This window comes from Chryseobacterium sp. Leaf394 (genome assembly GCF_001424105.1).
Lineage (GTDB): Bacteria > Bacteroidota > Bacteroidia > Flavobacteriales > Weeksellaceae > Chryseobacterium.
Genome location: NZ_LMQH01000011.1, coordinates 542,496 through 600,166 on the forward strand (window position 1 = coordinate 542,496; position 57,671 = coordinate 600,166).

The 57,671-nt window shown below is 35.8% G+C and carries 47 protein-coding genes and 1 pseudogene (1 of these 48 only partly in view); 35 read left to right on the forward strand and 13 right to left on the reverse strand.

From position 1 onward, the window contains the following. The 5 genes from ASG21_RS20025 to ASG21_RS07015 form a co-directional block, all read left to right on the forward strand. Positions 1 to 543 (forward strand): KGG domain-containing protein (locus ASG21_RS20025; protein WP_277814176.1); only part of this gene is annotated, 543 nt, incomplete at its 5' end. A gap of 61 nt (positions 544 to 604) precedes the next feature. Continuing rightward, the gene (locus ASG21_RS07000) at positions 605 to 1,264 is read left to right on the forward strand and encodes a ferritin-like domain-containing protein (RefSeq protein ID WP_082482381.1); all 660 of its coding nucleotides are present in this window, start codon (positions 605 to 607) and stop codon (positions 1,262 to 1,264) included. A gap of 65 nt (positions 1,265 to 1,329) precedes the next feature. Next, positions 1,330 to 2,127, forward strand: coding sequence for an SDR family oxidoreductase (locus ASG21_RS07005; protein ID WP_056077483.1), 798 nt, complete (start codon positions 1,330 to 1,332; stop codon positions 2,125 to 2,127). Between the two features lie 27 nt (positions 2,128 to 2,154). Then, the gene (locus tag ASG21_RS07010) at positions 2,155 to 3,690 is read left to right on the forward strand and encodes an FAD-dependent oxidoreductase (protein ID WP_056077486.1); all 1,536 of its coding nucleotides are present in this window, start codon (positions 2,155 to 2,157) and stop codon (positions 3,688 to 3,690) included. A gap of 46 nt (positions 3,691 to 3,736) precedes the next feature. After that, positions 3,737 to 4,342: a hypothetical protein gene (locus ASG21_RS07015; protein ID WP_056077490.1), complete on the forward strand. Its 606-nt coding sequence runs from the start codon at positions 3,737 to 3,739 to the stop codon at positions 4,340 to 4,342. A gap of 1,097 nt (positions 4,343 to 5,439) precedes the next feature. Here the strand turns inward: ASG21_RS07015 and ASG21_RS07020 are convergent. Continuing rightward, complete coding sequence (locus ASG21_RS07020) at positions 5,440 to 6,036, reverse strand: Crp/Fnr family transcriptional regulator (RefSeq protein WP_056077492.1); 597 nt, start codon at positions 6,034 to 6,036, stop codon at positions 5,440 to 5,442. 824 nt (positions 6,037 to 6,860) lie between these two features. Here ASG21_RS07020 and ASG21_RS07025 point away from each other — a divergent pair. Continuing rightward, positions 6,861 to 8,129 (forward strand): NAD(P)/FAD-dependent oxidoreductase, encoded by a 1,269-nt coding sequence (locus tag ASG21_RS07025; protein ID WP_056077495.1) that lies wholly within the window; start codon positions 6,861 to 6,863, stop codon positions 8,127 to 8,129. Between the two features lie 33 nt (positions 8,130 to 8,162). On the opposite strand, the gene ASG21_RS07030 is transcribed toward ASG21_RS07025, so the two are convergent. Further along, the gene (locus ASG21_RS07030; protein WP_056077498.1) at positions 8,163 to 8,387 is read right to left on the reverse strand and encodes a helix-turn-helix domain-containing protein; all 225 of its coding nucleotides are present in this window, start codon (positions 8,385 to 8,387) and stop codon (positions 8,163 to 8,165) included. Positions 8,388 to 9,823: 1,436 nt separating this feature from the next. Here ASG21_RS07030 and ASG21_RS20195 point away from each other — a divergent pair. From ASG21_RS20195 to ASG21_RS07050, 5 genes and pseudogenes are all read left to right on the forward strand, one after another. Beyond that, positions 9,824 to 9,991: a hypothetical protein gene (locus tag ASG21_RS20195; RefSeq protein WP_157844515.1), complete on the forward strand. Its 168-nt coding sequence runs from the start codon at positions 9,824 to 9,826 to the stop codon at positions 9,989 to 9,991. 325 nt (positions 9,992 to 10,316) lie between these two features. Then, a pseudogene (locus tag ASG21_RS07035) lies at positions 10,317 to 11,080 on the forward strand (succinate dehydrogenase/fumarate reductase iron-sulfur subunit). A 222-nt stretch (positions 11,081 to 11,302) separates the two neighbouring features. Then, positions 11,303 to 12,430, forward strand: coding sequence for a glycosyltransferase family 1 protein (locus ASG21_RS07040; RefSeq protein ID WP_056077501.1), 1,128 nt, complete (start codon positions 11,303 to 11,305; stop codon positions 12,428 to 12,430). After that, complete coding sequence (gene glf, locus ASG21_RS07045; protein WP_056077503.1) at positions 12,423 to 13,529, forward strand: UDP-galactopyranose mutase; 1,107 nt, start codon at positions 12,423 to 12,425, stop codon at positions 13,527 to 13,529. Before ASG21_RS07040 ends, glf begins: the two co-directional genes overlap by 8 nt. 1,334 nt (positions 13,530 to 14,863) lie before the next feature. After that, the gene (locus ASG21_RS07050) at positions 14,864 to 15,154 is read left to right on the forward strand and encodes a hypothetical protein (protein ID WP_128414235.1); all 291 of its coding nucleotides are present in this window, start codon (positions 14,864 to 14,866) and stop codon (positions 15,152 to 15,154) included. A gap of 517 nt (positions 15,155 to 15,671) precedes the next feature. Here ASG21_RS07050 and ASG21_RS07055 read toward each other — a convergent pair. Beyond that, the gene (locus ASG21_RS07055; protein ID WP_056077509.1) at positions 15,672 to 16,235 is read right to left on the reverse strand and encodes a Crp/Fnr family transcriptional regulator; all 564 of its coding nucleotides are present in this window, start codon (positions 16,233 to 16,235) and stop codon (positions 15,672 to 15,674) included. A 694-nt stretch (positions 16,236 to 16,929) separates the two neighbouring features. Between ASG21_RS07055 and ASG21_RS07060 the strand changes: the two genes are divergently transcribed. The 8 genes from ASG21_RS07060 to ASG21_RS07095 all read left to right on the forward strand — a co-directional run bounded on the left by ASG21_RS07060 (position 16,930) and on the right by ASG21_RS07095 (position 27,388). Next, the gene (locus ASG21_RS07060; RefSeq protein WP_056077512.1) at positions 16,930 to 17,385 is read left to right on the forward strand and encodes an Hsp20/alpha crystallin family protein; all 456 of its coding nucleotides are present in this window, start codon (positions 16,930 to 16,932) and stop codon (positions 17,383 to 17,385) included. Positions 17,386 to 17,482: 97 nt separating this feature from the next. Further along, positions 17,483 to 18,667: a cation:proton antiporter gene (locus tag ASG21_RS07065; RefSeq protein WP_082482384.1), complete on the forward strand. Its 1,185-nt coding sequence runs from the start codon at positions 17,483 to 17,485 to the stop codon at positions 18,665 to 18,667. A gap of 549 nt (positions 18,668 to 19,216) precedes the next feature. Continuing rightward, positions 19,217 to 19,834 (forward strand): TetR/AcrR family transcriptional regulator, encoded by a 618-nt coding sequence (locus tag ASG21_RS07070; RefSeq protein WP_056077515.1) that lies wholly within the window; start codon positions 19,217 to 19,219, stop codon positions 19,832 to 19,834. Positions 19,835 to 19,950: 116 nt separating this feature from the next. Continuing rightward, positions 19,951 to 20,952, forward strand: coding sequence for an NAD(P)/FAD-dependent oxidoreductase (locus ASG21_RS07075; protein WP_082482387.1), 1,002 nt, complete (start codon positions 19,951 to 19,953; stop codon positions 20,950 to 20,952). A 153-nt stretch (positions 20,953 to 21,105) separates the two neighbouring features. Then, positions 21,106 to 22,452, forward strand: coding sequence for a TolC family protein (locus tag ASG21_RS07080; RefSeq protein ID WP_056077518.1), 1,347 nt, complete (start codon positions 21,106 to 21,108; stop codon positions 22,450 to 22,452). A gap of 13 nt (positions 22,453 to 22,465) precedes the next feature. Next, positions 22,466 to 23,509, forward strand: a complete 1,044-nt coding sequence (locus ASG21_RS07085; RefSeq protein WP_056077523.1) for an efflux RND transporter periplasmic adaptor subunit — start codon at positions 22,466 to 22,468, stop codon at positions 23,507 to 23,509. 6 nt (positions 23,510 to 23,515) lie between these two features. Further along, positions 23,516 to 26,590, forward strand: coding sequence for an efflux RND transporter permease subunit (locus tag ASG21_RS07090; protein ID WP_056077526.1), 3,075 nt, complete (start codon positions 23,516 to 23,518; stop codon positions 26,588 to 26,590). An 18-nt stretch (positions 26,591 to 26,608) separates the two neighbouring features. Beyond that, positions 26,609 to 27,388 carry an SDR family oxidoreductase gene (locus ASG21_RS07095; RefSeq protein ID WP_056077529.1) on the forward strand — a complete coding sequence of 260 codons (780 nt, stop codon included), beginning with the start codon at positions 26,609 to 26,611 and terminating at the stop codon, positions 27,386 to 27,388. A 254-nt stretch (positions 27,389 to 27,642) separates the two neighbouring features. Here ASG21_RS07095 and ASG21_RS07100 read toward each other — a convergent pair whose 3' ends face one another. Both ASG21_RS07100 and ASG21_RS20035 read right to left on the reverse strand, forming a co-directional pair. Beyond that, positions 27,643 to 28,233 carry a TetR/AcrR family transcriptional regulator gene (locus ASG21_RS07100; RefSeq protein ID WP_056077532.1) on the reverse strand — a complete coding sequence of 197 codons (591 nt, stop codon included), beginning with the start codon at positions 28,231 to 28,233 and terminating at the stop codon, positions 27,643 to 27,645. Positions 28,234 to 28,303: 70 nt separating this feature from the next. Next, positions 28,304 to 28,507: a hypothetical protein gene (locus tag ASG21_RS20035; RefSeq protein WP_128414236.1), complete on the reverse strand. Its 204-nt coding sequence runs from the start codon at positions 28,505 to 28,507 to the stop codon at positions 28,304 to 28,306. 513 nt (positions 28,508 to 29,020) lie between these two features. Between ASG21_RS20035 and ASG21_RS07110 the strand changes: the two genes are divergently transcribed. The 3 genes from ASG21_RS07110 (at position 29,021) to ligD (ending at position 33,024) form a co-directional block, all read left to right on the forward strand. After that, complete coding sequence (locus ASG21_RS07110; RefSeq protein WP_241773470.1) at positions 29,021 to 29,431, forward strand: CinA family protein; 411 nt, start codon at positions 29,021 to 29,023, stop codon at positions 29,429 to 29,431. A 610-nt stretch (positions 29,432 to 30,041) separates the two neighbouring features. Then, positions 30,042 to 30,233 (forward strand): DUF3606 domain-containing protein, encoded by a 192-nt coding sequence (locus ASG21_RS07115; RefSeq protein WP_056077542.1) that lies wholly within the window; start codon positions 30,042 to 30,044, stop codon positions 30,231 to 30,233. Between the two features lie 88 nt (positions 30,234 to 30,321). Beyond that, the gene (ligD, locus tag ASG21_RS07120) at positions 30,322 to 33,024 is read left to right on the forward strand and encodes a DNA ligase D (RefSeq protein WP_056077544.1); all 2,703 of its coding nucleotides are present in this window, start codon (positions 30,322 to 30,324) and stop codon (positions 33,022 to 33,024) included. 536 nt (positions 33,025 to 33,560) lie between these two features. On the opposite strand, the gene ASG21_RS07125 is transcribed toward ligD, so the two are convergent. The 3 genes from ASG21_RS07125 to ASG21_RS07135 all read right to left on the reverse strand — a co-directional run bounded on the left by ASG21_RS07125 (position 33,561) and on the right by ASG21_RS07135 (position 36,027). Then, positions 33,561 to 34,454, reverse strand: coding sequence for an NmrA family NAD(P)-binding protein (locus ASG21_RS07125; RefSeq protein WP_056077547.1), 894 nt, complete (start codon positions 34,452 to 34,454; stop codon positions 33,561 to 33,563). A gap of 10 nt (positions 34,455 to 34,464) precedes the next feature. Further along, positions 34,465 to 35,394, reverse strand: coding sequence for an alpha/beta hydrolase (locus ASG21_RS07130; RefSeq protein WP_056077551.1), 930 nt, complete (start codon positions 35,392 to 35,394; stop codon positions 34,465 to 34,467). A gap of 69 nt (positions 35,395 to 35,463) precedes the next feature. Beyond that, on the reverse strand, positions 35,464 to 36,027 hold the full coding sequence (locus ASG21_RS07135; RefSeq protein WP_056077554.1) for a Crp/Fnr family transcriptional regulator: 564 nt from the start codon (positions 36,025 to 36,027) through the stop codon (positions 35,464 to 35,466). A 2,374-nt stretch (positions 36,028 to 38,401) separates the two neighbouring features. On the opposite strand from ASG21_RS07135, the gene ASG21_RS07150 reads away from it, so the two are divergent. From ASG21_RS07150 to ASG21_RS07175, 4 genes are all read left to right on the forward strand, one after another. After that, positions 38,402 to 38,567: histone H1 (locus ASG21_RS07150; protein ID WP_128414320.1), on the forward strand; the 166-nt coding region annotated here is incomplete at its 3' end. A gap of 605 nt (positions 38,568 to 39,172) precedes the next feature. Further along, on the forward strand, positions 39,173 to 40,276 hold the full coding sequence (locus tag ASG21_RS07155; RefSeq protein ID WP_056077567.1) for a linear amide C-N hydrolase: 1,104 nt from the start codon (positions 39,173 to 39,175) through the stop codon (positions 40,274 to 40,276). A 32-nt stretch (positions 40,277 to 40,308) separates the two neighbouring features. Further along, complete coding sequence (locus ASG21_RS07160; protein WP_157844517.1) at positions 40,309 to 40,962, forward strand: type II CAAX endopeptidase family protein; 654 nt, start codon at positions 40,309 to 40,311, stop codon at positions 40,960 to 40,962. A 2,379-nt stretch (positions 40,963 to 43,341) separates the two neighbouring features. Beyond that, the coding region (locus ASG21_RS07175) for a histone H1 (RefSeq protein ID WP_128414320.1) at positions 43,342 to 43,507 on the forward strand (166 nt) is incomplete at its 3' end. 201 nt (positions 43,508 to 43,708) lie between these two features. On the opposite strand, the gene ASG21_RS07180 is transcribed toward ASG21_RS07175, so the two are convergent. Beyond that, a complete protein-coding gene (locus ASG21_RS07180) occupies positions 43,709 to 44,104 on the reverse strand; it encodes a S41 family peptidase (RefSeq protein WP_056077579.1) in 396 nt (131 codons plus the stop codon). Then, positions 44,095 to 44,328 (reverse strand): hypothetical protein, encoded by a 234-nt coding sequence (locus ASG21_RS07185; RefSeq protein ID WP_056077582.1) that lies wholly within the window; start codon positions 44,326 to 44,328, stop codon positions 44,095 to 44,097. Before ASG21_RS07185 ends, ASG21_RS07180 begins: the two co-directional genes overlap by 10 nt. A 356-nt stretch (positions 44,329 to 44,684) precedes the next feature. On the opposite strand from ASG21_RS07185, the gene ASG21_RS07190 reads away from it, so the two are divergent. Further along, the gene (locus tag ASG21_RS07190) at positions 44,685 to 45,776 is read left to right on the forward strand and encodes a hypothetical protein (RefSeq protein ID WP_056077585.1); all 1,092 of its coding nucleotides are present in this window, start codon (positions 44,685 to 44,687) and stop codon (positions 45,774 to 45,776) included. Positions 45,777 to 46,000: 224 nt separating this feature from the next. Here ASG21_RS07190 and ASG21_RS07195 read toward each other — a convergent pair whose 3' ends face one another. The 3 genes from ASG21_RS07195 to ASG21_RS07200 all read right to left on the reverse strand — a co-directional run bounded on the left by ASG21_RS07195 (position 46,001) and on the right by ASG21_RS07200 (position 47,356). Further along, on the reverse strand, positions 46,001 to 46,888 hold the full coding sequence (locus ASG21_RS07195; protein ID WP_056077588.1) for a S41 family peptidase: 888 nt from the start codon (positions 46,886 to 46,888) through the stop codon (positions 46,001 to 46,003). 33 nt (positions 46,889 to 46,921) lie between these two features. Next, complete coding sequence (locus tag ASG21_RS20200) at positions 46,922 to 47,095, reverse strand: hypothetical protein (RefSeq protein WP_157844518.1); 174 nt, start codon at positions 47,093 to 47,095, stop codon at positions 46,922 to 46,924. 72 nt (positions 47,096 to 47,167) lie between these two features. Further along, positions 47,168 to 47,356, reverse strand: a complete 189-nt coding sequence (locus tag ASG21_RS07200) for a hypothetical protein (protein ID WP_056077593.1) — start codon at positions 47,354 to 47,356, stop codon at positions 47,168 to 47,170. A 786-nt stretch (positions 47,357 to 48,142) separates the two neighbouring features. On the opposite strand from ASG21_RS07200, the gene ASG21_RS07205 reads away from it, so the two are divergent. The 8 genes from ASG21_RS07205 to ASG21_RS07240 form a co-directional block, all read left to right on the forward strand. Further along, positions 48,143 to 48,766 (forward strand): hypothetical protein, encoded by a 624-nt coding sequence (locus ASG21_RS07205; RefSeq protein ID WP_128414237.1) that lies wholly within the window; start codon positions 48,143 to 48,145, stop codon positions 48,764 to 48,766. A 10-nt stretch (positions 48,767 to 48,776) separates the two neighbouring features. After that, complete coding sequence (locus ASG21_RS07210) at positions 48,777 to 49,283, forward strand: hypothetical protein (RefSeq protein ID WP_056077598.1); 507 nt, start codon at positions 48,777 to 48,779, stop codon at positions 49,281 to 49,283. A gap of 6 nt (positions 49,284 to 49,289) precedes the next feature. Next, a complete protein-coding gene (locus ASG21_RS07215; RefSeq protein WP_056077601.1) occupies positions 49,290 to 50,657 on the forward strand; it encodes a hypothetical protein in 1,368 nt (455 codons plus the stop codon). A gap of 30 nt (positions 50,658 to 50,687) precedes the next feature. After that, on the forward strand, positions 50,688 to 51,758 hold the full coding sequence (locus tag ASG21_RS07220) for a hypothetical protein (protein ID WP_056077604.1): 1,071 nt from the start codon (positions 50,688 to 50,690) through the stop codon (positions 51,756 to 51,758). Between the two features lie 402 nt (positions 51,759 to 52,160). Continuing rightward, positions 52,161 to 53,057, forward strand: a complete 897-nt coding sequence (locus tag ASG21_RS07225; protein ID WP_056077608.1) for a DUF4007 family protein — start codon at positions 52,161 to 52,163, stop codon at positions 53,055 to 53,057. Further along, positions 53,047 to 56,262, forward strand: a complete 3,216-nt coding sequence (locus ASG21_RS07230) for a hypothetical protein (protein WP_056077612.1) — start codon at positions 53,047 to 53,049, stop codon at positions 56,260 to 56,262. Before ASG21_RS07225 ends, ASG21_RS07230 begins: the two co-directional genes overlap by 11 nt. Further along, on the forward strand, positions 56,262 to 57,368 hold the full coding sequence (locus tag ASG21_RS07235; RefSeq protein ID WP_056077615.1) for a phosphoadenosine phosphosulfate reductase family protein: 1,107 nt from the start codon (positions 56,262 to 56,264) through the stop codon (positions 57,366 to 57,368). Before ASG21_RS07230 ends, ASG21_RS07235 begins: the two co-directional genes overlap by 1 nt. A gap of 3 nt (positions 57,369 to 57,371) precedes the next feature. Further along, a protein-coding gene (locus ASG21_RS07240; RefSeq protein WP_056077618.1) for a hypothetical protein crosses the window boundary here: on the forward strand, positions 57,372 to 57,671 show its start. It continues 1,236 nt past the right edge of the window; 300 of the gene's 1,536 nt are visible here — the first part of the coding sequence; the start codon lies at positions 57,372 to 57,374; its stop codon lies beyond the right edge, outside the window.

Genomic DNA, 57,671 nt, shown 5'->3' on the forward strand with positions numbered 1-57,671 from the left:
GGAAACCAGGACAGAGATAGCCAGGGAAGATTCAGCTCTGATGGCAAAAGTTCAAGAAGATCCAATTCAGGTTCGGGCCGTGGAAGATCGAACGGTGGAAATTCCGGCAATAGTTCAAGAGGTGGAAATTCTAATTCAGGACGTGGAAATTCAGGAAACTCAGGCAGAGGTTCAAATTCAGGTTCAGGGAGACAGGGGTTTGCATCGATGAGTAAAGAAGAGAGAACAAGAATTGCACGAATGGGAGGTCAGGCATCCGGAGGCGGAAGAGGTTCAAATAGCGGAGGAGACAGAAATGGAAGATCAAACAATGCAAATTCTGGAAGCAGCTCAAGAGGTGGAAACTCCGGTTCAGGACGTGGAAATTCGGGAAATTCAGGAAGAGGCTCAAACTCAGGTTCCGGAGGACAGGGTTTTGCCTCACTGAGTAAAGAAGAAAGAACAAGAATTGCAAGAATGGGAGGTAAGTCTTCTCACAGTGGTGGAAGAAATTCAAACTCGGGATCAGGAAAATCAGGATTTGGAGGAAGAAAAAATTCGTAATTTTCTCAAATTGGCCCTGTCAAAACAAAAGAGTCAGTTTTAACCCTATAAATAATATATTATGCCAGCTAAAACAAATAATAAAACAAATCCAAGCAGCACCGTTGGTCCGTCTGCACAGGCATCAGAAACTCAAACGAGTACAGAAAAAGATTCAAAACCTACCGGGGCTGTACAATCCCCAATGAAAGCAGATACTCAGACAGTTGGAAAAAGTGAGATGAAAAATGCACCTCTCCATAAATTCTTTGTAGATTCTCTTAAAGATATCTACTATGCCGAAGAAGCAATTGTAGATGCATTAGAGAAAATGCAGGAAGCAGCAACAACCGAAGAACTGAAAGATGCTTTCGAAGATCATCAGCTTCAGACCAAAAAGCATATCAGCAGACTTGAAAAAGTTTTCAAATCGATCGATGAAAAACCCGAAAAGAAAAAATGTGATGCTATTGAAGGAATCATAAAAGAAGGTGAAGAAATCATCAAATCTACTGAAGAAGGATCTATGACCAGAGATGCAGCCCTTATTATTGCTGCACAAAAGGTTGAGCATTATGAAATTGCATCCTACGGCGGGCTGGTTCAGCTTGCCATTACGATGGGACATGATAAAGCTGCGGATCTTCTGGAAAGAACGCTTCAGGAAGAGGAAGATACGGACTACAATCTTACAGAAATTGCCGAAACTTACATCAATTTTGAGGCAGAGCAGGAAGATTAATTTTTTTTAGCCATGCGGTGCATTGCCGTGTGGCTTTTTTTTAAATCTTTAACAAATATATAAAAATGGAAAACGAAGACAAATTTGCTTTGATCACCGGTGCCAGCAGCGGTATTGGAAATGAACTTGCAAAACTCTGTGCTAAAGAAGGTTATAACCTTGTGATAGTTGGAAGAAATATGGATACATTACAGACAAAGGCTGAAGAGCTGAAAAGTTTAGGTGTGAAAGTGATTCCTTTTGCAAAAAATCTGTTTAATGCAGATGATGTATATTCTCTGTACGCAGATCTCAAACAAAACAATATAAGTCCTGAAATTCTTATTAACGATGCAGGCCAGGGACTTTACGGTAAATTTCAGGATACAGAAATTCACCGTGAGATTGATATGGTGAATCTCAATATCACAGCGGTTCTTATTCTTACTAAAATGTTCCTGAAAGACAGGATCCCTCAAAACTCTGGCAAAATTCTTAATCTGGCTTCTATCGCAAGCAAGGCTCCGGGTCCTTGGCATTCAGTTTATCATGGAACAAAAGCTTTTATTCTTTCATGGTCAGAAGCCGTCCGTGAAGAACTGAAAGATACAGGAATTTCTGTCACTGCACTTCTTCCCGGACCCACCGACACTGATTTTTTTAATAAAGCCGACATGAACAGAAGCAGGATTATGGAGGACAGAGAGAGTTTTTCAACAGCTGAAGAAGTCGCCGAAGATGGTTTTAAGGCGATGATGAATGGAGATGATAAGGTAATTTCAGGATTAAAAAACAAACTGACCGTGGCCATGTCTAACATTTCACCTGACGATTTAGCTGCACACCGTATGAATGAGATGCAGAAACCAAGTAACGAGGCTTAACAAATAAATTCAATAAATAATTTAAGGATGAACAGAGACGGAGCGAGAAAAAGTGCATGGCAGGACGAGATCAGAAAATTTCAATCCGAAGAACATGAAAGGGAAAATACATTCGACGTTGTGATTGTCGGAGGTGGAATTACAGGAATTACAACTGCTTTACAGTTACAGAAGCAAGGCAGTAAATGTCTTTTAATTGAAGCTTCCAATCTTGCTTTTGGAACTACGGGCGGCACGAGTGCACATCTCAATACTTTCTTTGATACGACTTTTGATGAAGCAATCAGCAAATACGGCCAAGAAAATGCCGAAGTTTATGCACAGGCTGGCTATGAGGCAATCGATATAATTAAAAATAATATTTCAGAATACGGAATTGACTGCGATTTCGCTTGGAAAAATGGTTTTTTAATCGCGTTAGATGACAAACAGAACAGCAAACTCGAAAAAATGATTGAAGGTGCACGGAAGGTGGGGATCGATATGGCTTTTTGTGAAGATATTGATTTTCCTGTTCCTCGTGTGAGTGTAGCAAAAATCTCCGGACAGGGGCAGTTTCATCCGGTAAAATACATCAACGGACTTGCAGAAGCGTACCAGAATTTGGATGGAGTAATTCTTGAGGATTGTATCTATCTTGATCATCTGGAAGAAAGTGTAGGAATAGAAATTAAAACTTCAAAAGGTTCTTTCAAAGCGGCTGATGTTGTTTTTGCAACTCATACTCCGCCGGGAGTAAATGTTCTGCATCTGATGGCCTCGCCATACAGAAGCTATATAATGGGATTTCAGATTGAAGATGAAAAGTATTGTGAAGATCTGATCTACGACCTTTCCGATCCGTACAGATATTATAAAACACAGACGGTTAATGGCCAGAAATTACTGATTGCCGGGGGTGAAGATCACAAAACCGGTCACGAAGAAGATACAGGAGTTTGTTTTTCAAATCTGGAGAACTACATCCGTTCACATTTCTCTCTTGGACCTGCAGTGTACAGCTGGTCAAGCCAGTATTACGAACCTGTGGACGGACTACCTTATATAGGAAAGCTTCCGGGAAGCAATGGCAATGTTTTCACAGCTACCGGATTCAGGGGTAATGGAATTGTTTTTGGAACGCTCAGTGCCCATATAATATCAGATCTCATTGCTGAAAAAGAAAATAAGTATGCAAAACTCTTTAATCCGGGCAGGATTCGTCCTGTAGAAGGATTTGGGAATTTTGTGAAAGAAAGTGCGTCAGCGCTCACAGATTTTGTGAAAGATAAACTTTTTACACAAAAAATAAGCAGTCTTGCCGAACTTAATGATGGTGAGGCCAAAGTCGTAAAATATAAAGGTGAATCCTATGCAATTTATAAAGAAAATGGTGGCAGGAACCATATTTTGAAAAGCACCTGCCCACATACCCGCTGCGAAGTACGCTGGAACGGTGCCGAAAAAAGTTGGGACTGCCCTTGCCACGGTTCACGGTTTGCCATTAATGGGAAATTACTTACCGGTCCGTCTACAGAGAGTTTACAACGAATTTTTATGAACGGGGAAGATGATAACGAGTAAAAAATAATACGGCATCTAATCCAATTTTGAATCTTAAATATTAACTATGAAACCTAAAAATATTCCGGGAGTTCCACAGCAATTAGGAGGGGGCTTTCATGATTCTGAAAGTGTCCGCAATATGAAGCCTGATGAAGATGTCGATGTACAGTTTCATCTTTTGAAGGAGAGATTTTTTGCTGTTAATTACTGGAAAAATTTTTGCCCAGGATCCACAGCTGATTTTAAACTGTGCAATTATAAAGGTGAAATAATTGAAAGGTTACCGCAGAAAGGAGATTATGTGCGGATCGATATACCCGGGCCGGGTGGAACTGTGGGCCGGTCATATGATTGGGTTGTCATCGATTGGATTGATTTTGGGTCCGACAACCGGATTTTGATACAATGCAGTCCGTCAAAAGATCCCAAATTTCCCGACAGCAAAAAAATTGCACATTTTTTTTCAGACAAATCCACTTCAACCTTTGTTATAGCCAAAGGCGCAGATTGTATTCTTGCAGGAGTATATGGAAGAAATGAATCTCCAAATCTTAATTCAGGCTTTGTGAACTGTATACGAAACCTTATTATTGCCGTAGGCGCATCTCTTGGCTTCTCCAAAATTCAGTGGAAATGTTTTGTCGAAGGAATGCTTGATTTCGAAAAATGAAAATTGCAAGAATATAAATTTAAAAAATAATTAGAGAGCCACTTGACAATCAGTCAAGGCTCAATCCAACACACATAAATGGCTTTTTGAGCATTACTTTTTAATCTATAATTAAATTTAATTGCTATAGTTAACCCCTGAGAGCGCTGTTCTCAGGAGTTTCTTTGTCTTACCTAAAGCTTACGCCCTTCCAGGTCCTCAGTTCAGCATAACTGATGAATAATACTTGATCTTCTAAAGATTGATCCGGTTTCAGTTGATTTAATTTCTCATTCATAAGCTTTATATTTTGCAAACCTAACTTTCTAAAATATAGTAAATACTCCCATATCAGTGCAGACTTATTTCAGTGAAAATCACAGACTTTATGTTTCAAACATTCATTTTTGCACGATATTAACAAGACTATCCATCACTTTTATAATCATCTGAAGAACTACATTTGTATAAGATCTAATCTCTGATAATTTTTTCCGAAGCATAGGTTCCATCCTGAAACTTAATTTTGAGAAAATAGATTCCTGACGCTAATGGAGATGTATCAATATTTTTCTCTTTGCTTTATCTGTGCAATAATAACGAGTTTCGCAGATATTATATAAATCTTTATGGAACACTATCCAAAAAAGAGATGCTTTTTAACGACATACCAAGTGCCGGACAGCACCCTAACAGAACAATGGATTTTAGTCCCGACAGGAAATTATACATATCTATCGACTTTTGAGTAATGATTGCAAGGGAAGTGACCGTGAGTGGCAACAATACTTAAGGTAGATTCCTTGACGTGGTAACGAAAGATCTTTGCATCAGGACTTCTAAATACGATTGGTTTCCACTGGCATCCGCCAACCAATGAATTTACCAAATAAATTGGAGAGTTGAAATGAGACAGTACGGCAAATGTCAGAAATTAGAACAATACACGGAATAATTTTATTATCATGGAAACTCCTGCAGATTAGGAGAGCAGGAGTTTTTTACTCAACTGATTAGAACTCAATTGAGTTTTAATTATCACCTAAATTCTAGGTAATTATTTCAACTAAAATAATGGAATTTAAAATCACTTATGAATATATATAATTGAACATCGATTAATAGAGAATTTTACGATTATGAATTCGCAGCAATTTTTCTCGTTCCATTTTTTTAATAGTTCGAATTGTGGTCTCCAAACATAGTCCTGCTCGTGAAGCCAGTTGCTGACGTGTGATAGGTACTTCATAGGTGAAAGGTGCCTGGTCTGTTTGATCCCTCTTCATCAGTTCAATAACTTCTTTTAACCTTTCAGAAGCATTATGACATGAAATCTTTTGCATCAAAACAAACTTGCGATATAATCTTTCAGATAATGATTTACAAACATTTTGATAAAGTAAAGGATTCTGATCTAAAAGTTTAAGAAATTTATGTTTGCACACTTTGATGATGGTACATTTTGATAGAGCTATGGCATTCATTGGATAAACTTTTTCTGCAAAAAGCATTGATTCTCCAAAAGCATCCATATCGGTTAAAATGTTTTGAATAAATTCCTTGCCTTCAATATTGTAATTGTTCAATTTTATTTCACCTGTAATAACTTGGTAATAAAATTGAGGGCTGCCGTTTTCACGAAAAATGTAATCTCCTGGATTATAATCTTCTTCTGTCGCTCCGATGGAGTGCAGAATTTCAATTTTGATAGACATATAATAATTTTTGTGGTTGGTTAATGAAAAATGTTGCCGTAATTATTCTGCTAGAAGATCATCAGTCCTGTACGACAATCGTAGCCAACTGTATAGAACCATTATTATTGGACACTAATTAATATCAGAATAATGGGCAGTGTGCCATATAAACGGAGTTTTGTCTCTTCTTAATATGTACAAGACATCTAGAGGGTGGAAAATTGCTTGTGCACCTTACTTAAATGGGGTCGGATTAGAATTATAATTAAATTTTTCAAAATAAAATTACAATAATAAGCTGCTAATATTTATGTTTTGAATCATGTTTTAAACGATATGCAAATTGAATACTAAGAATGCTTTTTTCAATTTAATAAAACTCGAATCGGAGTATTTGATTTTTTGAATCTTGTTACAACGATTTCATCAAGATAAGGCGGAGTTAATAATAAGACATTGTGTGACTATTGTCATAACCCAGCGTCCACGTTCTTCCTAAATTTGATACATTCTTACTCCACTTAGGAGGGTAGGATCGATAGCGTGGAAGCTATTTAATTTAGCTATCCAAACTTATTTTATAACATTTTAAAATTATGATTATGAAGATTTTTTATTTTTTTGCTGTACTATTTATATTTTGTACGATTAATTCTTGTCGTTGTGATCCATATTCAGAAGATGACAATCAAAATAAGGTACAATCAGATAACATAGAGAAATCAAAAATCTCCTTGAAGTCATCGGCTTTACTGATCAAACGATGATATTAAAAGTTAGAGGGAATTTCTTGTGAAGATAGTGCTAAGATTCATTTTCAGTGTAATTAAATGTAAAATTATATGAAGAAACATATTGTCGTCGTCGGTGGAGGCTTTGCCGGTATAAATTTAATCAGATCGTTGGGAAATCATCCCGATTTTCATGTAACTCTTGTCGATCAGAACAATTACCATTTCTTTCCGCCCCTAATTTATCAGGTAGCAACCTCTTTTATTCAGGCTTCTAACATTACATATCCTTTTAGAAAATATATTGCTAATTATGAAAATGTATTTTTTCATATGGGGAATATGATTCAGGTTCATCGAGAAGATAACTTTATAGAAACGGATACCGGAAATTTACATTTTGATTATCTTGTTATTGCCATGGGCACCGAAACGAATTTTTTTGGAATGGAAAACGTCAAACGATGTTCATTGCCTATGAAAAATATTGAAGAAGCCTTGTACCTACGAAATCATTTACTGCTGACTTTGGAAGAGGCTGCACGTAACAAAGATATACATCTTTCTGGAAAATTGCAGAATATCGTAATTGCTGGCGGTGGACCGACCGGAGTTGAACTTGCTGGTATGCTTGCGGAAATGGGTAGGTACATTGCCGAGAAAGAATACCCTGAGATTAAATTGAATCTGTCTCATATTTATCTAATTGATGCACTACCCACCTTGCTGTCTCCAATGAGTAAGAAAGCTCAGAAAACAGCCTACGATACTCTCACAAAGTTGGGAGTCAGGATTTTATTAAACGTATCCGTTAAAGACTTTATAAACAACGAAGTTATATTATCAAATGGGAAAACGATTGAGACCGAAACACTTATCTGGGCTTCGGGTGTCATCGGACGTGAAGTTCCGGGACTCCCCGATAGCAGTATCGGCAGAGGCCGGAGACTAAATGTTGATGCGTTCAATAAGGTGGAAGGAGTCGAAAATATTTTTGCTATAGGGGATATCTGCCTGCAGTTGAGTGACCACAACTTCCCAAAAGGCCATCCCCAGTTAGCACAAGTTGCCATTCAGCAGGCCAAAAATTTAGGGAGGAACTTCCTTAGAATCAACGAAAATAAACCCCTAAAGCAGTTTACGTATGATGATAAAGGAAGTATGGCTATCATTTCAAAGTTTAATGCGGTTGTCGACCTGCCTAAATTTTCTTTCAAGGGATTTTTTGCGTGGCTGACATGGTTATTTATTCACGTACTTCCCTTGGTATCATTCAGAAGTAAAATTCGGCTTGCGATTGATTGGTTTATTGTTTTTATAAACAATAATCCCTCTATTCGTTTGATTCTATATCCTAAAAAAGATACGAACAAAAAATAGTTCAGGAGAAATAGGGAGACTTTCTGCTTATTATCAAAACAGAATCTTCCGATTGTGAATCCGGAGTACATTTTCTTTTTCCATTTTTTTAATTGTCCTGATAGTGCTTTCCAAAGAAAGTCCGGTAAGTGATCCTAATTGCTGTCTTGTGAACGGAAGTTCAAATGTGAATGCTGAATGATAGGGCTGCTCAAGTTTCATCCGCCTCATCACCTCTTTGAGTCTTTCTGCAGCATTATGGCAGGAAATGGTTTTCATTAGAACGTGCTTTTTATACAGATGGTTGGACTATTACCTGCACACGTCTATGTAGAGTTCCGGATGAGAATCTAATAATTGAAGAAAGCTTGTTCGGGTAATTGTTAATATTGTACAATTGCTCATGGCGACGGCATTTAGAGGATAAGACTTTTCCAGAAAAAGCATGGATAATCTGAGAGCAGCTTCGGAATTGTGGATATTCTGGATAGATTCTTTTCCATCTGAGTTGTAATAGTTTAGTTTTACTTCACCGCTTATAACCTTATAATAGAATTATGCGCTTGTATTTTCGCGGAAAATATAATCGCCATTTTTGAAGTTTTCTTCGCTAGCTCCTGCGGAGTGAAGGAGGTTTTCTTTGATAGATATAGTGTTGATAGTTCAATTAAGAAAATTCCTAAGAGTAGCCTGTCAAAGAATCATCAGATTATTACGTAGATCGCAATGCGCTGTATGCTATTATATTTTTTTTGAATAGCAATCCGTTGTAGATAAATTAGGGAGAAGTAATAATATTGGAAATATATCTCTTTTAAAAGTTTGTATGAGATACTTCTGAAAGAATTCGAATATTTTCTGAATGGCAATATTCGAGACCTATGTGATTTAAATTAGGTATATCGAAAGTACCTTGATTACAGTTATAATGGTATAATTACAATCACACATCCTTCTTATTTTATTATTAAGGTCAAGCTTGCAGGTAAATACTATCGCGGTAATCCTATCAGTTATAAAATTTGCTTTATATTTTTATGGTACTATTTTAAGCATTTGTTATAAGGGTGAAATATTGTACAAAATATAATCTCCAAAATACTATATGATTTTTGTCATAAGAAGTAAGATATTAGCTTTCGTACGTTTAGTGTACCAAATTCATTTAATATGAAGCGTACTTTAACACTCATTCTTTGTCTGCCGATTAGTTGTACAAAATCCGAAGCCCAGTAATGTGATAAGGAAAATTCAAGACAAGCAGTTAAGGATCGGAAATCGTACACTATCAAAACAATTCTGGGAGATATCTGATAGATTAAATAGTCAATCTATCGAAAAGAGGAAAATGCACGATCCGGAGTATTCACTCGATTGAGTTATATGGTGTGACAATATATCCGTACATGTCAAATTTTGATCGTTGATCGGAGAAATCTGTACTAATATTATGCTAAAAGAGACGTTTTTAAAAACATTGAACGATGATGACTTGGTATCCATTCTCTAAGGTTATAATAAAAAGTTTCAGGAATGTTACAACGTGGTTAAAGCTGCATCAGTACCTGCTTGAAGTCCAAATGTATTAAATTTTTTGAGGATCATTGTTCACACGGTTAAGGTCGTTTTATTTGATATTTACATCAGCGACTGGTCAGTTATACTTGACATTATATCTATGTAATTTGAATTTTTAATAACTTTAAATAAATATTATGGATCGAAAATCTGATAAGAAAAACAAACCCACTGTCTGGATTGTTATTTTATTTTCATTAATACCGCTGACGGTAGCAATGTATTTTATTTTGCAAATGATTTTCCCGGGACTTTTTCAGTCTTTGCCTTCCGGGGAGATTCAGCCCGTACATCCGGAAAATTGAATTCAATAGACGATTCAGTTATGTAAAAGAGCGAAGCAATAATGTCTCGCTCTCTTTCTCAAAAACTATTCAAATTATGATATTGACAATAAACTTATCGTAACCATTTTCAGTCTGAACCTGTATCACCTAATACTGAATTACAAATGGAATTTTAGGGTCTCAATTAGTATCTCCGTCAAGCCTTCGTGTACTCAATGTTTTCCTTTGTATAAAATAAAAATTTCAGAACCTGATGGCATATGACTATCCTCATAGTCAGGCATCTTTTGTAACCGTAAATTTATATCAACACAAAATTCCAACCAATTACAAACTTCTTATGATTAATACCAAACAAAATTTAAATTTAACCTTGAAAATTTGGAGGCAGCAGAATAGCCGTTCCAAAGGTCGGTTTGAGATTTACAAATTATCCGATGTTTCTACAGAATCATCTTTTCTTGAAATGCTGACATGCTGAATGCTAATTTGATTGATCAGAATAAAGAACCCATTGCCTTCGACCATGATTGCAGGGAAGGCATTTGCGGAATGTGCTCGCTTTATATTAATGGCAGAGCTCATGGACCGGATACGGGCGTAGCAACCTGCCAGCTTCACATGAGGATGTTTCACGATGGACAGACTATTGTAATAGAACCATTCCGCAGCACAGCCTTTCCTGTTATTAAAGATTTGATTGTAGATCGCAGCTCATTTGACAGAAGTATGGCAGCGGGAGGTTTTATCTCGATCAATACTTCCGGAAATAACTTGGATGCTAATTCAATTCTTGTGGATAAGGAAGATGCAGATAAAGCAATGGATGCTGCAGCTTGTATCAGTTGCGGTGCTTGTGTTGCCTGCTGTCCCAATGGAGCTGCTATGTTATTTGTTGGTGCGAAGGTTTCTCACTTTGCATTACTGCCGCAAGGAAGGGTAGAGGCTAAACGCAGAGTCCTAAATATGGTCAAAGCAATGGACGATGAAGGATTTGGAAATTGTTCTGTGATTGGTGCCTGCGAAGTGGAATGCCCAAAACATATTTCACTAGACAATATAGCAAGGCTTAACCGTGAATATATGTCAGCGTGGCTGGATAAATAAATCTGGTTCACTTATCTTACATCGTAGATACTATATTACTACCACAATTTTTCTCGGTTTAGACATTGTTCTTGCTAAAATTCTATCGCAACTGTTGAAATTGATTACGTTGCAATATAAACTGTCACGTATTAAGAATTATTTAAGTATTATACTTGTGATGAAAGTCATAATATGTAAACATTATATATCTTAAATTGTTCATAATTTAAACCATATATTATGAAATTTTTATTGTGCTTTAGCCACTTATCGTGGAACTTTGTCTATCAAAGACCTCAGCATCTGATGACCCGTTTTTCAAAGCACTACCAGGTTTTTTATTTTGAAGAACCCAAGCATGGAGATTCTGACAAGTACATTATCAATGTTCAGGATGGTGTATATATTATAGAACTAATATTGTCAGAGTTTGGCGAGCAGGCGAACTCTAAAATCCAGGATCTTATTTCCGCGATTTTGGCAGAGTATGAAATCACAAGTTACGTCAGTTGGTACTATACGCCTATGGCTTTGCAGTTTACCAATCATTTAAACCCCGTTACAGTCGTATATGATTCGATGGATGAATTATCTGCTTTCAGATTTGCTCCGCCACAACTTTTGCAAATGGAAGAAGAGTTATTTAAAAAAGCTGACGTTGTTTTTACAGGGGGCAATTCACTTTATTTGGCTAAGAAGAACAGGCATCATAATATCCATGCTATGCCGAGCAGCATTGATAAAGCTCACTTTGGAAAAGCACGGAATATGCAGCATGAACCTGAAGATCAAAAGTCCATTGGGTTTCCAAGATTAGGGTTTTTCGGGGTGGTGGACGAAAGGTTTGATATAGAACTTCTTCGAGAGGTATCCGCCAAACGTCCTGAATGGCAGTTCGTCATCATCGGACCCGTGGTAAAAATCGATCCGAATGACTTGCCACAGGCACACAATATTCATTATTTGGGATCAAAAAACTATACCGAATTACCTCAATACATTGCTAACTGGGATATTGCATTGATATTATTTGCATTAAATGAATCGACAGAATTTATCAGTCCAACTAAAACACCTGAGTATTTAGCGGCCGGAAAGCCGGTAATATCTACTGCAATAAATGATGTTGTAAACCCTTACGGAAATGCAGGGTTGGTAGAGATTGTTGATAGCGGTGACTCATTTATTTCTGCTGCCGCAAAAATCTTTGCAGAGACAGACAAAGATCATTGGCTCCGAACCGTAGATCATTTCCTCGAAGATGACTCCTGGGATAATACATTTAATAAAATGAATGCTCTTATTGAAAAGGCAACGGTTAAGAAAGTTCAGATTTCAAGTGCAGAAAAACAGATTAAATATGTATGATTTTTTAATAGTAGGCTGCGGTTTTGCCGGAGCAGTTTTAGCAGAGCGTCTTGCTAACGAGGGTAAGAAGATATTAATTGTTGAAAAACGCGATCATATTGCAGGAAATGCTTTTGATTATTACAACGAAGATGGAATACTGATCCATAAATATGGACCCCATATTTTTCATACCAATTCGGAAGATGTTTTTAGATATTTAGGGAATTTTACTGAATGGAGACCGTATGAACACCGTGTTCTGGGAAGCGTTGACGGACTTTTGGTACCAATACCGATAAACCTCACTACAATAAATAAATTGTATGGTAAAAATCTGACGTCTGATGAAGTTACAGATTTTCTGGCTTCAAAAGCTGAGAAAAGAAGTCCTATCCTTACGTCTGAAGATGTTGTATTGAGCGTTGTCGGGAAAGAACTGTATGAAAAATTTTTTAAGGGCTATACAAAGAAACAATGGGATCTCGATCCTTCTGAACTGGACGCATCGGTCACTGCACGGGTTCCCACCAGGACTAATAAAGATGACCGTTATTTTACTGATACTTTCCAGGCGATGCCAAAAAACGGATATACGGAAATGTTTAAGAAAATGCTGTCGCATAGAAATATCAGCATTATGCTTCAAACCGATTATAAGGATATTGTAGATGTCATTCCATTCAAAACCTTGATATATACAGGCCCGATCGACTCTTATTTTGATTATTGCTTCGGTAAGTTGCCTTACCTTTCCATTGATTTTAAATTTGAAACATTAAATCAGGAAAATTATCAGCCTACGGGAACAGTAAATTATCCGACCTCAAATCTGTATACGAGAATTACGGAATTTAAATTTTTAACTGGGCAGAAAAGCGAGAAGACAACCATTGTCTACGAATATCCAACAGCAGAAGGCGATCCATATTATCCAATTCCGCGAAAACAGAATCAGGACATCTATAATCAGTACAAAAGACTTTCCGAAGATTATCATGATGTATTCTTTACCGGACGTTTGGGTACATATAAATATTATAACATGGATCAGGTGGTAGCACAATCATTGGCGCTATTCAAAAAATTAAAAAATAGAGAGGAATTTGTTCAGCAGTGATTTTTTTGCTATAAAAATTACTCCTTATAAATCGTACCAATAATTCTTTTTGAATACGACAGTAACAATGAATAGTTATTGAGAAATAAATTAATTCGGCTATCAGTTTTCAGCCTTCTAATGTTCAATATAGATTCATGCAGTAAAGATTTTACGATCACTTTAGTATCTCATAATTTATATACAAAAACATTTTACAGTAATTAACACTCAGAGCCTTCAGTACAGAAGGCTCTGATTATAATCAACAGAAGGCTTTTGTTTTTATCGCTGTATCTTTTTTAGATCTGACAATGCGGGTCCGTTAAGTAAAGTTCCGTCGATATTGAAACGGGAGCCATGACACGGACAGTCCCATGTAACTTCTGATGGACTCCAAACGACATTACATCCCGTATTGGGACAGACAGGACTTAAGAGGTGCAGAACAGATTTTTCATTTCGATAAGAAGCAATATTATTTCCCTCATGTTTGATAATTCACCCTCCCTAGGGATCCAAAAGTCATTCCGTTTCCGTTGTAGCCGATTGAAATATATACGTTGCTTTCCCCTGGCATTTGTCCTATATAAGCGAGCCCGTCTGCCGGTATATGATATTGAGAAGACCACTTAGCTACAATATCGCTGTACTCAAAATGTTCGTCTACATATGCCAGGAGATCAGCAAAACGTTTCTCAGTATCGGCTTCATCTCATGTCAGATGATCAAATCCTCCTACGATATTGATCTAGATAAAAAAATGTAACCGAACAGTTTTCTACGCAGATGGTTATGATTGAAAAACAGCTTAATAATAAAAATGATGAGTTTAGTGAGGTGCAGGAAACTTAAAGGTGGCAGTCAAAATTACTTAGAAAGGCTTATAGTGAACAATTATATTGGAATTGCATTATTTAAAGAAATTTCAGATTAGCTCAAAGCAACTGCACGATTGTAATGGTGATTGGTTTTCTTTTTATCATAAGTTCTATGAAATCACTACGTTAAAGTAACTGAGACCTTAAAGACATTATTTTGTAGGAATCAGCATTGCTAACCTTATTGATTAAAACATTGATGAAGTAAGATGTTTATTTCCTTGTACAAACCTTTTCTGTCAGACTGCATGGAAAATACAAATTTATGAAATTTAGTATTCAAAGATGAATGATTTGTGCTATATGCCTATATCAAGCAAACTAAAATCTAGGCATTTATATAAAAAAATAAGATCTTCCGTAGTTATTTAGGAAGATCTTATAATAAAAACATTTATATACATACTCAATTTAACAATATGAATGCCATATCCATTATAATAACGCAAGTTCTATTGTAAATATTCAACATATGTGTCAGGTATTATTATGCTAACTCCTTTATTTGAAGAAAAAACTTTGTTAAATCTAGTATTATGTGCTCGTGATTCTACGAAGCCACTGATTGATCAGTTAGTTAAAACGGGAGAAGAATTAAATATTGGAGATTCTTACGAGTATCGATCATACTACCAAAGCCTTTTAGACATAAACACAGAAAAATATTTTGAAAATGGTGTTCTCGAACTGGTGATCTATAAAGTTATCAAAGTTGCCAGGAACAAATCTAAAGATTGTTTAAATGTCAAATTACAACTAACATAAATATATACAATAGGTAAATTTAGGTGTGAACTAATAAAATCACTTAACAGTGATAAATTATTAGCTTGTTTTATAAGTTAAAATCCCAATTATAATCAAAAACATCGGAGACTTTTAGTTAGTATGAATTGTGGATTGAAGACTATTTATTTCTATAATATATAAAAAGAATATGCCCAAAATGATTTTCTCAGATAAAAACAATTTTAAAACTTCCTGACACATCTTTATTATTTAATCAAAAAAATCATACTATATTATTTTTTTGTTTATTTAATCGAATTTGTAGCATTTATATTAAATATACAGTTAAGCTGAGGTTTCTAATTTTAATAATTTTTCCTAAAACAAATATATTCTGTTGTCACTGTGAAAAAAAAATTTTGGTTATAGATAAGCATTGTTTTGAGGTTAATTGACAATCGCATGAGTTATCTTGAAGATCAAAAGTTTCGTTCTTATTAAGTTAGCTTTTTAAATGGAAGACCTATCCGGAATGTGATGAAAACAAGTGAAGCTAATTTTTTTTATTTTTCAGATCATACTTGTTCTGAATTCTGATTAATGATTTAGTAGTTATTCCAAACAATGATGACATGTAAAAGGGCTGGATCCGTAATAAAACTTTGGGATTGTTTTTTAAAAATCTTGCGTATTTTTCTTCAGGGTTTGAAATTTTCTTCGAGTCAAACATCTCCTGATAATAAAGTAACGTATTCAGTATAAACTGATCAATCTGTTCCTGTATTTTCACTGAGGAAGCTACGATCATGTAAAAATCTTTTTTCGATATAGCATATACAGTGCACGGTTCAATGGTCTCTAAAGAAAAAGAACTTGGTTTATTATTGAAAAAGGACTGTATACAAAAGAAAAGTTCATCTTCAAAAAAGAATTGTAGGGTTATGTTCTTGGGGCCATGGGCAGTAAAAGTTCGTAGACAGCCTTTTAAGATAATGAATGCTTCATCGGCAAATTCACCCTCAATCAGCAGTTCTGTATGTGCAGGAATTTCTTTCTTTTTAAATAAATGAGTAAATCTGTTCCATTCATTATCATTCTCCATTTTATCATTCTCCATTATTATCATTGTGATATTAATTATATTACAGATATAAAATTTGTTGTTATTAATAAATGGGAACTGGAATAGAGCACAGCTGAATTTCAATAGATGAAATGATCAGAAATATTTCTAACACTCTTTATATACGATAAATTCTTCCTTTTGGTTTGCAGTAAGTCTTTGCACTCTCAATTAGATACTGAATATGACTTGCTACCTAGATTCGTGTCAAATACCTATAAGTGAAGTTTGAATTATCGTTGTCGTTATTCTTCTCATTAAAAGCTGTATAATAGCCAATATCGTATTTGATATAGTTTGGCAATAATCCGAACTCTCAATGCATCAATTTGTATATTATATGAACAAATAATCTTCTCCAGAGGCCAGTTTATTGTGCTTCGAAAATTTTGTGTCCGAGCATTAAATTTCCCTTCTCATAATATTCGGTATGAAAGAATCTTAGAGGTATGTTTCGTCATAATCTCTTTCAACGATTTGTTAAATGAGGTACAGTGCCTGTCTGCGTTTCAGAGTCAATATGCTGCTGTCGTTGATCGATTAAGATTGTGACAATTTTTCATACAAATGTTGACAATTTTTCACATAGTAGTTGACAAATTTTCCAATTTTTACGCTGGTATATTGTTTGAAAATTTTAAAATGTGATCACATTAATTATTGTTTAACATTTAAAAAATCGTTTATTATGTCAATCGTAAAAAGAAACAATGACAGTTTGCTCCCTGCGAACCCACGTACACTGTTCGATGACTTTTTTAGCCGCGAACTTTTTAACTGGGGCAACAACAATTATTCGTCAACACTCAGCACAATTCCTTCCGTGAATATCAAGGAGAATGACCAAAATTTTGAAGTCGATGTAGCAGCGCCGGGTATGGAAAAACAAGATTTCCAAATAACGCTGGAAGGTAATCTCCTAACGATTTCTTCATCTAAAAAAAATCAGACGGAAGAAAATAAAGAAAATTACACCCGCAGAGAATTTAGCTACCAGTCATTTCAGCGAACTTTCGAACTCGCAAAAGATGTTGTTGATGAGGAACATATTGAGGCCAGGTACGAAAATGGCGTACTTAAGCTTATGATTCCAAAAACAGAAGAAGCTAAAAAGCCAGCCCGAAGGCTGATCGAGATTAAATAATATTTCTGAATCTATTACAAATTGGTTTTCCGTTAGGAAGACCAATTTTATATATCACGATCATCAATTCATTATTAATGTTTAAAAAATATAGTATATGAATGAATTACTCTGGTCTGTATGTTTACTAAGCCTCATTACTCTAGGGACTATATTTCTGCTTAAGAAATTTAATCAACCCTATCTGATTGCATATATTGTTGCTGGTGTAGTTCTTGGACCTCACGCCTTAGGAGTGTTCACAAAACCTGGCGAGATAGAAACTGTGGGGGAAATTGGAATTCTTTTCCTAATGTTTTTTTTAGGAATGGAGATCAATGTTCCTGATAATCGGAGTTTGCTTATAAAACCTGTTGTAGCACAAAGCGTTAAGATAGTCCTCAGTATGCTCTGTGCGTTATCAGTGTGCTATATCTTAGGATTATCGACCAATAGTGTTCTTTTGATCACAATTCTTTTTATGTTCAACAGTACGGCGGTCGTTAGTGAGTTTTTAAAAAAGCATAATACCTTACAGACAACATTCGGAATTGTGATACTCAATATGCTGATCTTTCAGGATTTGCTATTGGCCCCTGTGCTCACAATGCTTAAAGCCTGGGATAATGAAGATTTCGATCTTTCCAGTACATTATTTCCGATATTTTTGTGTGCTGCCGTTTTCTATGTAATAAAAAAAATACGTAATGTTCAGGAAATAAAACTTCCAAAGCAATTTAAAGCAATAGAAAGTGATCACGACCTGCAGGTTTTTTCCGGTTTGTTCATCTGTCTTGGTTTTGGACTACTTGCAGAGGAGAGTGGGTTAAGCGCAGCTTTGGGCAGTTTTATTGCAGGAGTCATTGTTGGAAGGGTTAAAATATTTAACTGGCTGGAACATTCGTTATTACCATTTAAGATATTTTTTGTTACGCTATTTTTTGTGTCTGTGGGACTGCGTTTAGACATTCGCTTTCTCGCTTCCAATTATCCTGTTATTCTTTTGGGTACATTATTCGTTTTGGTAAGCAACAGTATTATGTCTGCGGTTATTTTTCGTTGCCTTAAATTTAGCTGGAAGGAAAGCTGGTATGGAGGAGCCCTCCTATCGCAGACAGGTGAGTTTGGAATATTAGCACTGTCTGTTGCCTATAAAATTGGAATTATTGAATATGGCTTATACAAGGAAGGATTAGGTATAACGTGTTTGTCATTATTGCTCTCTACTTTATGGATCGCGGTCTTAAATCATACTTTAGAAAGGTTTCCAACTGTAAAGAAATATGCCAAAAATAACACGTAATGATATAAGCCTCAATTGAAAATTCTTATTTTCTTAGTGGGATGAAGAAGTTTATGCAAGGAGATATAATAAGATGGCCGTCGGCGGTTTTACAACTCTTTCTCACAACAGAAACTTCCTCTATCCTCGAAAAAAAATCAGTTATGGATCAAAAAATTGTTGCATTAACAAGATAAATCATAACTGCTGTTTCAGCTCCACATATGATGTGCAAAGTGCAAAAAAATCCCCAGATTAAATAAAACATGGGGATTTGCAGTTAAATATTTATGAACTTGGTGTAAAATTTAAATCATTAATTTTTTAATCACTTAAGTTACAATTACTATGCCTAAAATAAGCTATTCTGTAAATTTTGCATTGATACATGATAAACTAGCATTCTTATCAAAGAGATTGATAATCAATTAAACCATATTGTTTAATCTTCAGGAATTGGAATCTGGTTTCGATATTACTAGAAGTTACAGCCAATAACATAGAACAATTTAATTGATATTTATGAACAATGTTCAAAAAATATCATATATTTGCATCATAATTTTGATTATGAGTATCATCGAAAGAAAAAAGAAGGAAAAGGAGGCTCTAAGACTGCTTATTCTTAATGGTGCCAAAAAGCTTTTCGTTGAACGAGGGATCGAATGTACCACGATCAGAAGCATAGCGGATGAGATTAACTATAGTGTGGGTACGGTCTATGTTTATTTTAAAGACAAGAATGCAATCTTCCACGATCTGCATTCGATAGGTTTTCAGGAATTGGGACAGTATTTCAGCGAGCTTTTTGCCATCGAGGATCCCATGAAGAGACTTCGAAAAATGGGATTTGTCTATATCAAGTTTGCGATGGAAAATTCTGAAATGTATGATCTGATGTTCAATCTGAAAGCACCAATGGATTATCTGGAGGAACAAAAGAATAATCTATGGCCGGAAGGAGCTCAAACATATGGTTACCTGAAAAAGACGGTGGAAGAGTGCATGAAGAAAGGACATTTTCATGGTCATAATTCCGAAGCTCTCTCTTTTATGATTTGGAGTCTTGTTCACGGTATGTGCTGTCTGGAAATCCGTCACAGAACCAAAGGCATTAAATTCCGCAATCCGGAAACTATTCTTGCGGAAGGTTATAACGCTTATTTAAAAATATTAGAAAAAATGTAGTATTTTTTTGATTTAAAAAATGAACATCATTCAAAATAAAAACAACGTATAAATTAGGCAGTTTAATCGGCTTTTGAAAATAGCTTAGAAAACAAATTTAAATATATACAACAACTATGGACAGAAGATTTTTTATAAAAAAAGGATCCCTCGCTTTTCTGGCGATCTCCACCCCATCTGTCTTTTTTAAAAACTTTGATATGGACTTAAGCAATGAAAAATTGTACGATACAATTATTGTAGGTGGCAGTTATGCAGGACTCTCTGCTGCCATGACACTAGGACGTTCTTTAAGAAATGTCTTAATTATTGACAGCGGAAATCCCTGCAATAAACAGACCCCTCATTCCCATAATTTCTTAACGAGAGATGGTGTACCTCCAGGAGAAATTGCGAAAATTGCCAGGTTAGAGGTTACCAAATATCCAACCATCGAGTTTTATGAAGGATTCGCAGTGAGTGGAAGCAAAATTTCGGAGGGTTTTGGTATAAAAACTTCAGACGGGAAGTCATTTATAACTAAAAAACTGATTTTTGCAACCGGAATAGTAGATTCACTACATGCTATTACAGGATTCGCAGAGTGTTGGGGCATATCTGTCATACACTGTCCCTACTGTCATGGATATGAGGTTAGAAACAAGAAAACAGCAATTTTAGCGGATGGAGATCGTCTGGTTTATTTTACCTCATTAATTAAAAATTTGACCGATGATGTCACCTTAATCACATCAGAGATAAATGCCAGTAATGCTGACAATATTGCGATCCTTCAAAGAAATGGCGTTAAAATAATTGAGAAAAAGATCTCAGAAATACAACACCACAATGGATATATCGAAAAGGTCATTTTTTCTGATGGAACAGCAGAAAGTTTTGAAGCAATGTATGCACCGGTACCATTCCGACAGCATTCTAATATTCCACAGGAATTGGGATGTGAGTTGACAGATACAGGCCTTATCAAAATTGATGAATCTCATAATACTACTGTGGATAGTGTATATGCAGTCGGGGACAATAGCAACATATTAAGGTCCGTTTCATTGGCGGTTTCATCAGGATCTGTTGCGGGAGTAAAGATCAATGGGGAATTATCTGCTGAAATCTTTAGATAACATCACAGTTAATGTTATTAAATGGGAGGTATCAAGATCTCTTAAAATTCCTTAAATGATGCTCAGGTATTGTCAATTCTGATTTATAGGCTATTGCCAACTTAAACAATACTTTTTTTAAAAATTTTATGAACAATGTTCAAATTGTAAACAATGTATTTATCTATTAAAAATTTATCATTAACGCTTTTGTCATGCCTTGGTTTTCTTGGGTATGGTCAAAAACATCTCGACCGTTACATTGAGATCGGTCTTGAAAACAACGAAGTGATCAAACAGAAGAACTTTGACATCGATAAAAGTCTGTACGCTCTGAAGGAAGCACAATCATTATTTTCGCCGAACGTCGCCTTTGTCACCAACTACACCATTGCAGACGGCGGAAGGACCATTGACATTCCGATCGGGGATATGCTGAATCCGGTTTACAGCACATTGAATCAGATCACAAATTCCAACGCTTTTCCACAACTCCAGAATCAGTCGGTACTGATCAATCCAAACAATTTCTACGATGTCAAGCTTCACACGACGATGCCTCTGTTAAATTATGAGATCATTTACAATAAAAAGATTAAGGCCCAACAAACTACGTTGCAAAAGATCGAATTGGAAATCTTTCAGCGTGAATTGGTCAAGGAAATAAAAATTGCCTACTACAAGTATCTTCAATCTGTGGAAGGTATCAGGATCTATGAAAACGCATTGGCTATTGTCAAAGAAAATCAGAGGGTCAACAGATCGCTATTTAAAAATGACAAGATTAACAGAACCGCAGTACTCCGGAGTGATAACGAGGTAACAAGAATCGAAGCGAATCTTGAGACAGCAAAAAACACAAGCAAAAATGCGGGGTCTTATTTCAACTTTCTACTCAATCAAAAGTTGGATTCAGAAATCGAAATCGACGAGATCATGGAACTTCCAAACGAAATGATCACAGACAATACATCAAGCAGAGAAGAATTGAAACAATTGGGACAGGCAAAGGAGATCAACGAAAACGTTTATCAATTGACGAAATCCAACTGGTTTCCAAAACTAAGCGGATTTGCAGATCTGGGATTGCAGGATTTTGATTTTAGAGTTGATAAGTCGTCCCGCTATTATTTTGCAGGTCTGAGTCTGGAATGGAACATCTTCTCCGGTAATAAGAACAGATACAAACTGAAACAGGTGGGTGAGGACAGCAAAAAGATCAGTTCTCAGATCGACAATGTTAAGCAGCAATTGCTTTTGCAGTTCGAAGTATCGCAAAACAATCTGAAATCTGCTTTGGAGCAGTACGAATCGGACAATAAACAAAAGGAAACCGCCAAAAAATATAATGGCGACGTGACCAAACTGTACAAAGAAGGAATGGCGATCTATATTGAATTGCTGGATGCTCAGAATCAGGTGGTCAATACTCAGCTGAATGCCAATATTTCCCTGTACAATTCTTGGATCGCCTTTGCAGAGCTGGAAAGGGCCAATTCAACATTTAATTTTAAAAGATAAAAACTAAAAGATCATGAATAAAACATTAAAAATATCAATGCTTTCTCTTTTTTTCATCATGTCCTGCAAAGAAGAGAAAAAAGAAGTCAAACCCTTTGTAAGTGCCGAGGTCATTCCCGTAAAGACCGCATCGGTAGGATCTCTGGCGCTTGCCGGAAACATCAGCGCATCAGGTTTGGTGACAACAGAAAATGAAACGACCTACTCGTTCAAGATCGGTGGAGTAGTGAGCGGCGTGTATGTTGAGGAAGGTCAGTTTTTCAGAAGAGGTCAGCTTTTGGCAACACTTGATGAGACAGAGATACGTGCCGGTCTGAATCAGTCCGATCTGAATGTTCAGAAGAATGAGCGTGATTACAAACGTGCAACCAATCTATATAAAGACAGTGTTTATACTTTAGAGCAGGTTCAGAACACAAGAACAGGTCTTGACATTGCCCGAAGACAGAAAGATGCCGTTGCTTTCAATGCCAGATATGCAAAGATCTATGCAAGCTCTGACGGCTTCGTTTCGCAGAAAATAGCCAACAAAGGCGAAATCGTGGGCCCTGGCTCTCCGGTTCTGATGATCAATGAAACTTCTCACAACAACAATTACTTACTGAAAGTCGGTTTGACAGATACCGAATGGGCATCCACAAAGATCGGGCAAAAAGCAGTGGTTACACTCGACGGTTATCCCGGAAAGAAATTCGATGCCTTTGTGTTCAGGAAATCGCAGGCTGCCGATATGGCGGTCGGATCTTTTCAGGTGGAGCTCAAACTGACGATGAATGACAGCAAACCTGCGGTGGGAATGTTCGGAAAGGCAGAGATCCAGACCGATCATTCCGAAGACTTTATTGTGATCCCATATAATTCTCTACTCGAAGCTGACGGAAACAGAGCCTTTGTCTTTGTTGTTGAGAACAGCAAGGTCAAGAAAAGACCGATCACGATCGCCAAATTCGAAAACAGCAAAGTTTTCGTACAGGATGGACTTCAGAAAAGCGATAGGATAGTGATCTCCAACAGTGCCTATCTGAACGAGCAGTCGAACATTAAAATCATTAAATAACAACTGATGAAAATTACAAATTTTGCTGTAAAAAACTATCAGTTCACACTGATCATGTTTCTTCTCGTTGCCGTAGTGGGTATTCTGACACTGTTCACAATGCCAAGATCGGAAGATCCGGCAACGCATCCGCCTCAATATCTCATCACGGTCATTTACCCAGGTACAAGTCCAAAGGATATGGAAGAACAGGTGGTTAAACCTATTGAAAATAAGATCTACGGATTGGAGAATATCGATAAGATCCTGACCACTGTGGAAGATGGTGTTGTCGCCTTTGAGGTCAAATTCAAATATGGCGTTGATGTGGACAACAAGTACCAGGAAATTTCCACAGAGATCAATGCATTAAAAAACAGCGAGCTTCCAAAAGACATCTATCAGATCAAAACAGAAAAGATATCTTCTGCCGATGTCAAAATTCTGCAGGTAGCCTTGGTGTCTGAAAATGCTTCGGAGAAAAAAATTCACGACGAAGCAGACAAACTTAAAACAAAACTGGAGAAGATCACCAATCTTAAAAATGTTATCTATTCAGGGATTCCGGAACAGGAGATCAGGGTAGATCTGAAACTGGATAAATTGGCTCAGCTGAGAATCCCTCTGAATGTCGTGATGGGAAGTTTACAGAGCGAGGCTGCCGACATTCCGGGTGGAAGTATTGATATGGACACTAAAGTTTTCAACGTAAAAACGAGTGGTAAGTTCAAAAATGAGGAAGATGTAGCCAATACTGTTATCTACAATGCGAACGGAAAGATCGTCTATATGAAAGATGTTGCCGAAGTGGGTTACAGATCGCAAACGGTAGATCATATCACGAGGATCAACGGACACCGATGTGTTCTTGTCAGTGCAGGGATGAAGGATAATGTCAATATTACAGATGTTCAGAAAGAATTTGAACCGATCCTTGAGCAGACTGCAAAGGAGCTTCCTGAAAACATTAAATTGGTTAAAAACTTCGATCAGGCGAATATGGTTTCGCAGCGTCTGGGACATTTGGGTATTGACTTTGGATTGGCAATCATATTGGTCATTATCACGCTACTGCCTTTAGGGACGCGCGCCTCAGTGATCGTAATGATCTCCATTCCTTTGTCACTGGCACTGGGATTAATTGCAATGAACGCACTGGGATTTTCATTGAACCAGTTAAGTATCGTTGGTTTGGTGGTCGCTTTGGGACTGTTGGTCGATGACAGTATCGTGGTCGTCGAAAATATTGAAAGATGGCTGCGTGAAGGGCATTCCAAGAAAGATTCGGTCCTGAAAGGAACCAGACAGATCGGCTTGGCAGTCGTTGGCTGTACCGCCACGCTGATCATTGCGTTTCTTCCTTTGGCGTTCCTTCCTGATGTTGCAGGAGAATTTATGAGAAGTCTTCCGATGGCAGTGATCACGAGTGTTTTAGCTTCGATGTTGGTCGCGTTGACCTTGGTTCCTTTTCTGGGGAGTAAATTCCTTAAGACCCACGACCACGAAGGCGGAAATATCTTTCTTCAGTACCTTCAGAAATTCCTGACCAACAGCTACAAGGGTATTATGCCTAGAGCTTTGAAATATCCAAAGATAACAATCGGAATTTCATTGGTCTTGAGTGTTTTGGCATTTGCGTTATTCAGTTTCACAGGATTTAAACTGTTTCCAACCTCTGAAAAACCGATGTTTCTGATCAATATCAAAATGCCTCTTCAATCCAACATTTCCGAAAGTGACCGAGTGGCGAAGATCGTTGAGTCTGAATTAAAAAATCACAAGGAGATCACCTATTATACTTCGAATGTGGGTAAAGGAAACCCGCAGATCTATTACAATGTGCATCCACAGGACAGAAAACCCGATTTTGCCCAGGTCTTTGTTCAGTTGGATGACGAGGCAAAACCAGCTGTAAAGACCGAACTGATCGAAACCTTGAGAGAAAAATTCAAGACAATACCTTATGCGAAAATTGAGGTCAAAGATTTCGAACAGGGAACACCTATTGAAGCCAATATTGTGGTTCGCCTTTTTGGTGAAGATCCTGCGGTGCTGCGATCACTCTCTTCACAGGTTGAAAATATTCTGAGAAAACAGGAAGGTACAGTTTACGTCAATAATGAGTTGAATACCTATAAAACAGATGTCAAGGTAAAGATCAATAAAGAAAAAGCAAGAACCTTAGGCGTGATGACCAGTGAGGTCGATAAAGTGATCCGCCTTGCCATTGCCGGACTTCCTGTTGGAGATTACATTGATGACCGGGGTGATTCAAGAACCGTGACCTTAACTTTGCCAAGGGAAAAATTCTCCACTCTTGATGCTTTGAAAAATCTTTATGTCAACAATGTTCAGGGAGCACCGATCGCACTGAATCAGATCGCGACGATTACCTTTGAAACTTCGCCAACAGCGATCAACCACTTCAATAAGTCAAGATTTGCCAAAGTTTCGGCAATGACGGCCAAAGGGTACTATGCCAATGACCTGTTGGTGGATATCGTTCCTCAGCTTGACAAACTGAAAATGCCGCAAGGCTATTCTTACAAACTGGCTGGTGAAAAAGAATCTGAAGGCGATGCACTGGGTGGTAACTTTATCTCGGTCATTATTTTGAGCACGTTCCTTTTCATTGCTGTCTTGTTGTTACAGTTCAAAACATTCAAGGGGATCATTATTGTTTTGTCCATCATTCCGTTAGGAATTTTAGGTGGGGTAATTTTCCTGCTGATCGACGGAAGCCCGATGTCTATGGTTGCGATCATTGGATTCATCGGACTGTCGGGAATTCAGGTTAAAAATTCTCTTTTGCTGGTAGATTTCACGAATCAGCTCAGACTGGAAGGAAAATCGATCGACGAAGCCATTGCCATTGCCGGAGAAACACGTTTTCTTCCTGTGGTTTTAACTTCCATCACAGCAATCTGCGGATTGATTCCTTTGGCCTTAAATTCAAATCCATTGATCGCACCTTTGGCCATTGTGTTGATCGGAGGTTTGATAAGCTCAACAATTCTCTCAAGAATTGTGACACCGGTGATGTACAAACTGATCCCGCCAAGTCTGGATATTGAAACTGATAACGAACAAAATCAGAATTAATCATTAAAATCTAAACAAATGGAAGAGTACATATTAATTACCGGAGCATCATCCGGAATAGGCTACCAAATGGCTATTCAACTGGCAGAGAAAGGCAAAAATTTGATTTTGGTAGCGAGAAGCGAGGAAAAGCTCAGAAAGTTGCAGGAAGAATTGATCAGTATCTACAAGATCTCTGTGTATTGCATCGTCAAAGACCTTTCTGTGGTGGATAATGCTATAGAGCTCTACGGTGAAGTTCTGGAGAAAAATCTGTTGGTTACAGGTCTGGTCAACAATGCCGGTGTTGGAACTTATGGAGAATTCATAGAGACTTCCCTGGAAGAGGAACTGAAGATGATCGACTTGAACATTTCCAGTCTGGTAGTACTCAACAAACTTTTTGCAACTGATATGGTAGCAAGAGGATCAGGCCGGATCATGAATGTTTCCTCAGTTATGGCATTTCTGCCATTTCCGTATTATTCGGTTTACTCTGCTACGAAAAGTTTCGTGCTGGCCTTTACGGAAACACTCGCCTCCGAACTTGAGGGTACGGGCGTTGTGGTTACTGCACTCTGTCCCGGGCCGATTGATACCGGATTTTACACCGAGGAAATGCTCAAGGCCAAAATGGTGAGAACCAACAAGCCGGTACATCCTGAAGTCGTTGCCGAAGAGGGTGTAAAACTATTGCTGAATGGAAAAGGGAAGAAGATCGTGGGTTCTATGAATTGGTTTCTATCAAATCTTCCCCGTATAACTCCAGATTTTCTTATGATGAAAATTAAAAAGAATCTAGCTGGCAAAAGTTTATAAAAAACATGATGAAGTGATGGATGGTGACTTCCTTTGAAAAATCGTAAAAAAGTGATTCTATGCCTGACCATAACTTTGTGGTTATCCCCTGCATTTAGGCATTACCATAATGTCATATCATATCATATCATATCATATCATATCAATCAGGCATACCAATTATTCTATGTCTGATTTTTTTTTATTCAGCACATAATTGTGTGGTATTCCAGTTGATTATCTATATAGCCTTTTTGTAATACCTAAATTGCTGTTTACTCAATAATTGCTTTCACAAACTTGCTAATAATTAGATCTCTTTCCCGGCCATAAAATTTCCCTGATGCAAAAGATACTGTAATGATTCCATGAACCAGGGATATCATACCATAATATACTGTATCGATTTCATTTTCACTTTTTTTTCTTTGTGCAGGAAGTGAATTTTTTATTACTGATTTAAAATCTACCGCCAATTTTTCAGCTTCAGATCGATGATGTTCTTCTGAAAGTTTTTCAAGTGATTTCCTTGACATCAGGAGATATAACGATTTATTCTCCAGAGCGAATTCTACGTATCCGGTCAGCATTTTTTCAAGCGGTGGAGATGGCCCTTCGGAATTTGCCACAGACCTTTCCATTTGTTTACGTAATTTTAGAAAACCAATATCAGTCAGTCTGTCTGTTATTATTTCCTTGCTGCGGTAATGTGCGTAAATAACAGGTAATGAATATTCGATCCTTGACGCAATTTTTCTCATACTGATCCCGTCAATTCCTTCCGTGGTCAAAATATGCAGTGCTACGTCAAGAATGGAACGTGCAACTTCAGCTTTTTTCTTTAAAATCCGTTCTTTACTTCCCACAATTCACCTTTGTTTTTAGAAAACTTTTTTGATGTAAAATAGTATAATTTTAGCTTACTTGTAGATCCTTTTAAAAAAGGAGATCCAAAATCCTTCCATTTTTATTTTTACAGTCCCGTGAACTCGACTTGTGATGCGTTGATCTGTCTAAAGTGCAGAAAAAATTGCTGAACACATATGAGAATGAAGATAGTGCAAAAAGGTCGCTTAAAAAATATTGGGCATTTGGATATCCTAATTCCTTCCTATCAATAGCATTCTGTACTTCTGACATTAGATCTTTAAAACTTTTTAAAAAATCCTCAAAAAAAATTTGAAGGTCTTTACTAAGAGATTTTCTCTCGATCGGAAATAATAGTGGATCACCGTTCGGTTTTTCTTTGATCTTTCTGCGACATCGTACAGTATAAATCCGAAATTTCCATCTTTTAGTAAGAGATCTGCTGTTGCATTTTTGATTTTATTTTCTGTATTGCTCATTTTATCTGTTTTTAAGATAGCAGTCGGCAAACATATTTACCAACTGCTATAACAAGAAAAAAAATTAATTATGGTCAATTAGTGATAGCTGAATCTATTATCCGCAAACGATTGCCTGGAAAATGGGAATATTAAAAATTAACTGAAAAAAAGCGAATAATCATGAGTATTTTAGATTCAGGAGACAATTTTATTTCAAATGAGCCGTCCAAGTTTTTAGGCGATAGAATGAATGATTTGCAATGTGTTTTTAAGGAAATTGAGAGCCACCTTCTTTCGAAAGGTGAAACTGTCTTAACGGCAAAAAGTGTTACGGCAGGATTTCTACAGTTATTCTTTTTCACAAATGAAAGATGCATCGAAGTTTTTCAGCGGAGGAATGACTGCGTATACATTAGAAGAAAAAGTAAATCTTTTAAAAGTTGACGAAAATGAAGCTTCTCAATGCGACTGTGTATCATCCAACATTGCTGAAACAATGGCTTTGCACGTTGCTAAAATCTACAATACCGATTGGTCAATCGCCATCACAGGTTATGCAACGCCTGTCGAAGAATCACAGGGGGAACTTTTCGCTTATTATTCTATTTCACAGCATGGAAAAATTCTTGTCAGTGAAAAAATTGCCGTATTAAAAGAGACTCACTCTATTGATGCTCAAGTTTATTACTGTGAAGAAATTCTTAAGCGTTTCAGATTAAAGCTTAAAGATAAATGAAAGCTATCTGACCTAAAAATTTAATCAAGTATCGTCAAGCTTAATAATGTTTTTGAAGATGGAAAGGAATTCGTCCACAGATTCCCTTTTGAAGGACATTGTTTCGGTGAAATCTCCCTGCTGACCGAGAAACCCTATGTGAGCAATGCAATTGCTGTTTCAGTCTGCGATATCATCAAGCTAGAAAAAGGATTTTATCAAACTCTCATTAAAGATTTTTCTGAACATTTTTTTAATGTACGCCGTTATACGGTGGAACGTCTGCATTTCCGATACCTGATCTCATCATTTTTAGCCATAAAAGATCCCGAAATAAATCTACAAGCTGTTGAAAGATCTCAAAGAGTATTTTGGTTACGACGAACTTATCTGTTTCCAGGTTCCTTTCACACGATCCCAGTTGGCCTCTTCAGTTGGCCTTCGTGTAGAAAAGGTGATCCGTACTCTAGAAAAGATGGAATCCTCGGGTTTTCTCAAGATCGATCAAACTAAGATATTGTACTGAGCCAATGTAATCAATATACTATAAAGTAGTTTTACTTACTATTTAATTGATAATAAGTGTTTTGCTGGCATTTTATTTGTTCGTGTTATAAAAAAAATATATGTTATGGCAGACAATAAATCAAAAAAGGATCAGCGTGACCGAAGCAAAGTAAGCGGTTCTGAAAATTATGAAATCCAGTATTTCAAAGATAAAATGAATGTCAGTTCTCAGGCTGTTACGGGAGCGATCCGTGCGACAGGATCCAACGACCGAAAAGTTCTTGAAGCTTATTTGAAGGATAAGCATAAAAAATAATCCATCCAGCAGCTTTACAGAAAGCGCTTATTACGTCTCATCTTTCTGACCTTGTCAGAAAGATTTTTATTATCTAAAAGTCAACATTATGAAATTATCAGATTACCATAAAAAAAGATCAGAAGATAAGACGCCGGAGCCTTTCGGCGGAATGCCTTCCGGAAAGGAACTGCGGTTTGTCGTCCAAAAGCATGATGCGTCTCACCTTCATTATGATTTCCGCCTGGAGATGGATGGAGTATTGAAGAGCTGGGCAGTTCCAAAAGGACCGTCCCTTAACCCGGTTATCAAGCGCCTGGCGATGATGGTAGAAGACCATCCCTACGATTACAAGGATTTTGAAGGCATCATACCCAAAGGGCAGTATGGCGGAGGAACAGTGATCATCTGGGATGAAGGGACGTATGAAGCGGCAGAACCTGTCGAAGGGGATTTAAAGAAACAGGAGAAAAATCTGTTGCATCAGCTGTACTCAGGAAAGTTGAAAATCAAGCTGAAAGGTAAGAAATTAAAAGGTGAGTTCGCGCTGGTCAAAGCATACGGGAGAGGGGAGAACGGCTGGCTTCTGATGAAACTAGATGACCGGTATGCTACAAAAGATGACATCACCTTAAAAGATAAATCCGTGATCTCAAAGAAGACCATTGCCCAGATGGAAAAAGGGCCGGCTAAGGTCTATGGTGAAAATATTGTCAAAGTTAACAGTACGACGAAGGATAAAAAAAGTACAGGCAAGAAAGCGGCCGAACTTGTGGATCTCCAGCTCAATGCCGAAGTGCCTAAGAAAAAGTCTGCAAGCCGAAAAGTCAGCACCTTATTAAAAAATGCGCCCGGGCAGAAATTTTATCATGAGGTGGAACCTATGCTGGCCACGCTGGTTGACCAGCCTTTTGAAAGCGATGACTGGCTCTATGAGATCAAATGGGATGGCTACAGGGCGGTAGCCTTTATGTACGGTAAACATGTGGAGCTCAAATCCAGAAACAATAAAAGTTTTTCGGATAAGTTCTATCCCATCCAGCAGGAATTGGAAAAGATGAACCTCAATGCGATCATTGACGGAGAAATCGTTGTCCTGGGTAAAAAAGGCTCAGCGGATTTCGGCTCCCTGCAGAACTGGCGGAGCGAGGCAGACGGCGATCTCGTATATTATGTCTTTGACATATTATGGTATAAAGGCAAAGACCTGAAAGATCTTCCATTAACAGAGAGAAGAATGATTATGGAACAAATTCTGCCACAAAATGAATCCATCCTGATCAGCCAGGATTTCCATACCTCCGGAGTTGAATTCCTGGAAGCTGCCAAAAAAATGGGACTGGAGGGCATCATGGCTAAAAGAAAAGACAGCTTATACCATACAAAGAACAGAACCAAAGACTGGCTCAAAATCAAAGCCAATAAACGGCAGGAGGTGGTCGTAGGAGGTTTTACCTTAAATGATGACTCGAACAAACTGTTCAGTAGCCTTCTGGTAGGAGTGTATGAGGGTAAAAAATTGATCTACACCGGGAAAGTAGGGACAGGATTCAATGCCAAAATGCAGAAAGAGATGATGGGGCAGTTCAAACCACTGATCACAGATAAAGTACCATTTTCTGAAGAGCCGGATATCAACAAGCCCTCCCGCTTCCGTCCGAATCCGCCCCATGCAACGGTGACTTGGCTTAGGCCGGAACTGATCGGGGAGGTCAGCTATACCGAACTAACGACAGACGGCGTTATGCGTCATCCATCATTTGAAGGTATGAGGGATGATAAGAAAGCAAAGACTGTGGTTCTTGAAAAGGAAGCTGAAACCACAGAAGTTGTATCGGATAAGTCAATCATCCGGCCCCGCAGCAACAGCAAAAGAAAAACACTTCTCAATCCGACGGAAGTCACGCAGGTAAAGAAGATCAACAGACACGATCTGAAATTCACGAACCTCAACAAGATCTTCTGGCCGGATGATAAAATAACAAAGCGTGATCTGATCAACTATTATTACCAGGTGGCACCTTACATTTTACCGTATCTCAAAGGACGTCCGCAAAGCATGAACCGCTTTCCGAATGGGATTGAAGAGGAAGGTTTTTACTTTAAAGATATTACGGGAAAAGCGCCGGAATGGATTGACCGGTATATTTATCATAGTGATACCGACCATAAAGATAAACAATACCTGGTCGGAAGCGACGAAGCCACACTGCTGTATATGGCCAATCTTGCCTGTATTGAAATGAACCCATGGAACAGTACGGTAAGAAAACCTGATCACCCGACATACTGCATCATTGATTTGGATCCGGATAAAAACACCTTCAACCAGGTCATTGAAACCGCGCAGGTGACCAGACAGATCCTTGATGATATGGGCGTGCCGTGCTACTGCAAGACCAGCGGCTCAACGGGACTTCACATCTATATACCCTTAGGCAATAAATATACTTATGAACAGAGTAAAGAATTTGCACGGGTTATTGTCAAATTGATTAATGAAGAACTTCCGAAAATTACAACCATAGAAAGACAGATATCCGACCGCAAAGGAAAGATGTACCTGGACTTTTTACAAAACAGGCCGCATGCGACCATTGCCTCTGCTTATTCCGTTAGGCCAAAACCTGGTGCTACCGTATCCATGCCTCTTCACTGGGATGAAGTGAAAAAAGGCTTGAAGATGAGTGATTTTACTATTTTCAATGCCTTAGAACGTTTGGAAGATGTTGGTGATATTTTCAAGCCTGTCTTAGGAAAGGGTATTGATATGCTGAAAATCCTTTCCGGTTTTGCGGATAAATACGATTGAATTTAATTACCACTTTAAAATTTATGTCAGGAATTATCACGAACAATGCAAATGTATTAGATAAGATTACTGAATTTGCAGGCCATACTCACGGTGAGCAGATGAGGAAGTATTGTCGGGACTCATACATGGTGCTTCCTGTAAGGGTAATGTAAAAGCTGCCAAAAATACACAAACGATCTGCCTATATTGGCAGCTGCAATACTTCACGATGTTGTAGAAGTTATAAATACAACATTAAAATGATATTGATGCGTTTTTGCTAGGATTAATCTCTTAAGTATTTTGTAATATCGTAAGCCTGCGGATTATAGATAATATAGGATCAATGAGGTAATGTCTTCATTGCTGTTGCAATTTGATGTTGCAAAGCTGTATCAATAATTGCCAGCCCAATGAAATCTTGTGAATGATCCGTTGTGAATTTAAAAAGAAAGTCATAGCTATCTTAATGAATAGCTGAAAAAATTTGTCCATCTGTCCCAGGTCGTTAAATTTCGGACAGATGGCAAAGGATTATTTTTAAGGAAATATTATTATAAAAATGTTTTTAAATAATCGGTACTTACTGTCCATACAATACTTTCATAACGATCGTTTGCAAGATGATTGTGCTGTGTTGTGAACATTGAGTACATATATTGTCCCTGTTGGAATTTTGCGTACAATTCGCTTTCACCGGCCGGATCATCTGCTCTTTGTTTCTTGATGTATTCCGCAAAATTTTCTAATGTTGCAAGTTGATGCAAATTGAATTCCTGGCCGGTTATTTCTTTCACATCATCAAGGATCATTTTTGGACTGATCTGAAAACTTGCGATCTGCAGATTTCTTGGCGCTGAATCGTCCAAAGCAACTTCTGCTGTGAAAGCTGCGGTATCATCCATTGTTGTGAAATCCATTTCCCAATCCGCTTTCTCTCCCCAATAGCCAATAATTTGATCTTTCAGATTCAGGATAGGCGTATTGTACTTCAAAATATCTGCAAAACAACCGTTGAAAATTGATGATGCCCGGATAGGCGATTGGTCAATGTACTTTTGAAAAGTTCTCCTAAGATCGAAATTTCTGTTTTCGCCTTCATTCAAATTATTATAATCAGTACAGAAATCAGAAGGGATAAATCTTGGGACACCTGCTTTTACGGCGCCGTCTAAAATCTTTTTTTGCAGATCAATAATGACATCTCCTAATCCTGCTAGTGCAGAAACTACGCAGTCAACATTTTTGCATTCAGCAGATATTGAATCAATATCGTTTAAGTCAATGATCCTCACCTCAACGCCTATTTTTTCAAGAATCTCAATCTTATCTATGTCGGTTGAATCTCTAACAATTGCTTTGACTGTAGCGCCATGTTTTACTAATTCTCTGCAAATTCTGTTTCCCAAATTGCCTGTTGCGCCTGCAACTAAAATTGTTTTTTTCATAAATCTTTTTCTACGATGCTAAAAAGGACAGTACGATGTCAAGCACTTCCTGTGGTTTTTCTTCAAACAGATAATGTCCGCTGTCCATAATTCCGACAATCTGAACATCAGCAGCAACAAAAGGCAATCCGTAATTCATATAATTGTAACTGATGTAGCTTCCAATTCCCAAGACCGGCATCGTCAATTGCTGATAGTGCTTGGAATGCTCAATATCCTGATGAAATGTTTGATACCAGGCGTTGGACGCCCTGATACTATCTTGGTCATTGTAAGCTGCTGCATAAACCGCCCTTTCAAGTTCCGTCATTTTGCTTTTGTCAATCATCACATAATTAAAAAGCCATTCCTGCAGCAAATGAAATCTGCCTTCCAACAATTGTTCAGGCAGACCCTTGACCTGATTGAATCCCATCCACCAGGCATAAGGCATTTCGCTGTCCATCTTTTCAGTGAACGTTCCCGGAGAAGGTATGAGTGGCATTTGATACATTCCTTCGCTTGGATGTGATCCATCAAGAACGATCAGTTTTTCTGTAGATTCTGGAAAGTTAAATCCAAAGCTCATCGCGACCATTCCGCCAATATCGTGTCCCATCAAACTCACTTTGTCAAAACCTAAATGCACAGTAAGCTGATGAATGTCTCTAGCCATTGTCTTTTTATCATAACCTGATTCTGGTTTATCTGATGTTCCCATGCCTCTAAGATCAACAATAATAACACGATATTCTTTGGCCAATTGCATTGCTATGGGTTGTAACGAATACCAGGTTTGCGGCCAGCCGGGAAGACAGATTACTGGTTTCCCGTTGCCGCCTTCCACATAATGAAGTTTGATACCGTTAACGGTTGTATATTTATTTTCAAAGCCTGGTAGATTCTTTACTAATTCAGCATCAGAGTACTTATCTGTTGTAATGTTTGAATTGTTGTTCATATCAATTTTAATTAATACAAAGATAAATTATCTCTGTACCGGCAAAACTACCAGATGGTAGTAAATGATCTATTTGATATTTTTTCGTATTCGGCTCAAAGCATTTGGTGTGATTCCTAAGACGCTTGCCAATTGTTTGACAGGAATTTTTTGCAGAATCTCCGGTGTGTTGATGAATTCCAGATACCTTTCTTCAGCGGTAAGCGTTTGAAAGTTCAGAATCTGATCGATCATCCTAACAGATGTTTCTTCCCATATTTTCCTGCCGAACTCGTGCCACACAGGGACGTGGCCGTAAAGGAAATCCATATCTTTTTTATCGATGACAACCAGTTCTGAATCTTCTACAGCGATGATGTTAAACCTGGTTGGTTTTTGCGGATTGAGGCTCGAAATTTCTGTGAAAAACTCATTCTTAAAAACGACCCAAGTGGTATTTTCGCTGGTCACGCCTTCATAAAAGAAACGCAGACCTCCGGAAATAATAAAAAAATACTGATTGGCGATCTGTCCTTTTTTAAGGACGAGTGTTCCTTTCGGAACTGACTTTTTTCTGCATCTTGAGAGAACGATATTCAATTCACTATCATCAATGCTGATCGTTTGTCTTATAAATTTGACAAAGTTTTCCATTTGCTTTTACGAAGTTTACGACTAATCGATGTGATTTGCACACAACCATTGATATCACATTATTATCAAATGTAGCTAAGATACAAAACATCACGTCAAATGGAGTTGGGAATCTGTATGGTTCGCATGCGATCTATTGAAAATTTGATCAGACCTTTTCCTGAATCCTGTAAGCCTAGTTGTCCTTTCAACGGAAATTATGCATTACCATTTCATGATATTTCATTTTATTTATCTGATTCTTTGATAAAAAAAATTAAAGTTCGGCATTGCATATGAGGGTACACGATTTTCTATAGCAAATATATTCCGTTGTCCCTTCGGAAAAAAATCTTTTTGGGTATCCACAATCCGGGATTGCGGAGCCTCCGCAAAAAAATTTCAAGCTTTATCAAAGTGCTTTCTTATTGTTTTCATGGAATTGCAAAAGTTCTAAGTATGAATTTGCTGGATCATCCTATTTTGACTTCAGATGGGCATTATTCTTTTGCGGATGATAGTATGATTTGAGTTGATTGATTGGATGGATAGATGGATGGAAAACCATTGAACTTACCTCTACTGTAAATTGAATCAATTTTCCGGTGAAAGAAATTCCGGATTAATCAGTCTGTTTTGATGCAGAGTATGAAACAGTGATACAAACTGAAAAAACTGAAACAATCAATTAAAATATTCTGGACATAGACCTTTCTAAGCGAGACCGTTAAATTAAGGTTTTGGTTACTTCCTAGAGAAAAACGAAGCAGTCTGTTAATAGAACTTTACACGTATAACCACAATAACACGATGCTTTATAAATAATGTTAACTAACCATAGACCCATCCAGCCAAATGAAGTCATTTATTACAACAACATGCTCAGTAGTAATGCTACTGGCTAGTTTAGCACGGCAATCAATTAAGCAACAGAGCTCATCATGGAAGAAAATGAAAATCCGCAATCCAATCCAGATCAAAAAGCATCCGATACTTTACTGGTTCTCCACAACCGAAGTAAGCTAGTTGGAATTGTCCAAAACATCAATCCTGACGGTACTGTACAGCAGACATTACCTAACCAAAATAGCTCAAATCAAATCCTGAAAATAGAACAAAACGAGAATGCCTTTACTCAGTTCTACATCAACTTCTATCACCAGCTGAAAAATCCGCAGGAATACTCCTTTTTCAAAGTCACCGAATATGACGCCCAACAGACTGCATCAGATTTACAACAGTACATCATTGACTCCGGAGACGAAAATCTACAGGTACTGAAAGAATATGAAGTGTCCATAGATTCAGTAGAAGCCCATTACAGTAATTACCTAAACAATCAAAGAAATCAAAGCAGCCAAAACAGTCAAAGCAATCAAAACGACCACCACAGTTTTCCAGGTGAAAATAAACCTGCGTTTCATTTNCTATGATCCTGAACAGATCAACTGGGATATCATTTCCAAAACAGGGCTGAGCAGAGAAAAGCTTGAAAACATGAAAGCACTGGAACCATTACTCAAAGGCTACAAAACTCCCATGCTGCTTCCCATCAAGATCGAAAAAAACAGATCATCAGTCTTAACAACAGATGCCAGAATAGCTTTAAGAGTCGGAAATGCAGGACATCTTGAAATCCGGTTCTTCCCTGTAAAACCTGAACCAGACTACACCCAGCCTTTTCTGGGTCACACCTTCACCAAAGAAGACCAGATCAATTTACAGGAGACAGGTAATATGGGCAGGGTAGTGGATCTTATCCATCCCATCACCAAGGAAGTCCAACCTTCCCTTATCAGCAGAGACCGTCTGACCAATGACCTCATTCCATTAAACANACAATACATCAGAATCCCCCTCACCATCAAAGGCGTAACCCTCGATCAAAACCAAAAAAACACTCTGAAAGAAGGCAGACCCCTTTACCTAGAAAACATGATTTCCAGAAGAGGTACCTTATTCAATGCCACCGTCCAGTTCAATGCAGACCGGCAATATGTGGAGTTTCTGTTCAGCAAAAACATAAGAACCCTCCAAAGCAGAACTGTAAAAGGCCAGAATCTCAATCATCATGAGTCAGGAATCCCCATCAAATTCCGTGACAAAAAACTCTTCTCATGGCAAATCGAAAAACTCAAAAAAGGAGAGCCTGCCTACATCAATGGCCTAACAGACAAAAATGGGAAGAATTACCAAGGCTACATCACATTTGACAAGAATACTGGAAAGTTTCAATTTTGGTTTAAAAATCCGGTAAAAGAACAAGCAAGGATAAATAAACCAGTCAACAAATTCAAAGGCCGCAAAATGTAAACTTTCTAAACAAGGGTAAACCCCATGTCTAACTAAAAAAGATAATATATTTGCCGTCCAATTAAATTTATACATTCCAGTTATGAAAGAACTTATCGAAAAAATCAATGCTGAATTTGAAGCATTTTCAACTGAAGCGAATCAGCAATCTGAAAAAGGAAACAAAGCCGCAGGAACGAGAGCAAGAAAATCAGCTTTAGAACTAAGCAAACTTTTTAAGGATTTCCGAAAAGTTTCTGTTGAGGAATNGTAATATTCTCTTACAAAAAATACCCATCATACTATGATGGGTATTTCTTAATATTGCTAGATATAAAAAATGTATCGAAAAATTGGATCAAAAAGTTTCTTCAAACAAAGAATTATAAAGAGCACCCAGTCTCTATATCTTAGTACGATCTTAAAAATATATGCCGAATCATTCCTAACATCAACTGGTTCAGTCTAAAGTAAAAGTCATCAATAAAACCTATTAAAATGAACTAATAATTGTTCTATATTGAACGCCTTCCTTGTCTCTGGAGCTCGTTTACATACCGTCACTAATAAGATAGCAGACTTAATCTCCTTCAGAAAAGGGAATTTTAGTCAGATTACCCATTAATCTGTTTGATGATTATTTAGAACATTTTTATTTCATAACACATTGCTTTATAGTTGCCGGCATAAAGGAAAAATTGGTTGCGATCTGATCATATTTTGGTTACAAATAACCATTGACTTCATTTGGTCAATAATTGTAAATTTGTTTAGTATAAAATATTCAGATCACAAAACATAGGTTTCTGTAAAAAGATTCAGGCTCTGCCAATTAATCTATTCCTGCTGCTCATTTAAAAAAGTATTATTCTTTATGAAAATTTTCTTTCTCCGTTACATCTTGATCTCCGCTCTCGTATACTCAGTCCAAAGTAAAGCGTGCTCGGCATTTTTGCTGACAGGAAACAATTATAATGTCGTTGGCTTTAACGAAAACTGGAAAACAATGCCAGGAATGATTGTCATTAATAAGCGGGATGTCCTGAAAAGAAATATCAGCTGGCAAAATCTGACAACTGATCAGACACAGGCCAATAAACAATGGACTTCAAAATTCGGTTCCGTTACGTTTAATCTTTTGGGATATGATTTTCCCTGCTACGGCGTCAATGAAAAAGGTCTTTTTTTGGTTGAATTATATCTCGAAGAGACCAGTAAAGTATATAATCCAAAACAGCCTGATATGTTCTGGGCACAATGGATCCAGTATCAGTTGGACAACTACAAAACGGTAAAAGAAGTGGTTGATCATCTTAATGATGGTCCAAACATTAACTGGTGGCCCAATGCAGCAGGAAGTCATTTTTTCCTGACCGATGCCAAAGGAAATTCTGCGACAATTGCCTTATTAAACGGTCGATATAAAATCCTTACAGATAAAGAAATGCCAATGCCATTGCTATGCAATAATCAGTACCATAAGGATCTGACCGCTGCTAAAAAATTTGATTTTCTTGGCGGAAAAGACAGATTTGATTTTGAAAAGAAAATAAAATGGGAAGACCGCTACAGCCGTGCTTACTACATGCTAAAAAATTATACGTACAACGAAAAGCCTGTCGACTATGCTTGGAATATTTTAAATTCAATACATCCCGGTGAATGGCAGACGGTCATTGATACCAGAAAAATGAATCTGTATTTTAGATCTGATCTGAAGAAAGAGGTAAAGACCATAGAGATCAGAAAGTTGAATTTCTCCAGAAATGCGGCTATAAAATACTTAGATATCCATACCGATGAGACCGGAATTGTGAACAGGGACTTTCAAAATCTTACAACTCTAAAAAATAATCAATATGTAGAGAGGGGATTTCCGATAGGCTATGATAATAAGGAATTTGGAGAATCGGACATTTTTGAAAAACTGAAAAAAAACATTGCCAAGTTCTTTGAAAATATCCTGCCGGCATCTTAAGTCTTGTAAAATATACTTTTAAAATGATGACGATGAAAAGGCTGCTACAAACTAAATGGATATCTCTGGTATTACTTACCATATCTTTTTTACTGATCTATAATCCGCTGACCAAATTTCCGTATACCTTTTGTGTCATCATTATTTTTATTCTGATCAGTACCTACCTGCAAAATGGAGATCTGAAATCACTCAATTTTAACAATCTCAAATCAGATGACATAAAAAATATTTTACTTTCATATTTGGTCTTGGAATTAAGTGTGGATTTTATGATCCAGCCGCTGGTTAATTGGCTTTGTAATGAACCGGCTGATTATTCTGCTTTTAAGCATATCAAAGGTGACACAGCACAGTATCTCAAATGGCTGTACAGAATGTGGATCAGTGCTGCGATAGGTGAGGAACTGCTGTTCAGGGCATTTGCTTTCGCTCAACTGAAAAATATCTTCGGTGATAAGAAAATTCTTATAGTCATCCTTTCCGCATTAATGTTCTGCCTGCCTCATCTGTATCAAGGTACAGCCGGACTGATCATGACATTCGTATTCGGGATTGCTTTTGGATTTATATATCTAAAATTCAAAAATATCTGGATCAATATCATTGTCCACGGACTGATTGATACCGTTTTTCTTACATTGAGCTACTTGGGATACATAGAGTTCTACCAGTTTATCTGGTAACCATGTGCTTCTAATTACTTCGTGCAATTTTCGCTTTAAGTTATCTACTCAAGAAGTTATTTCAGCTGTTTCAAAATAATGTTCTCGTCAGTGTAAGAATGCCTTATTCGATATTTAAGATAACTTCTTTAAAACATATTTAAAATTTACAAATTGTATTGTCTGTATGGTTTATAACAGAATAAAAAAAATAGAATGTTAAAATCTAAAAAAAAATAGGATCTAAGCAATACTAATCTTTTTATAACTTATTGTGCGTTTAGCATAAATTAATTTTTAATTTGATTTAAACTTTTTTTAAAATATAAAAAAATTAAGATATTGTATCATTGAAAAAGAATTAATTTTAGAGCTAATTCTGGTTGCCAATCCCTCAAAACTCTGCTAAATTGCTTTGAAATAAAAATTTTCCGCTCATTTTTGATATACCTGTTTTGATCCGTTTTCTGATTTTAGATATTACTTTCGAAAACGACACAAGTTCATGTTGATTTTTCTCATTGGAACAGAAAGTTTAATGTTTAGGTAATTTAACAGATTAACCCATAATTTCTCGCTGATCGACCAATAAATATGGCATTAGACACAGTTTCTCTCGAAACCCAAACTGTACATGTGCAAAAATAAACGATAAATTAAAACTCTATATTAATTCCACGCTTTCAGTGGCATTATCCTGCCTTTATCTATACCTTATCTCAATACCAAAGTATATTCAGGATGATTCCATCTTATATAGTGAGTTACCAAGTGATCTGCAGACATGCTGAGCCAACTAAAGCCATTCAGTCCAACAAGAAACTCAGTACTAGCATTACTGTTTAGTTTTGCATATCAGTAATTCAGTCAACATGCGGAGTATGGAAGAAAATAATCATCCAAAATATAAACAACTTGACAAGCAACAACAGGATACGCAGGCTGATCCGCAATCCAATCCAGATCTAAAAGCATCCGATACCTTACTGGTTCTTCACAACCGAAGTAAGCTGGTTGGAATCGTACAGGACATCAATCCTGACGGTACTGTACAGCAGACATCACCAAACCAAAATAGCTCAGATCAAATCCTAAAAATAGAACAAAACGAGAATGCCTTTACTCAGTTCTACATCAACTTTTATCACCAGATGAAAAATCCGCAGGAATACTCCTTCTTCAAAGTCACCGAATATGAAGCCCAACAGACTGCATCAGATTTACAACAGTACATCATCGACTCCGGAGACGAAAATCAACAGGTACTGAAAGAATATGAAGTCTCCATAGATTCAGTAGAAGCCCATTACAGTAATTACCTAAACAATCAAAGAAATCAAAACAGTCAAAGCAGTCAAAACAGTCAAAGCAGTCAAAGCAATCAAAACGACCACCACAGTTTTCCAGGTGAAAATAAACCTGCGTTTCATTTNTTATGATCCTGACCAGATCAACTGGGATATCATTTCCAAAACAGGATTGAGCAGGGAAAAGCTTGAGAAAATCAATGCACTGGAACCATTACTCAAAGGCTACAAAACTCCCATGCTGCTTCCCATCAAAATTAGTAATGATACAACAGTCCTGACAACAGATGCAAGAATAGCTTTAAGAGTCGGAAATGCAGGACATCTGGAAATCCGATTCTTTCCCGTCAAACCGGAACCAGACTACACCCAGCCTTTTCTGGGTCATACCTTCACCAGAGAAGACCAGATCAATTTGCAGGAGACAGGTAATATGGGCAGGGTAGTGGATCTTATCCATCCCATCACCCAGGAAGTCCAACCTTCCCTTATCAGCAGAGACCGTCTGACCAATGACCTCATTCCATTAAACANCCAATACATCAGAATCCCCCTCACCATCAAAGGCGTAACCCTCGACCAAAGCCAAAAAAATACCCTAAAAGAAGGCAAACCCCTTTACCTAGAAAACATGATTTCCAGAAGAGACACTTTATTCAATGCCACCGTCCAGTTCAATACAGACCGGCAATATGTAGAATTTCTTTTCAGCAAAAATATAAGAACCCTCCAAAGCAAAACCGTAAAAGGCCAGAATCTCAATCATCAGGAATCAGGAATTCCAATCACATTTCGTGACAAAAGACTCTTCTCATGGCAAATCGAAAAACTCAAAAAAGGAGAACCTGCATACATCAATGGTCTAACAGACAAAAACGGGAAGAAATACCAGGGCTACATCACATTTGACAAGAATATTGGAAAGTTTCAATTTTCTTTCAGAAATCCGGCAAAAGAACAAGTGAGGAAAAATAAAACAGTCAACAAATCCAAAGGCCGTAAAATGTAAACTTTCTAATCCTGTGTGAAAAACCATATCTAACTAAAAAAAAATAATATATTTGGCATCCAATTATATTTATACAATACAGTTATGAAAGAACTTATCGAAAAAATCAATGCTGAATTTGAAGCATTTTCAACTGAAGCGAATCAGCAATCTGAAAAAGGAAATAAAGCCGCAGGGACAAGAGCCCGAAAATCAGCTTTAGAACTAAGCAAACTTTTTAAGGATTTCCGAAAAGTTTCTGTTGAGGAATNATAATACTCTCCTAAACAAAATATCCATCAAATTATGATGGATGTTTTTTTATATTTCTTAATTATTCCTGTATTCGTAATAAATGCTTTATCCCCTCCCTGCATCCCTCAAAACCTGCCAGGTGAATGCACTTTAAATTTTTTAAATTTATTTCTTCCGATCAATGAGTTCTAAAGCTTTCAGCAAAAGAAGATCCTGATTACATCACCATTTGGATAATAAATGCCCAGTCCTGAAAAATAAGTTCATTTCCGTCGGTCAATTTAATGCAGGTCTTATTTCCGTCAGCCCCTGCAGTCTCTCTTCCAACAAAGATGACTTTGGGAACCTTTTTAAATATCATTGCCCAAAGTTCAGCTGCGCTCTGTGTGTACTCGTTAATTAAAACAACAACCTGACCTTTGTAGGCAGTGGGATTGTTCCTGCCCGCAAACTTGTAGGATATATTAATGATATTATCTAGGATGCAGAATTTGCGTGGCTGGCTGAAATCTGCCTGAGTCAAAATCCCGAAATGTTCCGGTTTAGTCCGCAGATAATCAAAGATATTGATTAATGAGCCGTCATCATTGCAGCCACGGAGATCTAAAACCATTCCGTTGGTATTTTGATACTTTCCATCAATACAGGAATTTCTGTAGCTTTTAAAGAGGCAAACTCAAAATACACCTTGTCATCAAGAAGAAAGCTCGGATTCAGACGACCCTCTTTCTCATTAAAGTTCAGGTACGTGTGGATTTCGTTTTTATTCAGCATCTGATACTTGGGTTTACCGTCTTTGTCCCATTCGTTTTGAAAGATGCGCTCTGTGCTTTCCATCACTGTTTTGAAACACTTTCCATTCTTTTTTACACCCTCTACTGTTGCGTGTAATAAAAAAGTGACTTTTATTGATAAGAATATAAGATGAAACCATTAAAGTAACTGAAACATAAAATATTAAAATCAGTTTAATCTAATGTCATAACCAAAATTCTATACAATAAATCAATAATTACTAAAAAAAAAAATACACTTTAAAATGATATTTTATTTTGAAGAAGATTAGAAGCAATAGACTTTTCTCTAGTATAATCTCAAATTTTTTGTTTACATTAATAACTAGTATTTAATGAATTAAATTATATAAATTTGTTTAAACTAATATTTTTATCAATTTTAAATAATACTTAACCATGAAAAAAATTAAATCTATCCTGACATTGCTAGTTGTGTTTTCTTTATCACTAAATCTCGATGCTCAAAGTGACAGCGAACGTATTTCCCAATTAGAAACACAATTAAAAAATAGAGATAAAAAGGACTATGATTCCATCTCTAAAACAATACATCATGCAAGTGAAAATTATCCAATACTAATAAAAGATTTTGAAATTTTGGAAACAAAATCAGATTTTACAGATCTTTTTGCTAAACTGACTACAGCTGCCAATCCAAATAACGAAGAGCTTTTAGGTAAATCCTACACATCTTTTATAAAAGAAGAAGCAAAAAACATTCTTTTAAAAGATTTGAAAGATGAAGCAAAAAGTGGTTTTCTAAGTATTTTGACAAAAATTACTTCAATACCAATTGTCAACGCTGTTATAAATTCCAATCCAGTCGGTGCAATTGTTTCACAAGTGATTAATTCAGCTTCTAATTTTGTTAGTCAAAAAATAGATGGTTGTAATCTATGTGAAAAAACGCTGAAATATACAGAGTCAATCCAACAAAACAGGATAAATGAATTTTCTAAAAAAATACAACCATTTGTTGATTACTACGATAAGATATTAATTGCTGATAGGGCGATATCTCAAAACTTAGAGGTGTATAAAGTCATATTGAAAGAAAATAGAAATCAAGCGTCAGTAAAAAATATCCAGCTAGGGTCATTAATTGTAGATCCTACCAGACCTTGGACCAGCAGATCTGTGTTATTAAATAATCTATTAAATGTTAATGATGGTAATTATAGGCAAAGCATTGATAATGATAAAGTTCAAAAATTATACGCAGTTGCAAAAACTTATAAATTGTATGAAAGTAATTACCTTAGGTACAATCAGGAGTTTTCAAAAATGTTTTCAATTTATTTAGACGCATATTATAAAGCTCTGAATGAACTAAAATCATATGCCTTACTTAATAATTACACTACAAATAAAATAGAAGAATTACAGTTGCTGATAAAAACATTTATTAATAAATATGCAACTGCAAATGTCGGTAGTGAAATAAGTAACCCAAGTACAAATAAAACTAAAAGTATAAGGCTTTTTTAATTGTAAAAAATATAAAATTTAAGTAGATAATTTATATAGAAGTCATATGCATTTTATATGTATGTTGTTAATGAAAGACAATTCTTTTACAGCAAAATATCCATCATACTATGATGGATATTTTTTTATATTTCTTAATTATGACTGCATTCGTAAAATGTCCGCTATCCTTTTCTTACTTCCCGTAGAACTTTGCCAGGCAAATGAAATGTAGATTTTTAAATTTACTTCTTTTGATCAATGAGTTCAAAAGCTTTTAGTAGAAGCAGATCCTGATTATTTCTGATGCTTTCAACGGTGGGACGTACGACAATGTCTGGATGAATGCCGATTCGCTGGGTATAATCACCGTTTGGATAGTAAATACCCAGTCCTGAAAAAATAAGTTCATTTCCGTCGGTCAATTTAATGGAGGTCTTATTCCCGTCAGCCCCTGCAGTCTGACTTCCAACAAAGATGACTTTGGGAACCTTTTTAAATATCATTGCCCAAGGTTCAACTGCGCTTTGTGTGTACTCGTTGATTAAAACAACAACCTGACCTTTATAGGCATTGGGATTATTTCTGCCCGCAAATTTGTAGGATTTGTCAATAATATTATCTACGATGCAGAATTTGCCCGGCTGGCTGAAATCTGCCTGAGTCATAATCCCGAAATGTTCAGGTTTACTCATCAGATAATCGAAGATCTTGATTATTGAGCCATCATTATTGTAGCCGCGGAGATCGAAAACCATTCCTTTGGTATTTTGATACTTTTCCATCAATTCAGGAATCTCTGCTGCTTTAAGAGATGTAAACTCAAAATACGCCTTGTCATCAAGAGAAAAGCTCGGATTCAGACGGCTCTCTTTTTCGTTATAGGTCAGGTAGGTGTAGGTTTTGTTTTTATACAGCAGCTGATAATTGGGTATACCGTATTTGTCCCATTCGTTCTGAAAGATGCGCTCAGTCCTTTCCATGACCATTTTGAAAGATTTTCCATTCTTTTTCACACCTTCTAATGTCGCTGTCAGCTCATTGCTACTGAAAAGATAGCTGTAAGCCTCACGTAGTTTTACTGCCTCATTGAAGTATGCAAAATATTCGGAATTGATATTATGAGATTTCAAAACAGATTTTCCATTGATCTTTGTAATGACATCTCAAACGTCAAGGATGGCTTTCTTTATCTTAGCTTCATCTTTTATTCCGGTGATGATAACTTTACCGTCCGAGATCTGAAAAATAATAGGAGCAGATAATTTCCCGACTACATCATACTGTAAAGTCTTCTTTATTTCAATTTGGCTGTCATGAATTTCCGCGCCAAGCTGCATTACCGCAGATTAGTAGTCTGCTTCTGTTTTTAATTTTTTGAAAACAGGGATATACTTTTGCAGAACCAGATCTCACTTTTCATCCATAAGATATTTACAGGGATAAAAATATTCTAACGCATTCCAGATTCTGAAGAGTTCCAGCATTTTAATGTCTGCCGAAAATTGGTTGTACGTTTTTTCATTGGTACTACTGAAACGGATGCTGTTTTCAACAGGATTAGAGTAGAATGATCCTACATTTTTGGGTTGAGCTGTCATTTCCAGGAAACGTTTTCTGTTGGCAGGATTTAGTTTGTTTAATTTTTTAATCCACGAAACATCAAAATTACGAAGGGTAATGCTGTCACAGTCCGATTTTCTCGCAGCAATCTTGTCAGATAAACTTTGATCTGCCTGCTTCAGCCAATTGGTGATTATTTCATCGGAAGATGATTCCTTCTCATTATTGAGGGACTGTAGAAGAATATTGTCCCAATCTATTTTCCCTGAGAAGTTGCAGGATGATAATATTTAATCAGTCCTCATACTTTAGCTAAGTCATATAAGTCACGGTCAGCGAATCTGTTGCTTTGAGCGGATAGGGTAGATGTTATGAATAACGAAAGAAAAATCAGAAATTTCATGCGCTTAAAGTAATTTTTTACTGTAATGAGTACAATCTCTAAAGAAAGTAAATTTGATAAAACATTCTGAAGGGATACATACTCTTTACAATGACAGTCACAAACGCACTAAAGTTACAGGAATTTAGTTTTTACTGAATAAAAATTATTATCAATTTTAATATCATAACTAGTTTTTACGCCTGCTTGTCCACAGCAGTATATTGCACAAATGATGAGCACGGACGTTTTTAAAGATTTCATGGTTTTACTAAATTTTTTATAAAAATTTAAACTTTCAAGCATTGAAAAAATCACCCTTTTGTGCTATTTTACGAGGTGTAAATATATAGTACGTCATCCCTCAATTGTGAAACACCTTTTTTTTATATATTTGAAAACTGATGTCAAAATGCTGCTTATCACTATAAACTATCAAACCATGAATAACGTCGAAATCATTTCTTACATCAACGCAAAGAAAAAAAGTAAACTCTATATTGAAAATGAAATCCGTGGTGCTCAGCAGGTACTGTCAGATTTAAAAGAGCAGAAACCCGTCCGCTGGTATCACAATGCCTATTACATTGGCAAGAGGATTCTTTTTATTTTCCTGGCTGCAGTGGCTTTCCTGTTTTTAATCAGCACTTTTGCAGTTAAGGATGTTTACAGAAATTATTTTGATAAGCATTACGACGGTATCGTTACAAAGTATCTGAACGAAAATTTCGGAACAGTATCCGAAATTACGGTCTCACAAACTTCGGCGGTAGATCAAGAAATTCAGAGGGTCATATCCGTAAAAGAAATTCGTAAAGACTTGCGCGATAAACTGGTGGCACAGGTCTTTGACTACGCTCTTCTTACTTTGCAGATTATTTTAGGTGTTTTCACTTTGGTCTTTTGGTATATCGCACGTTTAACGCGCCAGCTCCATCTCAAAAACAGGCAGATTTTAGATCATTATGAGGTCAATATTAATCTGATGAATTTATATGCAGACGTGGTGCAGGAACAGAACTATGAAATTGAGTTTTTAGAGAAAGCGACACAAAGAATAAATTAAAATAAATACTATGAACGAAGAGTTTGACGATATAGAAAGGCTTATCATAAAAGAATTTGAAGAGTTTTTATCCGATGTAGAAATACATGGTTTTTCAGGAGATACAACATGGACTTTCCAGCTAAAAAAACGTTTAGCGCAACTCGGTGACAGATTGGGCTATAAAGTTTCTGTCGGCGGATTGGGAGAAGATTTTGCGGGAGAATGGATGTACGACGTTGTTTGGTTCGTTGAGGACGAAGATGGCTGTCTGATTAAAGTCCCGTTGATTGTCGAAAGTGAATGGGATAAAAAATATTCAGGGATCAAATATGATTTTGAGAAACTGTTAATTGGTAATGCAGAAAGAAGATTGATCATATGTCAGGCAAAAGGCAGCGAGATCGAAAACTTGTTTATAAAACTGGAGAACGCAATTGTCAAATTTCAGGAAAACAAAAATGATAGGTTTTTGATCGCTGTACTGAATTGTAACACTGATGATGAATTTCATTACAGAACGTTTACTAAAAACTAAAATTCAATGAGTAAATTTTTAAACGTATTCCGCTATTACACAAATAAGGTAAGGGAATTTCAGCTGGAAAATGACTTATCAAAGGCTTTAGCGATAACGCTTATGGAGAATTCGATGTTTTTATATGGATCATTAAAAGAGATTTTAGACAAAAATGATTTTGAAAAACTTTTAAATCAGGATTTAGCGAGTACCAGTTTAGACATTAGCATTCAGAGAGATACCAGAGAACTTAAGAATTATGATAAGATTTATGCTGTAAGTGTTTCAGAAGAAATTCTGAATACAGTTGATTTTTATAAGCTAAATCTTGGAGTGATTAATAAAGAAATTACAGACATTGTTATTCAGATCAATGCTTTGGAAGAGACAAATAACCAAAGGATAGCTATTATATTTGAGGTTAAAAGAAACAGGCAGGGCGTACTGCAGCAATTATTCGATCAGGCATTGTCAATGGTGAGCAATGATAGTATAGATTTTAATTTCCAGAATTTTAGAGATGAAGAATTCTCCAAAATGATAATAGCTAAAGATTGGAATTGGAAAAAAATTATGTCAACAGCATGGAGCGTTTACAACTTCCAGAAATTTACTGATTCAGACACAAAGATACTGAGTGATTTCATTGAATTCGTACGCAGTCACAATCCGCTTTGGATGCCGCAATTCTGTTTAAATATAACCTCTGCTGACTCCCATTCGAAAATTATGGAGAGAATTGAAGATTGCATTACTGCATCTTTCCCTCCAGAAGAAATACTGCCATACAAAGGAAGATTGGGTATAAAAATGAATATGATAAATTGGTGTAACGAATTGATTATTTATAATAATTTAAAAAACAGTATTCCATCAATACAATTTGCTGTTTATCCTGGAAATACAAAATCTCAGGGAAATTCTATTTTTAAGACAACAGATATACCAAAATTAAAACAGCACCTGATTATTCGCAGTACAAAATATAATGTTGCACATCGATTTCATATAAAATTCTCCGCTTTTAGTTCCTACTTTTCAAGTATTGACTTTATACAACGTGATCTGTTTGAAGGTATCGATATATATACTAAAGTTAATTTCAATAAATTTTCCGGGAGAAAAACTCGAAATGATAATAACTGGAAAGAGATTGAAGACTTTTTTGATCTGAATTTCAGACCTGATTTTGACTGGAGAAGTAAATGTAATTGGCAGGAAAAAATGATAAACTCGAGACGCACCAGATTTGATGTTTCTTTTGGTTATTCCTGTATTATCACAATTCCTTATTCAATTTTACAAACAATAGACGTCGATACAAATAATTTATTAAATCTTGGAGGATTAGTAGAAGATGTGCGTCAGGAATTTTATCACATTTTTAATTAATCGAAACTGAAGAAAAAAACAATTCAGGTTATGAGTAAAAGTTCAATCGAAAAAAGAATCGCACGTTTAACATGGAATGACAATGGATGGGTAAAACCATCAGGTCGAAAAGGCAAAAGTACCAATAAAGATTCTCACGAAGGCAGACATGGCTATGGACATGAAGAGTGGCTGCTAGATACAGGCAAAATCATTGACGGCTACCACTACGGTTTTCTGGAGCCCATCAGAAAGCATCAGAATGCTTTTATCGGAAAGGTATATGATGTGTGGCTTTATTCTCTCAATGGTACAGATAAAAAACGTTATTTTATAGGTGAAATTAATAATGTAGAAGTTCTTGATGAGATTCAAGCCGACAGAATAAGGCAGATTTATATCGCAAATGGATGGTTTGATGAAATGGAGAGGCAAATTGTAGATTGTAATGCTAACAATGACGGTTTTTCTGATTGGAAAGGTGTAGATCTTTTTAATGTTAGATTTAAAGTTTCAGATATAAACATTTTAGGAGATTATGAAGAACTGCCCGCAGATAATAAGTTGTACAGATTTTCACGCTACACGTTTGCTCACTTTGTTGAGGAAAACACAAATGATATATTAATCAGTAGGAAATTTAAATTTATATCCCGAAATCCCGAAGAACAGAAATCATTAGGCTTGACAGTTGAGAAAACAACATATGAACGGGAGCCCAAGGCAATTGAAGTAGAATATTTGCACAAAGCAATCTCGAAAAGACTTTTAAACGAGCTTTCAGCAAAATTTGGATTTGAAAATGTTTCAGATGAGCTGCTGGCAGGCTATGGTAGTCATAAAATTGATATGGTTGCCAAAGATGCAGACAAGTATATATTTTATGAAATCAAAACATACAACTCATCCAGAACATCCATACGAGAATCCTTAGGTCAGCTTTTAGAGTATTCATGCTGGATAGATAACCCGGTTGCACATAAATTAGTAATTGTAAGTCAGAAACTTGCAGATTTCGAGGATGCTAAAAAATATATCTATTTTTTGAGAAAGAAATTTAGCCTTCCACTCTACTTTCAGGTGTATGATTCAGAGTCAGATAGTTTTTCAGAGGAACTGTGATTGTCGTTTTTACATAGAAATGATTTTTTGATTATTGATGACTTTAAGAAAAATGAATCAAATAGTAGGTCATTATACTGTCATATTATAAGTCAAATTCCTTTTTATTTTGAAATATTCTGGCAGTTTATTATTAAATATCATTGCTTAATCATAAAAATTTAAATTGAAGGAGATCACCTGTGCAAAGTCACTTAACTTTTTAATACGCTTTTTTAGCTACGTCATCACGCAATTGTGAAAGACTTTTTTAAATTTATTTGAAAACTAACATCGGTTAACATCAGAAATTATTAAGTTTTATTTGTATAATATTAATTGATCTATAAAAAATATCTATTCTTCTTACCCGTTTTCAGGGAACTTTTTTTGTTACTTTGCACTAAAAAATATTGAAATTCTATGATACAAAGTCCCTCATTATCTTCTGCTAAACTTACTTTCTCTGGTCATGATACTTTTCATTGCAGACAACTGTGGTTAAAGAAAGGGTATGATTTTGTAAAAAATGGGAATAAATTCACTGATAATGAAGCGGTTGTTTTATTAGGTGTGGGTAAAAATATGGTTTCCGCAATCTACTTTTGGATGAAGGCATTTGGATTGATAGATAAAGATGGAAATGCTACAGATTTAGCTGAATATATTTTTTCATCAGAAGGTAAAGATCCTTATTTAGAAGATGAAGCTACATTATGGTTACTTCATTATCATCTAGTAACTCATGGACTTGCATCTATATATGATTTGATTTTTAACGATTTGCGAAAGGAAAAAATAGAATTTACAAAAGATAATTTCTTGGCATTTGCAGAAAGAAAAGCAAATGAAATTGGTTTTACCCAATTTAATAAGAAGACAGCCGGGACAGATTTCGATGTATTAACAAAAATGTATATCAGGACTACAGAACAAGCTAAAGATAAGGAAGATACTTTTTCGGGATTATTGACAGATTTAAATCTTATACAAGAAGAAAAGAAAAATAGTAGTTTATATTCCATCCCTAATGAGAACCGTAAAAATCTGCCAGAAGAAATCATATTATATACAATTTTGGATAAACAGGATTTTCAAAACTCAATAAGTTTAAATACCTTGTTTCAAGATAGGAATCAGGCGGGTTCTGTTTTTGCTATTACCAAAAATTTATTGATGGAAAGACTGGAATCTATTTCAAATAACTCAAATAATCAGAAATATGGTATAACGTTAAGTGACCACGCAGGTATTAAAGTGTTACAAATTACATCTAAGCCCAACAAGTTTGATGTTTTAAATCATTATTATGGCAAATAAATTCACTACATCTACAAATATTATTCGTGATACGGATAGAGAATTAAAGTATATACCTACTCCTAATGCCATTCGTATAAGTAATCAGATCAGTAATGATTTTAAACAAGGTATAAGATCATTTAATATTATTGGATCTTACGGAACGGGTAAAAGTTCATTCTTATGGGCTGTAGAACAAACACTGAAATCAAATAAATCATATTTCGGATTAAATTTACTTTCAAACCCAAAAATAGATTTTATTAAAATAGTAGGTGAGTATAAATCATTGAAGGAATCATTTGCTGATTTATTTGAAATAAATGATGATAAAAACATCACAGAAAATATATTCTCTGAAATATATAATCGTTACTATGATTTGAACAAAAATAATCCACTTCTTTTTATTGTAATAGACGAATTTGGAAAATTTTTGGAGTACGCTTCCCAAAATGAGCCCGAGAAAGAGCTATATTTTATTCAGCAATTGGCTGAATTTGTAAATAATTCGGATAATAATATTGTTTTATTGACAACTGTACATCAAAATTTTGATGCTTATGCTATCCATTTGGAATTCTCACAAAGACAAGAATGGACAAAAGTTAAGGGTAGATTTAAGGAAATTACTTTTAATGAACCAGTTGAACAATTATTATTCCTCGCAGCTGAACATATAGAAGAGAAACAATCGACCAACAAGAAAGAAAAAATAATTAATGAATTAGTAGAATTATTAACGGCATCACAGGTTTTTAATTCAAATGAGGACTATATCAATGAAATAGCTAAAAAACTATATCCATTAGATGCAATATCTTCTTATGTATTAACTTTATCATTACAAAAGTATGGTCAGAATGAACGCTCATTATTTTCTTTCTTAGAATCAACAGATCACACAGGTTTATATCAACATAGTATATTAAGAGATGATTTTTATTCAATAGCTGAAGTATATGATTTTCTGATATATAATTATTTTTCTGATCTTAACTCAAGATACAATCAAGATTTCAGTGCGTGGAAAGCAATAAAAACTTCTTTAGAAAAAGTGGAAGTTTTGTTTGATAAACATCTTCCAGAATATGAAAAATTGGTTAAAACAATCGGTCTGTTATCAATTAATGCACAAGCTGGCTCATACATAAATCGTGATTTTCTGACGCAATATGCTGAAAAAAGTTTAGGAATAAAGAACGCCGACAAGTTAATTGAAGATTTAGAAACAAGAAAAATAATTTTTTACCGAAAATACAATAATAGATATATTCTTTTTGAAGGAACCGACTTAGACATTCCGACAGCGCTATATGAGGCAGGGAACAAGATTGATGATATTACGGATGTAGTAACCTTACTTAATAAAAACTATTCACTATCACCTGTTCTCGCAAAAAGAGCGATGTTTGAGACTGGAACACCTCGTTTATTTGAATATAAAATTTCGTCTCATCCTATTTCTATAAAGCCAGAAGGAGAAGTAGATGGATTCATTAATTTAATTTTTAATGAAAAAAATATTCTTGAAGATATAAAAAAAATCTCAGAAGAAAATGTGGAGGCTGTTCTATATTGTTACTATTTAAACTCCAAAGAGATTAAAGATTTGCTTTTTGAAATTGAAAAGACAAGAAAGGTAATTGAAGAAAATTCAGATGATAAAGTTGCGGTTACAGAGCTTAAAAATATTATTGTACATCAGCAGAATTTATTAAATCATAAAATACTCAACAGCTTTTTTGGTAATAAAGCATCTGTTATATGGATTTTCAATGGTTTCGAAAAAGTATTAAAGTCACAGAAGGAATTTAACTCTTTCTTGTCTGAGATTTGTAAAACAGTCTATCACAAAACACCATATTTTAATAATGAACTTGTAAACAAGCACAAAATATCGACATCTATACATACCGCAAAAAGAAGATATTTTAATGCTTTGGCTAATGATTGGGATATGCCTCAGCTTGGTTTTGATACAGATAAGTTTCCGCCCGAGAAAACAATATATCTATCATTATTGGAAAATAATGGCATCAAATTATGTGACGATAATTCGTCCAATTTGATTGAGCCACATAATGAAAATGGATTTTATAATTTATGGGAGGCTTCTGTTGAATTTTTAAACAGTGCTAAACTTTCAAAAAGAAGTGTGTCAGAATTTGTTGAGATACTGAATAACAAGCCATTTAAACTTAAACAAGGTTTCATTGATTTTTGGATTCCTACTTTTTTATTTATTAAAAGGGATGAATATGCTTTATTTAATGAGAGTATTTATACTCCCACAATTAATGAAGACATTTTAGAACTTATTTCTAAAATACCGAAAGATTTTGAAATTAAATCTTTTGTGTTAGAAGGTGTTAAACTAGATATTTTTAATAGTTATCGTAAATTTTTAAATATTGATTTAAATAAAAATGGTAATGCAAAGACCTTCATTGAAACAATAAAACCATTTTTGGTATTCTACAGAGGATTACCAGATTATTCAAAGGAAACGAAACGTTTATCAAAGGAAAGTATTGCCATTCGCGAAGCAATAGCAAACTCTAAAGATCCTGAACAATCTTTCTTTGAAGATTTTCCTACTGCATTATGCTATTCTGTTGCAAAAATACAAAGAGACAGAACGGAATTACAACATTTTATTGTTCAATTACAAGACTCTATAAAAGAAGTTCGTAATTGTTTCGATGAATTGGTAAATCGTTTTGAATCTTTTCTACTAGATAAGTATTTTGATAAACCAATAGCATTTGAGGAATATAAAATTAAATTTCAAAAAAGATATACGAGCTTACATCGTCATTTGTTGTTGAATTCTCAAAAATCATTTGTACAGCGAATAGATTCTCAAATTGAAGATAAAAAAGCTTGGCTGAGTTCATTAGCTCAATCTTTAACAGGAAAATCACTGGAAAAATTCAAAGATGAAGATGAACTTTTGCTTTATGACAAGTTTACTGATATGATTTTGGATTTAGATAGCCTTAATAGGATTTCAAAGATTAAATTTGATGAGAAAAAAGAAATAGCTTTAGATGTTCAGATTAATTCTTTTGAAGGAGGAATGACAAACAAGATAATTCGACTACCGAAAGGCAAAAGTAAAGAGGTCGAAAATCTCGAAGGAAAGATAAAAGATTTATTATCAAAAGATAAAAGTATTGATTTAGCTGCGATAACAACGGTTTTAAAAGATTTATTATAATGAGTAAAGTTAGGCACGTGTTAGGAATATCAGGAGGTAAAGATAGTGCTGCTTTAGCTATATATATGAAGCAAAATTATCCTGAGTTAGATATTGAATATTACACATCAGATACAGGAAAAGAACTTCAGGATACTTACAATTTGATTGAAAGTCTTGAAAATTATCTTGGTAAGGAGATTAAAAAGCTACCCGTTCTTTCAGATGATTCATTAAATCCATTCGATCACTTTATAAAAATGTATAACGGGTATCTACCCGGCTCTACATCCAGATGGTGTACAAAAAAACTGAAATTAGAACCTTTTGAAAAGTTTGTAGGTGATGATTTGGTAATATCTTATGTTGGTATTCGTGGGGATGAGGACAGAGAGGGATACATATCTAAAAAATCGAATATTCAGTCTATATTTCCATTCAGAAAAAATATTTTTAGTGAAGATGTTAGTGGTAAATTTCTTTCAAACAATAATATTCATAATGTTTTAAGGTATTACAAAACATTAGATTTAGGAGAAAAGAGAGAGCGAATTTTTGAGGTTATAAATGAACAAGTTTCTATTAACTTCAGTCAAACGCAAAAATTGAATAGCCTATTAGATTTAGGGATTAAAGAATACAATAATGCTGTATTCCAGTTTTTACAAACAACAGATTATCCAATATCAAAAGAAAGCGAGTTTCCTTTGATTAATAATGAAGATATATTGGTTAGGGATGATATTTTTAAAACTTTAGAAGAATCTGGTGTTGGTGTTCCGGAATATTATAGAGCTATCGAATTTGAGATAAATGGTAAAAAGTCTACTTATGCCCGAAGCCGTTCCGGTTGTTTTTTCTGTTTTTATCAACAGAAAATAGAATGGATTTGGTTGTATGAGCAACATACTGACTTGTTTCTCAAAGCAATGGAATACGAAAAGGATGGATATACTTGGATACAGGATGAATCTTTGGCTGAATTAGTTCAACCGGAACGAATAGAAAAGATAAAAGAAGAATACATTAAACGTAAAGAAAGAAAAAAATCAAAAATTCAATCGCCTTATCTTTTAGACATCCTTGATGATGTTGAAGGAGAAGGTTGTGCGAGTTGTTTTATATAAAGCATGAACAGTTTATACAATTACATCAATTCTTTTAAGGATAGACAAATCAGGGATGATAAGACAATAGAGATTGTTGATGGAGAGTTTACAGTTTTTATTTTTTGTGATAGGAAAATTGAGAATGATTCTCTATTTACAGGTGAGTCTACGCTTAAGAGTATTGCAATTAGGAAATATAAAAGTGATTTTGATGGACTTGTGAATGAATTGTATTATTTTCTAAACTTAAGTTATCGTCAAATAAATAAAATACCCAAATATTCTTTAAGTCGTGGTGCGAATAATCAGGATAAAGTATTC

Bases quoted from the DNA above. Each gene is read 5' to 3' on its own strand.
- ASG21_RS07230 (WP_056077612.1), top strand. From the start codon at position 53,047: ATGGCAAATAAATTCACTACATCTACAAATATTATTCGTGATACGGAT.
- ASG21_RS07225 (WP_056077608.1), top strand. From the start codon at position 52,161: ATGATACAAAGTCCCTCATTATCTTCTGCTAAACTTACTTTCTCTGGT.
- ASG21_RS07155 (WP_056077567.1), top strand. From the start codon at position 39,173: ATGAAAATTTTCTTTCTCCGTTACATCTTGATCTCCGCTCTCGTATAC.
- ASG21_RS07055 (WP_056077509.1), bottom strand. From the start codon at position 16,235: ATGGAGAATGATAAAATGGAGAATGATAATGAATGGAACAGATTTACT.
- ASG21_RS07025 (WP_056077495.1), top strand. From the start codon at position 6,861: ATGAAGAAACATATTGTCGTCGTCGGTGGAGGCTTTGCCGGTATAAAT.
- ASG21_RS07070 (WP_056077515.1), top strand. From the start codon at position 19,217: ATGAGTATCATCGAAAGAAAAAAGAAGGAAAAGGAGGCTCTAAGACTG.
- ASG21_RS07215 (WP_056077601.1), top strand. From the start codon at position 49,290: ATGAGTAAATTTTTAAACGTATTCCGCTATTACACAAATAAGGTAAGG.
- ASG21_RS07095 (WP_056077529.1), top strand. From the start codon at position 26,609: ATGGAAGAGTACATATTAATTACCGGAGCATCATCCGGAATAGGCTAC.
- ASG21_RS07075 (WP_082482387.1), top strand. From the start codon at position 19,951: ATGGACAGAAGATTTTTTATAAAAAAAGGATCCCTCGCTTTTCTGGCG.
- ASG21_RS07005 (WP_056077483.1), top strand. From the start codon at position 1,330: ATGGAAAACGAAGACAAATTTGCTTTGATCACCGGTGCCAGCAGCGGT.
- ASG21_RS07210 (WP_056077598.1), top strand. From the start codon at position 48,777: ATGAACGAAGAGTTTGACGATATAGAAAGGCTTATCATAAAAGAATTT.
- ASG21_RS07090 (WP_056077526.1), top strand. From the start codon at position 23,516: ATGAAAATTACAAATTTTGCTGTAAAAAACTATCAGTTCACACTGATC.
- ASG21_RS07080 (WP_056077518.1), top strand. From the start codon at position 21,106: ATGTATTTATCTATTAAAAATTTATCATTAACGCTTTTGTCATGCCTT.
- ASG21_RS07085 (WP_056077523.1), top strand. From the start codon at position 22,466: ATGAATAAAACATTAAAAATATCAATGCTTTCTCTTTTTTTCATCATG.
- ASG21_RS07135 (WP_056077554.1), bottom strand. From the start codon at position 36,027: ATGGAAAACTTTGTCAAATTTATAAGACAAACGATCAGCATTGATGAT.
- ASG21_RS07190 (WP_056077585.1), top strand. From the start codon at position 44,685: ATGAAAAAAATTAAATCTATCCTGACATTGCTAGTTGTGTTTTCTTTA.
- ASG21_RS07060 (WP_056077512.1), top strand. From the start codon at position 16,930: ATGTCAATCGTAAAAAGAAACAATGACAGTTTGCTCCCTGCGAACCCA.
- ASG21_RS07000 (WP_082482381.1), top strand. From the start codon at position 605: ATGCCAGCTAAAACAAATAATAAAACAAATCCAAGCAGCACCGTTGGT.
- ASG21_RS20195 (WP_157844515.1), top strand. From the start codon at position 9,824: ATGGATCGAAAATCTGATAAGAAAAACAAACCCACTGTCTGGATTGTT.
- ASG21_RS07065 (WP_082482384.1), top strand. From the start codon at position 17,483: ATGAATGAATTACTCTGGTCTGTATGTTTACTAAGCCTCATTACTCTA.
- ASG21_RS07015 (WP_056077490.1), top strand. From the start codon at position 3,737: ATGAAACCTAAAAATATTCCGGGAGTTCCACAGCAATTAGGAGGGGGC.
- ASG21_RS07115 (WP_056077542.1), top strand. From the start codon at position 30,042: ATGGCAGACAATAAATCAAAAAAGGATCAGCGTGACCGAAGCAAAGTA.
- ASG21_RS07030 (WP_056077498.1), bottom strand. From the start codon at position 8,387: ATGAAAACCATTTCCTGCCATAATGCTGCAGAAAGACTCAAAGAGGTG.
- ASG21_RS20200 (WP_157844518.1), bottom strand. From the start codon at position 47,095: ATGCAGCTTGGCGCGGAAATTCATGACAGCCAAATTGAAATAAAGAAG.
- ASG21_RS07180 (WP_056077579.1), bottom strand. From the start codon at position 44,104: ATGGTTTTAGATCTCCGTGGCTGCAATGATGACGGCTCATTAATCAAT.
- ASG21_RS07130 (WP_056077551.1), bottom strand. From the start codon at position 35,394: ATGAACAACAATTCAAACATTACAACAGATAAGTACTCTGATGCTGAA.
- ASG21_RS07220 (WP_056077604.1), top strand. From the start codon at position 50,688: ATGAGTAAAAGTTCAATCGAAAAAAGAATCGCACGTTTAACATGGAAT.
- ASG21_RS07010 (WP_056077486.1), top strand. From the start codon at position 2,155: ATGAACAGAGACGGAGCGAGAAAAAGTGCATGGCAGGACGAGATCAGA.
- ASG21_RS07125 (WP_056077547.1), bottom strand. From the start codon at position 34,454: ATGAAAAAAACAATTTTAGTTGCAGGCGCAACAGGCAATTTGGGAAAC.
- ASG21_RS07200 (WP_056077593.1), bottom strand. From the start codon at position 47,356: ATGACAGCTCAACCCAAAAATGTAGGATCATTCTACTCTAATCCTGTT.
- ASG21_RS07185 (WP_056077582.1), bottom strand. From the start codon at position 44,328: ATGGAAAGCACAGAGCGCATCTTTCAAAACGAATGGGACAAAGACGGT.
- ASG21_RS07020 (WP_056077492.1), bottom strand. From the start codon at position 6,036: ATGTCTATCAAAATTGAAATTCTGCACTCCATCGGAGCGACAGAAGAA.
- ASG21_RS07040 (WP_056077501.1), top strand. From the start codon at position 11,303: ATGAAATTTTTATTGTGCTTTAGCCACTTATCGTGGAACTTTGTCTAT.
- ASG21_RS07205 (WP_128414237.1), top strand. From the start codon at position 48,143: ATGAATAACGTCGAAATCATTTCTTACATCAACGCAAAGAAAAAAAGT.
- ligD (WP_056077544.1), top strand. From the start codon at position 30,322: ATGAAATTATCAGATTACCATAAAAAAAGATCAGAAGATAAGACGCCG.
- glf (WP_056077503.1), top strand. From the start codon at position 12,423: ATGTATGATTTTTTAATAGTAGGCTGCGGTTTTGCCGGAGCAGTTTTA.
- ASG21_RS20035 (WP_128414236.1), bottom strand. From the start codon at position 28,507: ATGTCAGAAGTACAGAATGCTATTGATAGGAAGGAATTAGGATATCCA.
- ASG21_RS07235 (WP_056077615.1), top strand. From the start codon at position 56,262: ATGAGTAAAGTTAGGCACGTGTTAGGAATATCAGGAGGTAAAGATAGT.
- ASG21_RS07160 (WP_157844517.1), top strand. From the start codon at position 40,309: ATGAAAAGGCTGCTACAAACTAAATGGATATCTCTGGTATTACTTACC.